The following is a 57,671-nucleotide window of genomic DNA, read 5'->3' as shown; positions in this document are numbered from 1 at the left end:
TGGATTTATCTTATTTTCAAAATCCACCAGTTTTTCTTTTAAATACTTAAATTTTTGTGAGAGAGTAATTTTATCGTAATCGATAATTGTATGATTTATCTCTTTACCAAGTTGTGTGAGTTGTGCTTCTATCTTATCTTCATGAGGGGTCTCTGGCCATATTAGACCAATTACAGGTGAAATTATCATTCCTCCATAAGGAATCAATGATGCAACTCCCATTGTCATAGTTCTAAAAGTATTATTGAAATCAAATTCATTTTTATTTGCATCTTGATAAAATTCATATCCAACGTTTTTTGTTAATTTAATAATGGTCTCTTTATTTATTTCTTTAGTTAAAAACCTTTGCGCAGCCGCTAAATCTACCGCCATATATATACACCCTTTCTAAATAAATTTTTTTTATTTCAGCATGTAAAATAGAACTTCAGTAAAAATCTTGAATGAGATTAAAAAATATATAATGTTAATTTTCAATATACATTATCATTGAGTTAAAAAAGTATATTTGTAGCATTGTTGAATTTAAATTTTGATGAAATAATGTTTACAATAGAAAATTATTGAGAATTAAAGTCGTTGAACTCGTATAAATTTAAGGATTAAAAATAGTTTTGTATTAATAATTTAATAAATCTCCCCAGTAATATTTTATGTTGTAAAAACGAATTCTCTAACATATACCTCCCCTCTCTATCCCGCTTATTTAAAATGTTACATTTGAATCATAAAACCAAATTATGATTAATACGACATCTGAATTGTCTATTGCATAGACAATTCAGATGTCGTATTAATTCTTGGTTTATTGTAAAAAAGAATATAATGTGAAAAAGCAACTATTGATTACCTAGTGGGCAAGTAATTGATTATGGAGTAAGTATATTTTCTACTAAAAACCAAATACTGCTTAGCAGGCTATTTCTCATCTAATAGGAGGTGAAGATAATGAACAATCTAAAAAATGGACCACAACAGTTAACTACTGAAATAACTCAAAACAACATAATTGTATTGACAAAAAATGTTGGATATGAGTTTTATCGAGATGCAAATAAAAATGAATTTGATTTCAATAATACTTTTAGAACTATGACAATGGGAGTTGCATCATTGATTCCTTATGGAGGAATGATAATTTCACCTGTAATTGATTTAATATGGCCAAAAGATCCTACAAGTAATGAAAAGGAAATAAACGCTCTACTTGTTCGAGTTGGTGCTGAGCTGGATCAAAGTATTATAAATTATAATAAAGAAAAACTCTTACCAGAGTTAAAAGTATTAAAAAAAGAATTGGTAGAATTTGAAAAATTAATCCATCCAACAGAATTTAAAGGTTATTCCAGTTTAGAAGATGAAACGTTTGCCCGTTGTGTGTATGCAATGAATGTTCACCAAGCATTCAAAAATCTTATAAACGATTGCTCTAAAAGCGACGACTTTAAAACAGCAAGGCTGCCTATGTACACAGCAATTGCGATTCTCCACTTGTTGTTTGTAAAGTTTATGAGTCTTTTTGGAACAACTACTGAGATAGGCTTTAGTGCGAAGACATTTCAAACGGAATTTGGGAATATTGATGCGCTTAATAATAAATATCTGGACTATATTCAGAAGACATTTCAAAATGGATATCAAAAGTTATACTCCCCAAAAAACAGATTAACTTATATGAAGATTGAAAGACTCTATAACACGACATGGAATAGTTCAGCCCTCCGGGTAGTGGCAGATATTGCAGCATGGAAAAGAGACAATAAATTAAACAAAGAATATACTGGATGGGTTAGTATAGGCGCTAAACATTATTATTTAGAATACGGAAAGAAAAAAACAGGATGGTTTCGGTATTTGGATAAATGGTATTATTTAAGTCAAGAAGATAAAGATAAATTTCTCAAGGGTGAAATGAGGACAGGATGGTTTCGGTATTTGGATAAATGGTATTATTTACAACCAAGATTTATACAGGAGTGTTTTGGTTTGATTTCTCTCTCTGAGCCATTAATTAATGAGGGAGAAAAAAGAACTGGATGGGTTGAAGTTAAAAAAAATTGCATTGATATTTCGCATGTATGGTATTATTTTAATCTAGGAGGAGACATGAGAACAGGTTGGCTTAAAGATGAACAGGAGAGGATTTTTTTCTTCAGTTTGCAAAAAACAAATGAATATGAAGAAGGACAAATGATCACTGGCTGGTTTGAAACGGAAGATTCTTCTTATTATTTCAATCCAATACCAACAAAGGATAACCCAAAAGATTATAACGGTCATCCACTTGTGCTAGGACAAATGGTAACTGGTTGGTTTGAAGAGAATAACCAGTGGTATTATTTTGCACCTAAGACACTTGTAACTATCGATGATAAAATATATAAAAAAGGACAAATGATTACAGGAACGTTAACCATTAAAGGGATAACGCGTCATTTTGGTGACGATGGCATCTGTACTAACCTTGAATAAAAACAGTAAAATAAGTCCGTTTTAGTGCAAACTAATGGTAAATTACAAATGAGTAAGGATTCCTATAGAAAATCTCTTAATATTGTTAATTGAAAAGATTATTGGCTAAGAGAATTTGTCCGTTTTTCTCAACTTAAGGGTTTTTCATTGCTCTCCAAAAAGGGATTCTTTCTAAATAAGTTAGTTTAAAAAGAATACCTTTTTTTAAACTAACTTATTGGTTTGTCTTTATAAATTAATGTAGATTCTATAGTGTGGTAACGTACGCTTGCACTGAGTCTTACTCGATCATTTGTATTAAAAAATTCAATATCTGAGAGTTGGTTACCGAGAAGCTTTCTGATACCTTTGCTCAGAAAGCTAAATAAAAAAAACTTTTTTCAAAAGATCTACCTGCGGTAATGGAGTCTGCCATGCTATACGAGGCACCTTCTGTTTCAATATGACTGACATCACATATTCATTCGAACTTCTGGAACAGCCGCAAATAATAGGTCTCATTCCTCCTTTTTTACATTGAGGTCCATTAATTTCTTTCCTTTTTATAGTATTATATTGCGTTCATACTTATAAGAAAGCACATAATTGTTCCAGGGAAAGACATTTTTAATATTGTAAAAATTGATTTTATTAATGGAAATGGCTCCTATCAATTTATTTGAATTATGAATATTTACTCTAGTATATAGATAAATCATAAAAGCAGTAAATATTCTGCATTAGTCTTCTGACTATCGGAAATTGATTTGAGCCGATATATACATGGACTCAGATTGCTTAGTAATATTAAATTGAAACTCCATACTTGTTAGTGAGAAGTATGGAGTTTCAATATTTATTTCAGTTATTATTGTATATTAATTTTCGTTTAATGATTTCATTATCATATTGCGAAATTTTTCATTATACTCATCGTTCATACTGTTTTTGACATTAGAGAATAAAATAACAAATATACTCTTATTCCAATTGAAATTGTTAAAGGTATTCCATCCAGCCAATACACCATGATTATGATAATAGTCTGGGTGAACATAAAAACTAAAGCCATATTTTTTGGCAGGTGATACTGTAAACATTTCTGATAAACTCTTTTTAGAAATCAATTTTTCTGTCATAATTGCTTCATCTAATTTTTTCATGTCGTCTACAGTAGTATACATATCTCCACAACCATATAACCATTTCATTTGCAATTTCTGTGCTGGTATAAGCGAATTCTCTTCTTTTCTATATCCCTCTGCTAAAAAAATATCTTCAGGCATTTTTTCTCCTATACCTGATTCTTTCATATTAGCTGGATTAAAAATATTTTCTTTTATATAATCAGCTAATGGTTGATGTGATATTTTTTCCACAATATAACCCAATACCATATAATTGTAATCTGTATATCTCCAACCTGTTCCGGGAGGAAATTCAAGTTTTTGTGATCCAATCCAATTTATTATCTTCAAGTGTGAAGATGCATTCACATTTCCTTGTCCTTGCTCAGGTAATCCGGATGTATGTGTTAATAAATGTCTTAATGTAATTTGCTTCTCTGCTGGAAATGTCGAAATATATTTATTTATATTTTCGTCTATATTTAATCTTCCTTGTTCTTGTAATTGCATAATAGAAACAGCTACAACTGTTTTTGTGATAGAACCAATACGGTATTTTGTTTTTGGTGTCGCTAGTACGTTATCTTGTATGTTGGCATAGCCATAAGCCTTTCTTAAAATTACACGATCTTTAATGGTTACAAGGACAGATCCATTAAACGCGTTATCTTTTAAATATTGATCTAACCTTTGAGTTAATACTTCATATTCACTTGGTTGATTTGCTTCTTTTTTTATTTGAATCGTATCTTTTAAATAAGGAGATACTTTTTTAGTGTCTAAAAATAAGTGGAATATATTTATAAATATATACAAACTTATAAAAAACTGAAGTAGAATAATTAATCTATGATTAAAATATGTTTTTAACATATAAATCCCCTTCTAATACGTAAATAAATAATTTACGCTATAAAATGTATGGAATACACTAACTATTTTTTGAAGATAATATTATTTAATTTTATAGGTACTAGCGTTAATAAATTCTTTGTGTATTAGTTTTTTGTTTTTATTTTTTACTTCGCGATATGTGTTTACCTTTAATGAAGCATTTGTTTGTTCCATTGTTTTTGTATACACATGTATAATGTTATCACTTGTTTTTCCGAATAGTTTAACAATTAATTGATTATCTTTTATAGTAGTTTTGATATATATCGGCGTATCAGTATTGTTTTTGAACTTAAAATCAGGACCGTTATCAGCGACTGTTGCATCTAATCCTGCCGGGACATACTTTACTTGGTGACTATGATTTACTCTATATACAATATCTAAATTTGCTAATAAAACAGCGTTGTATAAGGTGCTTGAAACTTGGCAAACTCCGCCTCCCGCAGCCTGTATTATCTTATCGTGTAGAATAACTGGTGCATTTTTATAGCCATGAGCTTGATCGGTTATTCCCACGATTTCATTAAAGCTAAATTCTTTATTTGAAGGTACTACTACACCATTTAATTTCATAGCAGCTTTTTCGATATTTTCTCTTACATTTTCATCCCGGCCCAACAAATCTGTTTTATATTCAGACATAGGGGTTTTCATATTTATTTTTTTTAAATCTTGCATGGTAATATCGGAGTGAATATTTATATACTTTACAGACACTTTATTTGTTTCTTTGTTAATAACAGCGTCTAGTATATCTTTTTTTAGCATAGTAATGTTCACTTTTTTTCCTGGCTTTTCATCAACATAAGATAGTTCAGAATTAGAGTCTTTTACCTTTAAAAATGCATTAGTAGGCTCTACTTGAAACTTAGTAAATTTGTTCCTAATGAAGTGTTTAAATTTATTATCATCAATTGTAGCCTCTAATCTATAATTGAGTTTTCGAAAACCTATTACAGCTGTTAATTGTTTCAACCAGCCTGTCCATTTATTTCCACTTTGTTGGTCGAAAATCTTATTAATGACAAGGGTAGGTTCATACTTAATTCCCATTTCCTGATAAGTAAAAGTTCTTTTGGTTTTTCCTAATAAAAATGTTAACTCTTTTTGCATTAAATAATTGATTTGTTCTTGATTCGTACTTTCTAATTGCTTTCGATTTAATCCTCCTACATCGACTGATTCAATGTAAGTGTTTGGTAAAACAACTTCTTCTAAACGCTGATTTACAGAAGAAATATGATAAATTATTTTAAAACTAATGAGCGTCACTAATAATATTGTAAAAATAAAAATTAAACACTTTGTTCTTTTTATTTTTTTTTTGATAATTAAATTGAAATTCTTTTTCGACATATAAATCACTATCCTTAAAAATGTTTCTTAAATAAGCAGCTTTGAAATCGATTCCTATGCAATTCTATTTAAATTAAGATGCAATGTAAAATTCAAACAAGTGATGAAAGCCATCATTATAAATGATGGCTTTCATCACTTGAAAATTTATTCATTAAAATATTTTAGCTATTACATTGTGTCACATGTATCAAAAAATTCATGCAGTTTTCTTTGTTATTTATATACTTGAAGTTCTTTTATGAAATTTCTCATAGCAGGTCCTGGATTAATATTTTTATTTCTAATAAATATGGTTGTGATTTGACGAAACTCTTCTGGAATTTCATGACAATAAATGTTAGGAAGACTAGAGAATAAACCCACAGCTGTTATTGGTAAAAGTGTCACACCTAAGCCCAGGGATACACTATGTAAAATCATTTCTAGCATATTAAATTCCATAAATTTATTATTAATAAATCCTTCGCCTTCGAGCCATTTTTCTAACATTGCTCTATAACCACAACCTTTTCCAAACACTAAAAATGTTTCATGATTCAGATCTTGTAATTTAAATGTAGGTTGATTTGTAACTAATGTAAGTGTCTTACTACTAACTTCATATTGTTCAAATGATAGCTCTTTTATAGGGCCTGTAACAAAAGCACCGTCTAATTTGTAATTAAGTACATCTAGCATTAGTCGATTACTTACATCGGTTTTTAGTGAAATATCTACGTTAGGATACTTCGCATAATACCCGGCTAATATCATAGGTAATGGGTGTACGGTATCTACTGTTCCGATATTTAAAAAACCAACAGAAGATTCATCCTTAAACATATTATTCAATTCCTCAAATTCTTTAAGGATTTTGTCAACTTTTTCAAGAAATTTTTGTCCGTCCCCTGTTAATGATATACCCCTAGCATGTCTAAGAAATAAGACTGTATTTAACTCTTGTTCTAATTGTTTTATGTGTGCAGTTACATTAGATTGCACATAATTTAAGCTTTTTGCAGCGGCTGTAATATTTTTAATTCTAGCTACACTTTGAAAAATTTTTAAATCCCTAAATTCCAATTCTATCTCCACCTTGCATATGTTTTTACTGTATTTGAGGTTATTTATATGTTTATTTTCAGTTCCGTAACATAAATGAATGTATGCATTTAAAACATGTTAAATAGGGGAATGTTAAACGTTTATTTTTAGGATAATTATTAGAACGATAGACGATTATGTTTTTATATAGGATGTTTAATAAAACTATATGTCGATTGTTATAGACGAAAAGATTTGTCATTGAACTTTAAAACAATAAAGTATCCTTTAAGGTGTTACATATCTCTGCCCTTTATGTACTTGTAATTATTTTCACCTCTAAAATATTTTGGTTTTATCGTTTATGATGTTGATCCTATACGCCTTAACTATTGTAATGATTAAGAGGCATTAATGTACAAGATTATTTTGTCTGAACAATAGACAATTTTGGCACATATTTATTATGTAATTATTTAATAATAAGCGTACAAAATCATTTTTTACGAGGAATAAACTTATGGAAAAAATCTCATTCTCAGGTAAAGAATCTAATCAGAACAATTGTATGAATACGAAGATAATTGCTTCTTTAGATAAAAATATTGAGTTTATAAAAAAATCTTTGGGGGATGCTCCGGACCTGGTAATAAGAAGGATACAGAAAGAAAATTATCACACACTAGCTTTGGTTTATCTATCAGAGTTGACTGATAAAAAAGACATTAATGACAGTATTCTTAAACCTTTGTTAAGAGAAGAATTTATCCCTGAAATTGAGCTAATTATACCCCTTGGGAACATTTCAAAAGTGCTATATCTTAATCAAATTCAAGAAAGTTTATTAGAAGGAAATGCTATTCTCCTTGTAAACGATTATATTGAAGCATATAAATTCGAAATTAAAGGTGGACCTAATCGAGAGCCATCTGATTCCAAAAATGAAATATCTATAAAAGGTACACATCAAGGATTTGTAGAAGCTGCTGGGAAAAACATTGCTTTAATACGAAATTATTTGCCCACTGCTAAATTAACTGTAACATCTACAGAAATTGGTGAAGAAGGAAAAACAAAAATTCATGTGCTTTATTTAATGGAAAAAGCTGATTTTCAAATAACAGAAGAGATTCAGTATAGATTAGAAAATATTAAGGTTAGTTCAATAGTTAATACAGGCGAATTGGTTAAACATATTGAAGATAATCCATATTCACCTTTTCCACAACTTTTACTGACTGAAAGACCTGATACGGCTGTATCTTCCTTATTGGAGGGGAAATTTGTAATAGTAGTTGATCATTCACCTAATGTATTAATTGGTCCAACAAATTTCCTAAGTTTTTTTAGAAATATAGATGATTCTAGTACACGATGGATGATTAATTTTATTCTTCAAATATTACGTATAGTTGCATTTTTTCTAGCACTCATTTTACCAGCTACCTATATTGCATTAATCTCATTTAATTATAGTTTGATTCCTGTTCCATTATTTTTATCAATAGCTGAATCTAGGGAAAATGTTCCATTCTCAGCAATTGTAGAGGCTATGATTATGGAAATCACTTTAGAAATGATGAGAGAAGCGGCCTTACGCTTACCAGCTCCTATTGGACAAACAATGGGAATTGTTGGAGGTATTATTATAGGTCAAGCTGCCGTGCAAGCAGGAATTGTGAGTAATATCATGATTATTATCGTTTCTGTAACAGCCATCGCATCGTTTACGGTTCCTAATTACGATATGAGTTTAGCTGTTAGATATTTACGTTTTCCAATGATGCTATTAGCTACATGGTTTGGATTTGTAGGTATTATTATTGGCCTTATGATATTACTAGCACATATATTAAGTATTCGTTCTATGGGTACCCCCTATGGAGTCTCATTTTTCCCATTGCAAATTTATAAATTTAAAAATTTCATTCTTAAATATAAAAATGAAACCAAAGGTGACATATGATACCTAAAATTAATAATGCTAATATACTTTCTTTAAGCCAATTTATTTTTATTATTCATGGTGCTCAGGTTGGAACAGGAATCCTCTTTCTTCCCCGTACATTGGCAGAAAAAACCGGAACTGATGGATGGTTAGTCCTCCCTTTTTGTTATGTGTTTTCTACAATCGCTAGTATAGCTTGGGTACAAGTTGCTAAAAGATATCAAATATATTTTACAAAAGAATCGAATAACAAAATGAATGAATATATAAAGAAAGCTCTCATAATAGTTTATATTTGTTATTTTTCTTTTTATGCATGGGTTATTTTATTAAACGGTATGCTTTATATTAAGGGGAATTTACTCCCAAAAACACCTGATTATCTCTTAATTTTATTATTTTTAATTCCTACGTATCTCGTTGTAGCCGAAAATGTTTATGTATTAGGGCGTTACTGCGAAATTGTATTTTATCTGACGATTTGGATTGTATTATTATTTTTAATACCTCTAAAAGAAGGAAACTTATTAAATATGCTTCCTATTTTTAAAAATGGAATTAGTAGTATTTTGAATGCTTTTCCTCAGGCTATCTTTCCATTTACAGGTTTTGAAATGGTAGTCTGGATGTATCCTTATTTAAAAAGAAAACAGGCTGCAACTAAAGCCGTAATAATTGCTAATAGCATTACCCTGATATTTTATACTTTTATGACAATATCCTGCTATATATTTTTTAGTCCTGATGAGATAACTTCTTATAATCAACCAGTTCTAAGTATACTTAAGATCATTGAGGTTAGTTTTTTAGAAAGATTTGATTTAATCATTATTACTTTATATCTATTTGTAGTTTTTACTGCATGGACTCCATATATTTATGCCAGTTTAGTATGTATAAGTAATTTAACTAAACAAAAAAAAAAGAATATACACATTTTTATTTTTTTTATTTGTATTATTTTGAGTGTTTTCTTGATACATCCATCATGGAGTCAGGTACAAAGTTGGAAGAGCTTAATCTCACATGTAGGATTAGGAACAGCTTACATATTCCCTATATTCATGTTATTGGTAGCAAAATTAAGGAGGTGATACATAATGATGAGGAAAATATTATGCTTTCTTATTTGTATAGTAATGCTCACTGGTTGTTATGACCAAGTATATGTTGAAGATGTGGCTGCGACATTAATAGTAGGAATTGATATAGATCAAAAAAATCATCTGAAAGTATATGTAGTAAATTCTTTAATTAATAAAGATCGAAAGCGAAACGAGGAAAAACATCATGCTACAGATATCACAGTTCGAAAGGCAAGAGATCAATTTGATACTGTAGATCCAGGTGTTATTTCTGGAAGTAAAATTCAGATTGTTCTTTTAGGAAAAAAACTTCTCCAAAAAAAGAATTGGTTTGAATACTTAGAACCTTTTTATCGTGATCCTCAAAATACTATGACTGCCAAAATCATTGGTGTAGATGGGAAAGTTTCTGATATTATTAATTCTCATTCTCCTCAAAAAAACTTCCTGTCAGATTATTTAGTTAAATTAATCAAAACAGGGAATGACAGAAATGTTACTGTTAAAACTACATTTAAGGAACTGTATAGACAAGTTAAAGATAAAGGGATAACTCCTAGTATTTCTAGCATTAAAAGGTTAAATAACGAAAAAATAAAAATTACAGGAACAATGCTTTTGGACTATCAAAATTTGTTTAAAGAAAGCTTAAGTCCAAATGAAAATAAATTATTAACCTTATTACAAAGGAAAATAAATGGGGATTATCCATTTACAATAAAAAATCCACTCAAGCAAGTAAACAAACAATGGATTAGTATTTCGGCACAGAGAATAAATGTTGATACAAAAGTAGTATATACGAACCGTTTTAAATTTAAAATACAAATTAATATGGGGACAGAAATTATAGAGAAATACCCTAGCTCCTACACATCTATAACTAGTACGGAATTAGAAAAAGCTATTTCTCAACAATTTACAAAAGAATTAACACATCTTATCCAAAAAGTTAAACAAGCAAACGTAGATCCTATTGGATTCGGGTTATATGCTCGTGCATTTCAATATAAAAATTGGGTACCTTATGAACAAAAATGGGGAAAAGAATTATCTAAAGCAAACATAGATATAAAAGTAAATGTAAAAGTGCGGGATGTAGGTAGTATTAAATAGTTTTGATAAATCCAAATAAGTTATAAGAGGTGTAGTGTGTTGAAATTCAAATGTAAGCTTATGTTGACCATAATAATCACATTAACATTTGTACAACAAGTACAAGCATCGATTTCAAATCCAAGATACATAGTTATTAAACGCTTTGAAAATAAGTTATATTATGTAAAACATAAATTATTAATTAAAGAATTTCTCATAATAACTGACCAAAGTAAGAAATCGATTCCCTCGGGTAGATATACTGTAGTGAAAACAGTTCCCAAATATCACTCATATAAAAATATTGACGGAAAATCGCTAAATCTTCCATTAATTAGTTTGAAAAGCACCAAAAAAAATGATGCTAATTATGGAATATGTGAAAAAAATCAAGAAAATAATACCAAAAAGATCACAAATATAAACTGTATACATATGGATAATATAGATATTCAGTGGTTATATGCTAAGGTGAGTGAAGGAACAACTGTCATCATTCAATAATTTTATAAAATTTATCGATCATTAATAACATTTTTAATATAATGAACAATCAGTAAAAATGGTGTATATACATAAATTTGAAAGGAATTAATTGATATATAGCAAGCCCTTACTCAATCATATAATATAGTCAATTGGGAGACATTGATAATTCATTTTAGGAAGGAAATAGAAAAATTACCATCATTTCTATGTATAATTGATACCCGTATCATTCGTGCTAAAAACTATCTTAAATAGTAATTTTCATATTAAAAACATTGCTAATGTAGCGTATGTAATTCATACATCTATTTCATCCATCGAAGAGATGCGGGCTTTTGAGGCCACTCATCTCACATCATGAGTCATACTACTACTAAGGTGATGGATACCACTTGCCACTCTTTTACGGACTTTCCTCCAATCATTTATTTTAAATTGATTTGATTGCAGATTCAAAAAAAGATATTTAAAACTCTCTATTCCACCTACAATTATAAAAATTGGTAATAGTACATCTACTAAAAAATCAACTTTTGAATTGTTAAGCCAAGTGGACATAAGTATAAAAATAGAGATAAAGACACTATCTACCGCAATAGAATAAACAGAACCTGTCATATTATTTTGGAATTTGATATTTTATACGTTGAAATTGTATTTTTTAAATGTTTTAATTCGAATATTAAAATACTCAAACTAAACAAAAGGTCAATCCCAGTAAGTGTATATTTCATTTCAAATACCTATTTACAGGCAGCTCATACCCCTGTAGCACCAGTTAATTCTCCAGATAGACCTGCTGCCAAAGTATTTTATCTTCTCAAGTAGATGCTTGTACAAGAAGTTTTGCAGCTTCTCCAAAACACTTTAAGTATTAATATATTTCTTGAGTTTAATTAATTTAGAAACAGTAATTAAATTTCCTACTACAAAAGCAGCTAAAGCACTAGAACATTTACCTATTTTTATCCAACCAGGATCGGCAATCACTGGGAATGTAGATTTTTTATCAAATTCAACAATCTGAATCAACTTATTTCCATCAACTTTATAATGTGTAGAAACTGTTTTTCCATGTGCATCTTTTGCCCAAGCTGGCATAAATACACTTTGAATAATATTTTCTGAGTCGGCTATAAAAATTTCGTCTGTATCATATTATTTATCCGAATATTCCGCAGATGCAACTAGTTTTCTATCATTCGGAATATAATAATGAACTCATATTCTTTTGGAGCCAATTGATTTTTAATCTTAATTAACGATTGAAAGCCATCTTTGGTAGTTTATAAAGCTAAATCAGTTGGTTGATTTTTTCTTGATAAATAAGAGTTACATTATTTGTTTGGATAACTTTATCTGAATTTAACTCTAGGAGAGAAATATGTAAAAACTCCTTTCTACCCTTAATAGTAATAGATTCTGAGTTTAATTCGTTTGGAATTTTTACTATGCCTGATGCACTTTCAATTCCTGTTCTTTTTTCAATCATTAAAGCTGTAGAGTTCGCCTCTTTTTGTGAATTATTAATTTCAGCATGTATTGAAGAGCTTATCAGAGATATACTCATAGTCTCTGCAATTAACCCATGCCCATCAAGCTAAAATTTTGAAGTGCCCCCAAGACGAAAATTTTATTGTTTTACCGTTATTTATGAGAATTCAACTCATTTTCTTCGTTTTAGGGAGCTACCAATTTCTTAAGTTAATGGATGTGGGGCGGTATCCTTACTATTTTAATATTTACCTATCCGATTAGAACGGGGTAATTATCGAGCGAACTTATTTTTTTGAAGGGAAATGGAAATTTTATGTTAAAATAAATATACAGATTGTGGAATGTTGTACTTGAACTGATGAAGAAGTTTAGTAGAACAAGATTTTTAATAAATTTAATCGACGGAAAATTTTAAACATATCAAATTCTAGGAGGGACAAATGGAAACAAAATTAGGTGTAAAAAGTGAAAACAAAATTAGTGATATAAAACCAATTACATTGTATCTTTTCGTATTTTACCTCGCTTGGACTTTTAAAGAATTATGGTTAGCAAAATATATTCATTTATTTGGCGATACTACTGCAGCTTTTTTGACTGCGTTAATTAAGATTTCCATTTGGATTGTTCCAACTTGGTTATACATAAAATATTATTTAAAGACTAATCCAATTGGCTACTTAAAAATAAATATCAATGTGAAAAAAGGATTATTTTTTGGGGTAGTTCTTTCATTGCTACTTGGTTTATATTTTGCCTTTGAAACCTATATGCCTAATAATCAAACATTTGACTTCACATTATCTTTCAACAACTATCTTAATGCTATTCTTTTAGTAGGAATTACAGAAGAGATTGTATTTAGGGGATTAATTCTGCAAGAGATTAGTAAAAAATTACCTTTTCGGAACGCCAATCTTATCACAGCTTTCTTATTTTTAGCAATACACTATCCAATCTGGATTTATAACGGGGATTTTTTAAATTTATGGAGTCAAATATATGTTTTTCTTCTTGGATTAATTTTTGGGTTTGTGTTTAAAAAGACAAGTTCGTTATGGTCGGTTGTTATATTGCATTCATTTCATAATTTTTTTGTTAGTATCACTTAAAACAAAAAATACATAATTTACTTTCCACAACTTAAGTGTGCATCTTGTTTAAAAATAAAATTAAACACACCGAAAACGCTTGGAGATTTCTCCAAGCGTTTTGATAGCATAGTTAAACCATTTATGTGGTTCAGCTCATCAAGAAAAAACGAATTTGTATCCATAAAACGAAAAAAACGCTATTCTTTTTGTAGAAATATACAGAAAGGATGGCGTTTTTTGTATGAATCTATCGATTCAAGATGAGTTTCATTTGTTTGCTGAAGAACTAGAGCGATATCTATCTCCACATATTCTTCAACAACTCGCACAAGAGGTAGGTTTTGTAAAACGTAAAAGTAAGTATGGTGCACGAGATTTGGCTGCCTTATGTATCTGGATTAGTCAACAGGTAGCAAGCGATTCTCTTACTCGATTATGTAGTCAGCTTTATGCAAATACAGCTACACTTATAAGTCCAGAAGGACTTAATCAACGTTTTAACCGATGTGCTGTTTTATTTCTACAACGTGTATTTTCTCTTTTAATCAAAAGCAAATTAAACGATTCGTCTCAAATCTCAAATCAATACACCTCTTATTGTCAACGTATACGTATTTTAGATGCTACTATTTTCCAAGTACCCAATCATTTAGCTTCTATTTATCCTGGTTCAGGAGGATGTGCACAGACAGCTGGTATTAAGATTCAACTAGAGTATGATTTACATAGTGGGAAATTCCTCAATTTTCAAATGGAACCAGGTAAAAATAATGATAAAACCTTTGGTACAGAATGTTTGGATACCTTACGACCAGGAGATTTATGTATCCGAGATTTAGGATACTTTTCTCTAAAAGATTTAGATCAGATGGATCAGCGAGGGGTATTCTATGTTTCACGGTTGAAATTAAATAATAGAGTATATGTGAAAAATGAATCTCCAGAATTCTTTCGGGATGGGACAGTAAAAAAGCAATCTTTATATGCTTTACTTGACCTTGAACATGTCATGCATCAGATAAAACCAGGAGATACTTATGAAATTCAGAATGCCTATGTTGGACAACAAAAATTCCCCTCACGGGTTGTAATATATAGACTCACATCAACTCAAGTTCATAAACGTAGGAAACAGCAAACTTATGTTGAAAAGAAAAAAGGGGTTACATACTCTGAAAAAAGTAAACGTTTAACAGAAATCAATGTTTATATTACCAACATCCCATGGGAAATTGTTGCGATGGAACATGTTCACGAGATTTACTCTCTACGTTGGCAAATAGAGATTGTATTTAAAACATGGAAATCTCTTTTTGGTATCAATCATTGTCACAATATTAAGCGAGAGCGTCTAGAATGTCATCTTTATGGACAGTTAATCGCTATTTTTCTTTGTTCTTCCACTATGTTCAAAATGCGACAGCTGTTACTACAGAAAAAACAAAAAGAATTAAGTGAATATAAAGCAATTTATATGATTCAAGATCATCTGTACTTAGTATATGAAGCTATACAACAAGACACTCAAGAAGTATCAAAAATTTTTCTTCGTCTGTTTGACCTCTTACAGAAAAACGGACGGAAATCCCATCGATATGAGAAAAAGACAGTTTTTGATATTTTAGGCGTTGTTTATCAGTGCACTATATCCAATCTAAATAAAAAAATTGCATAACTTTTAAAAATAAACCTTATTAAGGTTTATTTGGAATGCGTATTTTTAAAAACAAATAAACAAAATATCAAGCATGTAGGCAACAAGAACGGAAGTTCCTGGAATACCCAACCTTAGCTTGATGGGCATGTGCAATTAACCCTATCAAGAACTTTTTAGATCAAAAATTCATTTTACTTTATTCTAAAAAACAACAACTCTATTATTAATTTTGACAAAGTTAAAAAACGTATTCTTATTCCCTTTATAAATGATAAATTTGTATAGAAGGTGTTATTGTTCATAGTATGTAATATGTATTGGGTAAGAAAACAAATCTTTTTATCAGTAACAAAGAAAAAGCACCCTTTCGGGTGCTTTTTCAAATCAGATTTTTAGCTCAGCTAGTTAGACCAAACGGTCATAATGATTAAGGTCATACGCTTAATTTATACAAGATTTATATATCAATAAAGCACCCATTACCAAGATTATGGTAATGGGTGCTTTTGTTTTTTTTATTTATTAGATAAAAAATATAAAAAAGCTTTATAACTAGAGTACGAAAATAAATTAAATGAATAAAAAACAAACAATAGACTTTATTCATATTAATTAATAATACAGATTACATATTACACTCGTTCATACGCTAGTAGTATTCCATCAGACTTGTTTAACAGATATGTATAGTTTCATCCAACTGTTGATATGTAGTAGTATATAAATTTATTTGTATTTTTTGTGAAGGAGTACGTATGGGTTAACGTAAAATACATTTGCTCCTGAGTAACTTAGATATTTTTCAATAGATGATTTAAAAATATCTTTAGAATTAGATTTGAAATGCTCTGATTTTACGGCCTTCTTGATAGTCCGACTAAATATTGTAGATCCAATATTTCATTTTAATTTTCATCACATTATCAAACCTTTACACATAACAAAAAGCACAGTTCTCCTGAGCCCATAGGATTAAACTGTACTTTAAGTTATAATATAAATAAACATACATATTTTCAAAGAGTAATACAAATCAAATTGGTGTTTCCTTTCCTTTCAATGTATAACTATTGTATAAGATATAATAGTTATACATTGAAAGGAAAGGAAAATATTCATGCCAAACCTCTAAAACCACTAACTATTATTACAGAAATATAACCAAAAACAGTAACTGGTAAAATAAATATTTTTGTATAAATTTGTTTTTATTTCAACAGTTCATAATGATGTATTTTTATGAGTATTAAAATTTAATATTCTTATTGTACGACAAGTATTATTATTTTTAAAAATGTGACAGCCTTACTCTTTTCATCACACCCAAAAAAGAATAGATTACGGTGGTCAAGTTGTAAGTTTAAAAGAAAGAATGTAACTATTAAATATTATTGACAGCAGAACATTAATAATATGGTAAAGGTTGGATAAATAAGAATAAAAGTTGAGACTATATTTTTTTCTTTCTCACATTCATTCCAAAAGAACCAGTAGTAAAAGTACAGAATTCTTAGCCGTTATTTTTCCAAGGAATGATAAAATAATTTTAGTACATCAATCAGGATTAAAGAAGCACTTATTTGTCTATTTTGTAAACAAATAAGTGCTAAATTATCAAGATAGATATGTGAGCATCTGTGGAAGAACAATATTACAGTTTAAATAATAATAAATTTTAAGTATTTTTCTTATTTAATTTTGTTGATGGTGCCCGAGCTTCACTTTCAATAATTCTGTGTATAGAATATATCTGTCCCAAATGATAGGCTTCATGTAATAACAACATACTTGCTAATTCGTAAAAGGTTGTATATCCCAATACAGGCTCTTTTAACGTTTCCTCTAATTTTTTTAAAGATAATTTACGTATTCGATTGAGTTGATTTTTCAATGCTTTTTGCAATTCCTCTATTTTAGGGGCATTTTTAGGCCAGTTTAAAGGACTTGTTCCTTCGCCAAAAAATTCTATATAATTTTTTGGGATATGCATTGATTTTTCAGGGAATTCAAATATATACTGTTCGGTAATTGTTAATACATGACCAACCTGCCATTGTATTGTGTTCTTAAAACACGATGGTTGTATATGAAGTAGTTCTTTAGGGACAGAATTTACTACTTGAATAAAACAGTTTCTTGTCATTTCAAATTGTTTAATTAAAATTTTAGAAATAATAGACACCCCAATAATCTTTTTTATGAATAGTCTACTTATAGACCAAGAATTATTTGTTTGTAGTTTTTCCTAATTCTAGTGTCAAAACGTTTGGAAGTCTTGAGTCGTAAAATAGCAACAATCCATATACAACACCAGCTAAACCAGTCATCAATCCCGGTGGCTGTATGTTATTTTGTAATTCTAAAATATATGCTGGAATAACCTTTGAAAAATAATCTTGAAGTATTAAATTCCATTTTTCCTCTTGAGTGTACTGAGCATATTTTAACGTTATTAAAGCATTACCTATATCACCATGACACAGGTTTTGTTCTTTCCCAAAACCAGATTGTTTAATGTTTGATATTGCGTGATCAATGTCTATTTTTGATTGATTTGTGACATAGTTATCATCTGACGATTGCAATTCTAATCTACTAAGTAATATTCCTGCAGAACCGTGACACCATGCCTCAATATCCGAATCAGGTTTGGAAGTTCTTAAATCATTCCAACGGCTTTGATATTTATTATTTACTTCAAATTGAAGCCCCTTATTAATAATATCTTTAATTTTTTTAGAGTTTATATGCTTATTTAAAAGGTGTAATGCAAAAATAATCCCTGCATTACCATGAGAAAAACCTGATAATGGTTTTTTATCTATCGTAATCCACCCTACTTCTTGTGAAGAAACTTTAATTGCTTTATTAATTATTAAATCACCGCATTTTTTTGCTAACTCTAAGATTTCAAGTTCTCTAGTTAACTCATAATATCTAATTAATACTATTAACGTACCTGCTATGCCACTAATTACATCTAAAAAGCGCTCCTTTGGTAATTTATTACGAATTATGAGTATTAATTTTTTTGCATATAACGCATATACTGCTTTATCTGTAAGAGCATAGAAATTTAAAACTGTATATAAAATAGAAGAAAAACCTGTAAATGCTCCTATTGGTATATCATTTTTTGTAGAATCTATTCGAGACATGATGTCAGAAACTATTCTTTCCGCTGTTGTTAGATAATCATCTTCTTTAGTAATTTTCCATAAAGAAAGATACATTAAGGAAATTCCTGATAGTCCATCATATAATGAGTCATTCATAGGGATTAAATGAAACTTCCCATTTATAATTGAAGTATTTATCCAAGATAAATTTTGGGAATCCCACCCAATTACTGCTTTCTTTTTTAAATGTTCAACTATTTCTATTGCTTTTTCTTTAAGGTATTCATTTTTGGGAACTTTATATATATTATCAAAAATAATTTGAGAAGCGGTAGTAGTTTGTAAAGGTGTGTTTAATTTCATTGCCCCTTTAATTATGTCCATTTGAATTTCCAAATCATTTGTACAGAAACACTCTATTTTTTGCTTTACAAAATCATAAGGAGTTTTTGTGAAATAATTTTTTATTACATTATTTTTAGAATTAATTAAATGTTTAGAAGTAATTTCATTCAAATAGTAAGGGATGTCACCATTTATAAGGTTTTTATATTCATCACGAGCAATTTCTTTGTTAAAAATGGCTTTATTGTTATACAGCGCGCACATTTTTGCAATATAAAGTTCTCTATCTATATAATTATGTAATAGGCGTGGATGAACACTTAGATTTAAAATAGAAGTATAATCTACTGTTCCTTTTAGAAGGTACCTAACTTGTAATTTCATTTTGTGTTTTTCTATTAATTTTAATAATTCACTTTTGTTTTCTTTTATGTGCATATATCCCATTTTAAAACCACATAATATATATTTTGTATACTTATAGGTCTTAATAGGTTTATTAAATAAAATAGGTTTGTTTTTATTTTTAGTTTCTAACTCTATGAATTTTTGTTCAATTTGCATTGTATGTGTATTGATTTGAGGAACTTTTCTAATACTTTTAATTTTATCTAAGCTTCCAATGCCACTGATGTCAATATTATTTTCTCCTAAAGATGTTGGAAGTAATCCTACCGAATAAACTGATGTTGCAATCTTATGCTTTACAATTGATTGAGCGTCATTACTCCTTTCTAATTTATTATCTTTATAAGCATTAGGTATTTGAAATAAGCATTCTAAATCAATTAATATTGGAAATTCGCCTTGTGCAATTATGTTTTCATAATGAAAATCTGTAGCATTCAATGCGTACAAAAAAGCTAGCTGAATACCTAGACGTCTATAAAAATCTTTTAATTGTTGATAATCCGTACATTTTTTATATTCAATATATTCAAACCAACTGTAATTTTCTCTATATACTCCCTTTACACATTTCACATTATACCTTGTTCCTTTTTGATTCCATAGTTTCATCATTTCTGCATAAAAGAAATCAGGAGATGTATTTCGTGGTTTGTACATGATTATATCTTTTTCTAATACTATTTTGGTAGTTCTACGGCCGTCACAATGTTTATCGCCTAACCCAAAATCAATATATTTTATATTTTGTTGTTGTTTACTTAATAATTTAATAGTAACAACTTTATGGTCTTTTTTAAAACGGTGAAGCAACTCTATAATAAATTTTTTTAGCTGTCTAATTTCATTTGAAATTATTCTTAATAAACATGGAAAGCGATTGAAAAGTTGTATGATATAGATTGGATCATTTAATAATACTTGATTATAGTGTGATCTTCTTTTTTTCTCAGTATTACCTTTTAATGCTTCTTTTTCTTTTTGAAAATTATAATCTAATACTAAAGTACGGTAAGATAATTTATATATTTGTTTTTGAAATTGCTGCTGTATTTTCTCGAAAAAGATTGCTTCATTAGAAATTATCATTTTAATATTTTGATATTTAGTTGAATTTATAATTTGTTGTTTAAGATATACAGATATCTTAGAAAGAAATGCGGAGAATAAAATATTATAATCATTATTAACATTTGAAATTTGCTCTGAAATTTCTTTTTGTATTTTTCGATAAGTATTTAGTTTATACTCTGATTTATTAATAAAATCGCTGTATATTAATTTTATACTTTCAAGGGATTCGAACTGTAGGATATCTTTTATACTTTTTTCTCTTAATCCTGTATTTTGTTGATAAATATATTCGATATTATTCTCAAATTGTAGATGTTTTGAAGGCTGTTTATTTATTTTTATTCTCTCATTACTAAAAAGTATGTTGTCTAGAGGATCCATGAAATTTTCTCCTTTATTCATTAATTTATTAGCTTCAATATATATTGATAGCTGTTTATAACATGAAAATATAATAAGAAGGACCCCCCTAAAGAGTGTCCTTCTTATTATATAATTTTTAATTTAATTACACTGGATTGTACATGGTGTAGAAGGACATGTATATAAATTGAATTCCTCATTTACATTTTCAATTGCTCGTGTCTCTTCGTATAAATTTCCAGCCATTTCGTATAGAACTTCTGTCATGTTTTACACTCCCTTTTAATAAAAATAATAAAATTGTTCATTTCAAATCCTATTATTATTATAGGCGTTGAGCTGTAATGCCTATTCCAAAAAATACTTTTGTAAAATCCATTTTTTGATTTTTTTACCTTGTCGAAATAAGTGGAATAAAATTAAAATTATTATGTGTCTATTGCATTTATAGTGTTTATATTTTACTTTTCTTGATATAAAAAGGCCCTTTATATAATCTTATAGGGGTAACCATATCCAAAAAAGAAAATTGTACGTATAGATACAAATTAACCGATTCCCTGTACGTTAAGGAATCGGTTATTCAATTTATCATTTTTTTATAGAGTCTTTCTTTGGTAATGGTCTTAAGTTATTAAAGCTTGCTTTTTGGTTTTAATTCCAAACATAATCACCTGTCAACGTATATTATGTTTCCATCCAAGTGGAGATATATGTTGTAAATCTTCTTCTGGAATGTGCATGCCTTTTGCACGTGCTGCATTTACTGCACGTGATATATATAGCGTATTCCATAATACAATTGCTAAAATAAGAATTTGCAAACCACTTGCTCTATGTAATTGATCTTCATGAGAACGATCATGAATTCCCCCTAAACGATTGAAAAATACAGCTTGAGCAAGTGCATGTTTTGCTTCTCCTTTGTTTAAACCAATTTATATATGTCTTCTAAGCTCAGGACTATGCACCATTCTAATGTAGGTTCTGTTGCAAAGTTTTTTAAATGAAGCTAAACTGTAGAAAAAATAGGCTGAGGAGAATGATGCATAGGTTATTTTAAAGGAAAACAATTCAAGAAGGACATTATTTTAGTAGCCGTTGGCTATTACTGTCGTTTTTTAAGATATCGTGATGGAGAGAACGTGGCATATCGGTTCTTCCTACAACCATCATGCGGTGGATTCATGAATATGGAAATTTGATTTATCAAATGTGGAAGAAGAAAAACAAATCGGCATATTTCGTATGGTATTTAGATGAGACGTATATTAAAGGCAAGGACGAGTGGCGTTATCTTTATCGTGGGATTGATCGGGAAGGGTACACCTTGAATATCCAACTTCGTAAAACAAGGGATCATCAATCTGCTTATATGTTTATGAAAAGGTTAGTAAAAGCTTTTGGAGAACCGATAGTTCTCACAACTGACGCCCTATTCTGTGCGCTCAAAAAAATTGAAAAAGAACAGTTTTTATGTGCATACGAAACATTACACCGCTCAGCATTTGCATAATCTCATCGAATAGGATCATAAACATATTAAGCGACGTTTTGCTAAATCCGCAGGATTTCAAAATCTTCGTCACGCTTTTCGTACCATAAAAGGAATCGAAATCATTCATGCTATATACAAAAAAGAGAAGTCACATTCCAGACTTCTCTTTTTCAACGTACAAGGAATTACAGCGATTATTCAGAATCCCTTAAATATTAACCGTATTTTGTAAATAAGTTTATGTTTTTCAAACTTTGCAACAGAACCGTTAGAAAAATATAGAAAGGACTATAAATTGACGATAGGGTTTAAGCAACCGCTACTACTTGTTGTAATTCATTGTATACCGAAAAGACGGAGTCTGATGATGAACTGCACCCCAATTGTTGGACAATAACTAACAATGGGAGGTGTTTTGGGGTTCTGTTACAAAGATTTCAACACTCAGCTAAACTTTAAAAAAATTGTGATGAGGAGAATCCAAAATGAGATATTTTAAAGAGAAACAATTCAAGAAAGATATTATTTTGGTAACCGTCGTTTTTCTTTAAAATATCCCATACATCATTCTCCTCAGCCTATTTTCTCTACAGTTTAGCTTAGTTCAAAAAACTTTGCAAACAGAACTATTAGTACCAGTATGTCCCAGTTTAATAAACCTTTTCAAGCATATTGGAATATGAATAACGAAGGTTTGTGAAATATGACGAATTTTGACGAGGGAAATTCATTGTAATATGAAAAAAGAGAGCAATCTCAGGGGCTATAGAGATTGCTCTTTCACTTAGTTTATATGTTTGTTAATTGGATAAGTATCTTTGTACATATAATTTATATAGTTTTACTTTTGTACACCTTTCTTATCGACTTTATAGCCGTCGGGAGTAGTAGTATCATGAAGCATAGCTCCAGTACTATCATTTAAGTAGTACCACTTATCATTTCCATTAGCTGGATTATCTTTTTTAGTATATTGCATCCATCCAGTCCACATTTGTCCTTTAGCAAATGTTTTCCCCTTTTGATAGTTGTTTGTAGCGTTGTCTGTAGGACTGAAGTAATAATAATCGGTAATTTTTTTGCTCGATTCAAGTCTCGTAATCTGCATCCATCCAGTCGTCATTTCACCTTTGTTAAATGTGGTGCCGTCATAGTTTTTAGTGTTGTCTTCTGGACTGAAGTAATAACACTTATCTCCAGTTTTGGTCCATCCAGTCGCCATTTCTCCTGTGGCAGGTTTGAAGTAATAAGTTTTCCCTTTAATTTCAACCTTTCCAGTTACTACTTTCCCCTGTTTAAATACTTCGCCTGAGGAGTTTTTAGTACTGTCTGTAGGGCTTACATAATACCATGTATCCCCAAGCTGAACCCAACCAGTTTTTTGTACTCCATCTGGATTTAGACACTTACCATCTTTACTAAACTGATAAGTTTTCCCATTAATAGTTTGTGTCGTGTCTCTATACATCTCACCTTTTTCGAATTTGTCAGTTTTTTCAGGGCTGAAGTAATACTTTGAATATGAAAGTCCTTGTTCTTTTAACCATTTTTCACCAAGGAAGTCATATCTAGTGGCAAATGAAGTTGAAATTTCTTTCCATCCAGTTTGTATATTACCATCTAGCCTGTAGTAGAAAGGTCGTCCATTTTGATCCAGTGTCCACTCAGATTTGATGTTTGCTGCTTGTTTGAAAGCTATATTATTTATGGTCTTATTTAATGCTATTTCAAGGTTTTCGTTCTCTCCTTGGATAGCTTTCTTAATACTATCTGTCATAATACGGGCTCCGAGAGTGTCAGCGTTGGCGCGTGTATGAAACAGCTCTGGCACTCCTTTTGTGGCAAACCGATCTGCACGATCTAAATCCTTCTGAGCGATGTTGTTTGCGTATTTGACGTATTCCTCACGGACTCGTTTTTGATCTTTTAAAAACATTTGTTCGAGTCCGTCATGGCTATAGTTTATTTTAGGATCTTTACCGTGAAGTTCCATGAAGTGCAAGAAGTTCAAGTGAGCCGTTGCTGCAATCATAAAAATAGGAAGTTCAGCTTCTTTATATGACGGTTTTTGAGATTCTGATATAAGGTTTTTAAAATCGTTATGAATAAATTCCGCTTGCGATCGAATGGCAGCTGCTTTATCACCTACTGAAGGTGCTGCAGCAAGTTTTCTGCCGTTAGGATTTATTGTTTTTTCAAATTCCTCTAAATCTGTATATAGTTTCTTTAGTTTTTGTTCAAGTTCTTCCAAATCATGCTTTGTAATTTGTGTATGCGTTTGCTCAAAAATCTCCTGCTTCAATTTGTTTAACCGATTCTGTTCATCTGTCGTATCCGCTGACCATAGTAGCCCAATTAGTGGAGAAAGGACTAATCCACCATATGGAATTATTGCTGCTGATCCCATGGCTAAAGTTCTAAAAGTGTTGTTAAAGTTCCCACCATCTACTTTAGAATCAGCCCAGGCTTGCTTTAATGTATCTCCACCTAATGAACCAACTGCTTTTAAGGTTTCTATATTGAATAGTTTGTCTTTTAAAACTGTAATAGCTCCATTGCTTTCTCTTTTGAAAACGGGTTCATCAGTTGCTGATGCAAAAGTTGCTTGTGGGATATTTGTTGTATTTTCATCAGCGAATGCAGAAGGCATACTTCCTAATGTACTTACTCCTAAGGTCATACTTGCTACTGTAGCAAGTAATGCTTGTTTGTATTTACGTTTTGCAGGTGTTCGATCTTTGTATTTCATACATAATTCTCCTCGCATATTATTTTTATTTTGTTTCATATGAGACTCGTAAATTAACACTTAGACGCCTCAAGATATTTCTAGATAATGATTATAGGAGCATTTTGGACAATTCTTATTTCTCCTGTGGAGTTACCACATAAAAAAGAGTGTTTCTCAGTGAACGTGCGGGACTCCCAACTCGCCGACCAACAAGCTCGAACCTAGATGATAGTTGCTCTAGATTCGAGCTTGTTGGTCGGCTTACACACTAGAGATATCTCGAGACGTCCAAGAAATGATTCTAAATAGAAGGGAGCTCTCTTACGTTAGATTATTTGTTGGTCTAGATGTAAGTTCGTTTGGTATAAAAACTTGTATTTTAAATGGCGAAGGAGAAAATTCAGACTCCTTTTTCGTCAGTAAATTACATCCTTTACTGATCTTGTATTGTGATGTCTTTCTAAGCAAATTGTCCTTTGATCACCTAAAACACTTTTATTTTTCAGTTGACATACTACCGCAGTTATTTTTATTTGTATTATTTTATAAGGTAAAACAATAGTGCGCCTTTTATTATAAACCTGATGATATACGTTAAATATAACGAAAAGGACCTTTGGTTAACGCAATAAATTTAATACGAGTTTTAGTTTATGATATATTTTCTAGGGTAGATAAATTTGAAAATTAGGGAATAGAAAATCGGTTCTATTGAAAATTCGAGAGATATTCAATATTCAAATCATTTCGAATAACAGGTTTAATTCCTTGTACGTCGAAAAAAAGAAGGCTGGAATATGAGGCCGCAACGCAAGACCTCGTTCTATAACTGCTGATGGGGATAAATCTTATCCTGTTGTTATACGGGAACTAAAAGACGAACAGTGCATACCACTTCATGTGAAAAAATAATAAAACAATATTATTGAACAAGACCACAGTTTTATCAAAAAACGTATTCGGAATATGCTTGGATTAAAAGAATTACAAACAGCTACAAAAATGATTGCTGGAATAGAAGCTATATATATGGTCAAAAGGCAGATGTATCTTATCATTGAAATCTTTGATTTAACAGCATAATTCAATTCCACTAGGAATTTTTTTCACTGTTTTCATATTCCACTATATAACGAAGATCCTAATCAGCTTTTTTATTTCTCAACTATATGTAAAGATATTCCTTAATGTTCAATTTTCTTTTTTTCGCCGTATGCCTCCTCCTACAGAAGAACGGACGGAAATCTCATCAATATAAGAAGAATACCGTCTTTAATATTATGGGTGTTGTTTATGAGTATAATGGGTAAAAAAATAAACGAAAGTTGCATAATAAAAAAATGAAACCAGTTAGAGTTTATATTGTATGCGTATGATTAAAAGTAGGCTTATATTTTAGGAAGAATTTCCCCCACAAAATGAAAGTACATTTTGCTTCCATTCTTAAGTTGATAAGCATGGGGGCACCATATCATTTTGGGAAAATTGTACATTTACACATATTTTGGACACAAATTAACCGATTCCCTGTACATTAAGGAATCGGTTAATTTTTATTTTTTAATAATTGAAATCGGCATTAAACGTATAACATCACTTTCCATATTTCTAACTAATTTTTCAAATTCACTTGCATTCTGTACTCCTTCAACATTATCAGAACTAGACGGTTTATTTTCTCCATAACCTTTATTCAATTCTACTATGCTCATATCAATCTCTGTAGCAGGGATTTTCTGGAATTTCGAGTTATCTACAATCACTATTATTTTATTAAATTTCTCCCGCATATGCCCAAACCATGTATCACTATCATATTTTACGTTTACATTAGTACCATTTAAAATCACAGTTTTTACATCTTTTTTGTCTTTATGGGCAAATAAGATTCCTTCTTCTTTTTTACTAGCTGGTAAAGAAAATAGGGGGGCGCTACTTATCGTATCATTACTATTATCTCTTTTTCTTAAAATGCCTCTATCCATCACTTTTTTTGCGGTTTCTTTATCCATGATAAATGCTTGTTCACCATCATATTCTACTTGCTTTATTTTATAATATGCCGCAGAATTAATCTCTTTTTTATGTTCAGTTTCTATTTTTTTCAATGTCTGTTCTTCACCTAGTAACATCAGCCCATTCAATGGCTCTTTGTTACTCCCAAACAGAGAACACGCACCAAGCATTGAAATCATAAATAATCCTATTCCACAAATAGACAGTAGCTTTTTCATCATTATTGCTCCATTTCTTATTTTATTTTATATCTATAAAATCCTTGTATACAGTTTTCGTAAATATCCCCATCGAACCATAAAGAAATATAGTATTTGTATTCCAATAAAGCTAAAACATACTAAGATAGAAATATTTAAAATGGAGAATTCAACTAATTGCTGTAAAGCTAAAAATGCTACTCCACTATGAATCACCGCTACAAGTATAGGTAGGAAGAACATCAACGACAGCTGGCGTGTGACAATCTGTTTTAATTCCTTTTTACTTAGTCCTATTTTTGCAATCATTTCATACTGCTGTTGATCTCTTTCTAAATCTGCATAAAGGCGGAAATACAATAAACTGGATGCAAAAGTAAAAAACACAATACCCACTAATACACTAGAAATTAATAAGATGCCATTCCCTTGTTTAAACATATGCCACTCAGTATACAAGGATCCAAATCTATATTTTGAACCTTTATCCTCCTTGAATTGTGACTCTAATTGTTTTGCTATACTTTTCGTTTCGGCCCAATCTTTTACAGTAAACCCATACTTTTTAGTAGTAGGCATATCATCTCCGTTTGGAATCGTATCATACACAGAATCCGAAACCACAAGAGTAACACCATATCCGCTTGGCTCCACTAAATAGGGAACGGCCTTTTTCACTCTAAATGAAATATCTTCGTCTCCTTGCAAAATGTTTATTTGAGAAGGTATCCCTATTCCTTTTTGATATTTATCCATTGCCGTAGCAGATGTGGGAATTAATATAGTCTCATTTTCATTTTGTAATGTTTCTACTTGATACCCTAATGCCTTTACTAAAGAATTATACTCACTTAGTTTTATCAACCTGATGTTATTCTTACTACTTTTCGGAGTTATAGTACCAAGTTGATAAGACAGCCCTGCATCTGAAAGTTGTCTCTTTATTTCTGTAATATGCGCCTCTTCTAATGTGTTTCCTTCTTGTGAAGTATAGGTAAATGCAAATGGTGGTTTTTTCATTTCATATAATGCTGAATCCCCTAGAGATAAGCATGTACCAATTCCGATAAAAGAAACAGCGGAGATAACCGCTAGCATAAAGAACATCGTGGCATTATCTTTCATGCGATACGCTAATTCAGAAATAGTGAGAAGGTTTGTTTTCTTAAAAAAAATATACTCTTTCTTTTTTAACCTACCGATGATAAATACACTCAATTGAGAAAATAAATAATATGAGCCAATTATAGTACAAATTACTCCAATAACTAACGGTATAGGAGTAAAATCAATTCTGACCGTTGACACAAAATATAGTACGAAGCCATATCCACTTCCAATGAAAAGAAGGGAAAGAAATGCTTGTATCCAAGATGCCTTTGGCTCTGATTTAGGCTTGTCCTCTGATTTCATCAATTCGATTAACTGGTTGACTTTTACCATTTTAGAAGTAAACATCGAAGTTAATAAAAATAAAATCATAAACGTACCAGCTGTCATCGCAATTGCTTTAGTTGGTATATAAAAAGGAAGTCCAGTCTCAATAGCTAGTATATTGGTACTTAGTAATAGAATCAGCTTTGAAAAAATCAATCCAATTAAAATGCCACAAAAAATCGATGAAATCCCAATTAACATATTTTCTAAAAATATTAATGTATTCAGTTGCTTATGAGACATCCCATGTATCATAAGAATCCCAAATTCCTTTTTTCTTGTCTTTAAAAATGCACTGACAGAATACAAAAGAAAGAAAAAAGAAAAAATGAAAATAAGGGATTGAGAAATTTGCATCCCGATTGTTGCGAGTGAACTCATTGTTGTACTCTCAGAAGCTAATTCTCCTTCTAAATTCGGATGAAATAATAGCAAAGCATACGTAAAGAAAATCATAATAGAGAATGTACTGCTGAGAAAATGTGCAGCATAGGTTCGTTTGCTGCGCTTGACGTTCTTAAACGCGAATTGTCGAAAATTCATCCTTACGTCCTCCTAATAAAGCAAGTACATTCATAATTTTCTGGTAAAAGATTTGACGGCTTTCTCCGTAGTATAGTTCATTATACAATTTACCATCTTTGATAAATACGACGCGGTCGCAGTAACTCGCAGCCATTGGGTCATGTGTAACCAGCATCATTGTTGCCTCTTGTTCTTTATTTAATTGCTGTAATAACACCATAACATCTCTAGCCGCATTTGAATCTAAATTTCCTGTCGGTTCATCTGCTAGTACAAGTTGCGGTTTATGGATAAGAGCACGCGCAATAGCTGTCCTTTGTGCTTGTCCACCTGATATTTCATACGTACGCTTGTCTAATATTTCTTGGATGCCTAACTTTTTTGCAATTATTTCTACACGTTTATTCATCCGTTTGACATTCATACCATCTAAGGTCAAAGGGAGAACGATATTCTCCTTCACTGTCAATGTGTTCAACAGATTGAAAGACTGGAATACAAATCCTAGCTGACGTCTTCGGAATTCAGCAAGAGTGTTAGCTGATAAACAGTGTGGATTTTTCCCGCTAATCAATACCTCTCCAGATGTGGGAGAATCAATGGTAGAAACCATATTTAGCAATGTTGTTTTTCCACTTCCAGAAGGTCCCATAATCCCTACAAACTCTCCTTTATTTATATTTAAATTAATATTAGAAAGTGCTTCATAGGATACCTTCCCCGTATAGGTCTTACTTAGTTCGTTTACCGTGAGTATTTCCATTTTGTTTGTCTCCTTTTTCTTTTTCTATAATACTAAGTGTAACGGAGAACATGTATTCATCCTATCGATTTTCCTTACGAATGCATAACAACTTCGTAAGAGTTCTGAAAATTCCGAATTGCATTCATCCCTAGCTTGCATAAGGAAAAATAATTCGAATTTTCGTTCCTCTATCTACTTCAGATTCTATTTCAATTTCATGATTTAATCTTTCTGCAATATTTTTCACAAGATATAATCCCATCCCAGTAGATTCTTTGAACTTCCTTCCATTTTTGCCGGTATAAAACGGCCGAAAAACTCTGGATAGATCTTCTTTGGGAATTCCTACACCTTGATCTTGGATTTCTAAGACAACAGATGTCCCCCTTTTAAAAACAATCATTGTAATGTTCTGTTTACTGCCAGCAGAATATTTAATTGCATTAGACAGAAGTTGATTGAGAATAAACCTGAGCCATTTTATATCTGTTTCAACAATGTAATCCTGTATGATTTGTACTTTTGGATACACATAATTTCTGATAAAAAACCGTTTATTTTCATAAATTACCTCCTGAGCTAGTGTTTTTAACGATACTCTTTCTACATGAAAATCTTGTTCAAACGTCTCCAATCTCGCCATGTGTAGTACCATTTCTAGCCCATACTTCATACGATCTATTTCTTCCGCTATACTTTCAAACGTTTCTCCATGCTCTTCTTGTGTAATTAATTCCACTACAGATACAGGCGTTTTCATTTGATGTACCCATTGATTAATAAATATTAAATGCTCCTTTTGTTTATGTTCCCATGCCTTTAATTGACTTTGATATTGGTTATATTTCGCTTCTAATACATGTCTAAAAGCTATGGATATAGGCGTATCCCCCATATATTGTATTGATTCCTGCAAAATTCGAGAAGGATGAGACAATGTATTGTAATATCTACGATGGCTATAATAACGATAGATTAAATATCCAATTAAAAAACAAATCCCTAAAAATAAACTATATAAAGCAGTTAGTATATGATGATAGCCATCTAACCAATACACCATAAGAGTGACAATAAGTTGTAAAATTATCATTACAATTAAAGGTAGGTGTTCACGTAAAAACAACTTCATTATAGTACCCCATCATTATCCCAGTTTATTTTCAAACGATATCCCGCTCCTCGAACTGTGTCCAGTGCATTTTTAATTCCAAGTTCTTCTAGTTTTTTTCGAACACGTGCAACATTTACACGTAGTGTATTATCATCTATATACGTATAATTATCCCAAATTTTTTCTAGCATTTTTTCGCGACTAACAACGTTTGGGCACCTTTCTAGGAGAATTTCTATTAATAGCGCTTCATTTTTTGTAAGCATACTAGTCCTATCTTTTAATTTTAATTCCATTTTTTCTGGATACAATTGTAATCCTGATTGCTGTATCACTCTCTCTTTTACTTTTGGGGCATATTCACCATAAATCCGCCGAAGATGACTTTTAATCTTAGCCATTACAACTTCATAGTGAAATGGTTTCACGATATAATCATCTGCCCCGTGTTCTAAAGCCATAACTTGTTCCATCTTTCCTTGTCGTGCTGATACAAAAAGAATTGGACAAGTGGATATCGTTCTCATTTGGTGGCACCAATAAAAACCATCAAAATACGGTAAATTGATATCTAGTAGAACTAAATCAGGCTGAATATCCTTGAATTGCTCCAGAACATGTTCAAAATCTTTTGTAGTAACCGCTTGATATCCATATTTAGTGATATAAGAATAAAGTAAATCAGAGAGTTTTTCATCGTCTTCTACTATCATGATTTTATGCATGTACTCACTTCCCTTCCTTGAAATATCCAATTATAAACATTAAAATACATATACATAATAGGATATTTGATTTTGCTAAGTTTACCTTTTAAATAAACAGTACCCATAGGTACTGTTTTATGTGTATACTCTTTATTTTATTGAAATGTATAACATATCTTTTCCTAATTCTATAGGGCTTATGTCTATACATTAAAGTTTTTATCGATATTTTTTATATAACGAATAATCCCCATAGCACAAAAATCAATATCCGGCTTTACTTTTACAAAAAAAGGATGTTCTAATGATAAACCTTCCTCTTTAAGTTTTTCTTTAATTTCCACATATATTTTTTGGGCAACAATATCAGTAGCTCTTTTTACATCTTGTTCTTCTCTCCAAACATCGTTGCCTATAGTAATAAATCGTTGCAACCAATGATCAAACTGACAACATATCTCATCTAAATTTTCTGAAACACCATAATGCCCAAAATAAATTTTACTGGGTCTTAATGTCTGAATTATTTGTTTTGAATCCTCCATTTTTTTTCGGTCGAAATGAGGCGGTGAAGTTATTGGTAAGTATAAATCAAAGGGGATTTCAGGAAAATGGAAATATGCTCCAATTGCATCTCCGGCAAATATTCCATTTGTATCAAGATCATGAATACTAATATGATGTTCAGCATGTCCAGGAGTGTAAATGAATTGCAACTCACGCTTCTCAGAAACTTTTAATTTTTCTTTATCTTCTACAGGATGAATACGCGCTTCATGGATCGGTATTAGAGGATAAAACTGATTATTAAACATGTTAGTCCCATATATTTTTTTAAGACTATTTTCTAAACTATGTGGATCGCGCATAAACTTTTCTCCCATAGGGTGTACAAATAATTTTGCATTTGGGCAGCATTTCATCAAAAGTCCTGCAGCACCTGCATGATCAACATGTATATGTGTAAGAATAATATTTTTAACATGAGTTAATTCAACCTTTAGTTCATTTAATCCTGCTATAATATACCGAAGGGAAGGGCTGGTGCATGTATCAATTAATGTAGCGCCATCATCTCCGATCAAAACATAAGTTCCTGTTCGTCGTGGACGACCTAATTCAAAACCATCAATAACATATGTTTTTAAATCGCCCGAATTTAATTGCTTTACGTATTCAAATCCCATTTTTATCATCTCCTTTAATTTTATAATTTTTTTATAAGTCATATGTTTTTAATTTTCTCGCTCCCAAATTAGTACAACTCTTTCATCCATTTCCGTTATATTTAAAGGTTCTGTGGTTAAAGTTAATTTATTTTTTTTAAAATGATAGTATCGTTTGAGTTGGATACCTTTCCATTGAGGAAAGATACTTGTAAATACGGAATGTATGATTAGTTTCTTCTGTACTTCAAATAAACCACAATACGAAATATGCTGGATGGCTAATGCCTGCTCTTCTGTTGAAGTATTCTTTAAATTAAGAGTCACTTCATTTAGCTGCTTTTCACCCGTAATAATAACACTCATATACCCATCCTTGTTGTATATAAGCATTCCGCTTGGCTTTTTTCCAAAAGGGTACAAATTCGCTCCATTTACTTTCCTAATAAAAAATTCGGTTAATCTCCACGTTCCAATAAATTGTTCTTTCTGTCCCATTTTAATTTTCACCCTTTCAGCTAAAAAATTATTAAGATAGATTCTCAAAGAAGTATATTGCTAACTAACAGCTTAATATTTAGTTGTAAGAAACAAATCTATGGATCACCCTTTAATAAATATGCTTTAATATTGACCCTAAACAAGCTATTACAACTAATATCTTCAGCATAAACATTTTAACCTCTTATACATATCTCACTACTTAACTCAATTATCTTAATATTCATTCGAAATATAAATGCCAAATTTGTCTATTTATCAGATAAATTTGGTATACATTACATAAACCCCATTATCGATTGCTACATTTCATCCTTATTTTTCATTATAAAAATACAACATTATAGTTGTCGTTAATATCATATTAGAAGTACCATGTATTGCTTTTCATCAAAAACAAGTTAACTACCCTTATTTTGTTTTTTTAAATAAAACAAAATAAAAAATAAAACCACTACTAAGATTGTTAAAACTCGAATTCCATAATGATGCAAACTGTATTCTACAAAATCCCATTTGTCTCCAAGTTTCCATCCAAGTCCAATAAAGGTACTAGTCCAAATAAAAGCACCACTATATGCATATAAGCAAAATCTCAAGAATATAAAATTTGACATTCCGGCAAAATATGCAGTCAAATGACGAACACCGGGTATAAAATAACCAATCATTAACAAGAAAGGACCGTACTTTTCAAATAAGATATGTGTTTTTTCAATTTGTTTCTCTTTTATATGAATTTTAGGACCGTATTTATTTAAGATTGGTAATCCTAATTTCAATCCAAGAATGTAACTTAGTGTAATCCCTAAAATTGCTCCAGTAATTCCACTCAGAAAAGCATACACCCCTGACATCGTTCCTTTTGAAACATTATAACCTACAAATGTAAGTAAAAACTCATCTGGTATTGGAAGTCCAACAATCCCTCCAACAAGGGCTATAAGAATTCCCAAGTATCCATATTGTACAATTAGTTCTCCAAGTTGTTGTTCCATTCCACAAACACATCCTATGCAAACGATTTACTTCTTAAATTCTTTTAGAAAATTTTAGAAAATATTTTATATTAATAAACGGATTCGATTCAGCTTCATCTTTATCAATTGATATACTTTATTAGTAATTTGATTTCATTAATATATAAATTAATATATTCGAATATTATATAAGTTGATTCGTTTTGATGCAAGAATTGTATGAATTGCATATCTTTAAGGAAAGCGACGAAAATTTGACCGTATTGTCTTCCATATTTTCACCGCCTAAAACACTTCTATGTTATTTATTTTCAACTACATTATCTATTAACTACCACATATCAACAAATTATTAAATAGAGAACAATTATTAAATTCATATAAATTTTTTTGTTGCATCGCTAGTGTTATGAAGTAAAATACGCTAGAATTTCTAACTTAATGGATGAATTGATTTTTCCCATGTATTATGTAAACGATATCCAGAACCACGTATTGTTTCAAGAGCATTTTGAATCCCCAATTCTTTTAATTTATAACGAATCCGTGTTATATATACTGACAATGTATTTTCATCAATATATTTCATTCCATCCCAAAGTTGATTGAATATTTCTTCTCGATGTACCATACTCGGATAGTTTTTCAATAAAAGTTCTACGAGTTGTTCTTCTTTTCTAGTTAATGATATCGATTTCCCATCATATTTCAGCTCCATCTTATCAGTATAGAGAATCAATCCAGAACGGTTAATGATTCTCTCATTTAATTTTGAAGCATATTCACCATAAACTCTTCTCAGATGACTACGTATTCTTGCTAATATGACTCCATAATGAAATGGTGCAGCTATATAATCATCCGCTCCATATTCTAATGCCATAATTTGCTCTATTTTTTTATTAAATTTTGAGAGAAAAATGATCGGACAAATAGAGATATTACGAATTTGGCGACACCAAGAAAATGCGTCGAATTCCGGTGATGGCACATCAATAATAACTAATTCAGGAGATATTTCACAAAATCGATCTAAGACATTATCAAACTTTTTTAAAACAATGGGCTTATAATCATATTTCTTCAGATTTGCTATAAGTAACTCTTGTGATCGAATCCTGTTAGTTATAATCATTATAGTAGCTATAAAAAATCCCTCCTTTCTAATAATAGTGTTTTAAATATTTATTATATAGTTGGTTATTAGATATATATATCTTAAAAACTATCAGTTACTATACTAAAAATGTATTCATTCTAAAACATGAATGGATCGAACTTCTGTACGTCTAAAATTTGTATTTTGCATTGTTTTTCCTTCAAATTCTATCGTTACGTTTAAATTTCCTGTGTTATTGGAAGTTGGAATCATTTTAACAAACGTATTGTCTTTTATTTCCTCCAATTCCTTAATATCCACTTTTTGCGAAATTTCACTTTCTCCTTTTTTAATATTTATTTTCATGGAAGTTATACTTAAAGTTTCGGGATTCTCTATTTTGATTTTTAATGGTATAGAAGTATTTGCTTTAACCACTGAATCCATATTTATTGAGATTATTGGATTACTATTAAATTGGGCCATCATAAAATAAGCATCCTCCTTTGTACTATTCATGCACAATTTCCAGTCTCCTTTTTCAGGTTGACTTATAGAAATGCGTTGTAAGTAACTCCCATCAAACACCCCACTCCCTGACATAGGCATTGCTTGTATATTTTTTGCTTTATATTTTGTTTCAGAAGGTGATATAACCTCTATATGAGTGTCTTCATTTTTGGTTAAAATATATAATTCAATTCCTTGGATAGAAGAATCTATAGAGACTTTTTCTTCTCTTGTTTTATGTGCTAGTAAAATCCCGCCATTTATAAATTGTTCAGTGTGTTTGGGAGTTTGTTTAACCTCTCTAGCTTTAGAATTCACCATGAAAAATGGTTGTAAACTATTATTATTTTTTTGTAGTATAGGATTAATCTTTTCAAATACTGCAGAACCTTGATGCATATTTTCATGATTAAGAGGAGCTATGAAAAGTTGTTTTCCATAAGGGAGTTGTGTACTAAATACATTTACTTGACCATCGTTTGATCCCCCTACTCCAGAAAGATAAACACCCCCTAGCCATGACGCACTAAATGCTGATCCCCAATCAGTTCCTGCAGCTGTATAATATGTGTTTTTTAATATATTTTGATTAGAATCGGTTATTTCACGAAAAAGTTTCATGTTACTTGTTTGAAGGGATTCTGTTCCAACATCTAAATTTCCTAATAGTTTCATAAGCCATTTCGCTGGAGCGCTATACGCTAAATCAGCTAAAGCAGTTCCATGAAATGGGGTAGCCAGTGTTATTACATTATTGGCATAAGAATGAGCACCAAAATGAACTAATGCTGTTTGTGTATCTATTCCTCCCTTACTGTGTGCAACAATATTAACTTTAGTACCGAAATATTCGGAAATTTTTTTTAGAATATCCGCCAATTGTTTACCATTATCCCAGTTATTTTTCTCACCATTTAGTGATACAAATGCTGTACGAAAGCCTTCTTTAAATGCCCGCACATACATTTCATTTCCTCCCCACCATTCGTTTGCATGCCCGTGAAGACCATGTACAAAGACAATAGGAAATTTATTATGGTCAATACTTTCAGGCATTTCTCCCAAAAACCAATTCTCATCTTGCACTGGTTTTGGCACTAAATTCGGCTCGTTTTTATTTAGTAGGGTTAAATGCTGAGAGGCATAGCTATTAGCATAAATAGATAATGGTTGTATGCACAACGACAGCAAAAATGTTGTTAATACAATTCCGGCTATATATTTATTTTTGTTTAGGGTAATCATAATTATAACTCCTTATTCTATGTAAATATTTCACCAACACTAGATTAACACTTAAAAATTCTATTCCTTAAAATAATAATTATTGAAATTACCGGACCATAAGAATGAATTTCCACATACTATCATGACCCGAAATAGTCAATCGCTTAATTTTATATAATTCATCTTTTTCATCCTGTAATTTAAATCTGTCATGCCCCATTGCAACAGCATATTTATAATATTTTTTTGCTTGCTTTAACGATTCATCATTAAAGGCTCCAAAAGGATATGATAATATATAAACATTTTTTTCAGTGATTTTAGAAATCTTTTTATTCGTTTCTTCATATTCTAGTTGAAAATCCACTGTAGAATCCGTTAAATTTATATGGCTTCCTGTATGTGATTGAATTGAAAAAATTTCTGATTGTGAAAGTTGTTTTAATTGATTCTGATTTAAATAGTTTGGTTGATCAATAAGACTAGCTACCATAAAAAGAGTAACTTTTGGTTTGAAATTACTGTCTTTTAATTCGTTCAATATTTTATAGGCAATCATGTTATTCTCATACCCGTCATCAAAGCTTACAATTATAGGTTTTTTATACCTTTTCGCATTTTTTAATTCATCAAATGAAATAAAATCATAATTATTTTTTTTTAAGTATTCCATTTGCTCTTTAAATTTTTCTTTTGATACATACCAACCTGTCATATTTTTATCAGTTCCATTTGGTGGATCTCCTATAGCATGATACATAAGAATTGGTATACCATCAGCAAATATCCAGTTCTTATTTTCCTTTGCCCACCATAATCCAGTAGTCCCTAAAACGAACATTAAACAGATTATTATCACTAAATTTTTGTTCTTTTTTATAAACATTCTTCCTCACTTCTTTCAAACACGATTTTTTTAATACAAACTAAAAATCGGATAATTCACAATAATATCTGATAATACTTAACAAATTATCATTCAAATAATCATCAAATATACAAATATATTATTTAATCCATCTCAATCTTCTTATATTTGGAGAGATTTTTCACCGCCAATTTTGTTTCGAAATCAGACAAATTTGGAAATTATATGTAGTATGTATGTAAATCAAAATAAAAATTCAGGGAACTAGTATCATTTTTTAATGAATAGTAGCATTTTTAATGAGGGCTTTCATATTTATGAGTAGTTTCATTAGTTTATAGAAGAAATCCCCTCATTCCGAATGATTAGGTATCTCGAAGATTCACAAATAAAAAAAACAGTAAAAATAACTTGTAAATAACATCACAAGTTATTTTTACTTTCAATGAATTAGAATCTTAAAGCTTATGAGTAAATACTGAAAAGGATGAAGGTTCATTGTGTTTCAACCTTACTATACTATTAAGTTTACATTTAAGATTTCAAAATTTATATTAGATAAATGTCTTATTCGCTATTTTTCAGCATTTCCTTGGTAACAGAAAAAACTACAACAAAGAGCCGTAATTCCCGTGTTTAGGTGACTATATTGAACTTTAAATTCTTAAGTTTGTATTTCTTCTCTTCTGTTGCAAAAAAGAGAACTATAAAAATCCCATATGTCAAAATCATTTTTTATTATTTCATGAATTAATTTTGATAATATATTTAAAGTTCTTCTCAATATTTATTATAAATATTAATTAATCCTATGAATTAAATTAATAAAAGAATTCCTTTTTATTAACTTAATTTTTTTTATCACCAAGAACTGATGTAATAATTGAAATTATAATATTTTTATTTCTTATTTTTAGAATGAATTACACCTTTATTTACTACCCCCAATTTACTAATATCCTTCAACATCCACAATATAAAAAATACACTTTTGTAAATAAACAAGAACTAAAAGAGTTGTTTGATCAACTTAATCATCCTAAATGGAAAAATGGTAATAATAATTCTAATGCCAATTTGTTAAAATATAATTATAACAAGTTCAAAGATAACTCCTTAGATATAAATATTAAAACAATCGAAAGTAATGAAAATGCTAAATTTCCTTTCAATGCGAAACTGGTGATAATTAGTAATCACTTTAATGTCAAACTTGTTACTTAGCAAGGATCACAAGAAAAAGACAGAAATGAAAAAGTCAGATGAAAAGAACGTAAATTCTTATATAAGGTACTTTTTTGATGAGAAGGCAATTTTAATAGTGTCTTTTTTTGCAAATCATTTCTAATTCTTTTTTCAATCATATAAGGATGAACATGTTCATTTTTTGTATAGTTTGTAATTTAACAAACTCTAAACATTTTCACTTAAATAAGTACATAAATTTAACGTAAAAAACACCTACTATTCAATTTAAATTTCTATTTCTAGTAATTATTATTAATCCTTCTTTTACATATATTTAAAATAATTCAATTAGAAATTCTATCAGTATTTTTTTGCATATGTACTAAAGTTAATACTAACCTTGAAATATAATCCTCCTATTTTCCTCCCCAAAAGATATTTGGTAGCTCCATGCATTAATGACTTGTCAGATTCTAATATTCTTTATATATGTTTGTTCGGAATTTTTTATTATAAATCACCCTCTCATAAATTCATTTGATTATAAAATCAATACACAAAAATTTAATTCCATTATAACTCCTTATTATCTCCTTAGATTTATCAAGCACACGTAACTTTAATAATTGCAGGATAACTTCTATAAAAAGTGATAATTTGTCCTTTAAGTAGACAAATTATCACTTTTTATTACTCGATATATTGTTATAAAGTAAATGATAAATAATCACAAGACAGCCTATAAAATTCATTACATCTAAGGGGAAAAAAGTATGATTTCAATTACAATTGAACAGATTTACCAAGAAATATTAGACGGAAAAAGAAAACGATTTCCTCCCAATACTTGGAATGAAGATATAGATTTTGAACTCTCTAAACGTGTTACAAAATATTTAATTGAACATGTATTACAATGGAATCCAGATGATATTAAACAAGGTTGGAATCAAAAATTAATTCAAAAAATGAAACTAGCAACTGTTCTTTCTAAATATAATTCAAGTCCCTATGCTATGCTAAATGATGCTTTTCCGAATTATATAAAAGAATGGGAATTAGGAATGGCCCCCGTAAATTTTTGGACAAAATCGAAAGCTTTGGAAGCCTTACGATGGACAATTGAACAAAAAGCGCAGCTAACAGATGAACAATTATTGAATGTATATGGCGAAAAGTGGCTAAAAAAGCATAAATTAATTTCACCTTGTGGTATGTATTGGAACGGTAGCCCCTATGCTTATTTGAATGCATTATATCCGAATCAGTTTAAAGAGTGGGAATTATCAGTAGTTCCTAAAAATTTTTGGACAAAGCAAAAATCCCTAGAAATATTACAGTGGACAATTGAAAATGAAGAACAGCTAACGGATGAACAGTTGTTAAATGCATATGACAAATCCTGGTTATTGAAATATCGTCTATCATCACCATGCAAATTTTTTTGGGCAAATAGCCCTTACGCTATGCTAAATGCGCTATACCCAAATCGATTCAAAGAATGGCAATTTAAAAAAGCTCCTATGAATTTTTGGACTAGAAAAAATAGTTTAGAAGCTCTGAAATGGACGATTGAAATTAAAGAAAAGTTATCTGATGTAGACATAAAAAAGTTATATAGTATAGATTGGCTAAATAAACATAATTTACGAACACCTATAATTAAATTTTGGAAAGACAGTCCTTATGCGTTTCTAAATGATTTATATCCAGAAAAGTTTAAGGAGTGGGAACTAATTTCCACTCCGAATCGATTTTGGACAAAGCAAAAAGCTTTAGAAGCTCTGAAATGGACGATTGAAGAAAAAGAACAACTAACACAGGAAGAGTTAAAAAAATCTTATAGCAGAAAATGGATTAAAAAAAATAAACTGATTGTTCCGTTAAATAAATATTGGGGAAATAGTCCTTATCGTATGCTAAATGACTTGTATCCAGGACGTTTTAGAGAATGGGAATTATCTGTAACTCCGTATAATTATTGGACAAAGCAGGGAGCTCTAGAAGCTTTAAAGTGGACAATTGAAGAAAAAGAACAACTAACACAGGAAGAATTATTAAAAATATATACTTGTAAATGGTTAATTGAAAACGGTTTAAAGTCACCATTAGAAAAATTTTGGAATTCCAGCTCCTTTGCTATGCTAAATGATTTATATCCAAATCGATTTTCTAAAATGATGTTAAAAGGATACAAGGATACGGGAAAGAATAAGACTTTAAAGATATACGACACTCTTTTTATTGAGTAGTTTTTACATAACAACAGAGAAACACTTTTAATTTTATTTCCTATTTTCCCCTATCAAAATCACCCCTTTATCGGGCCTGAAATATTCATTAACTTATCTAAAAACCATAATTTTTTACATATTTTGAGGGATTATGTTTTTTATATTTACATTTTATAGAGAGTAATGGTGCGATAATTCTAGTGATCATAAGTCGCATGATTGACCAAAAAATAAAAATATGGTATGTTTACTGTAGATTAGTTATATATTGAATGCATATTCAATATATATAAAGTATAGTACTTAACTAAATTGCATAAACTAAAAAAGACGAGATGCTGGAAACATCCCGTCTCATAACTGCTACTGTCAAGGCGGTTGTTATTATGCATTATCTTTTTCTTTTAGACCCACGCTTGTACTTTGGTCGGTGAAGCGAGGGTTTTTTGTTGTCTTTTTTTTCGAAATGCTTTTTGAGTGCGTATTCTGAAACCTCACGCACAACTGCTCTTGCAATTTCTTTTAAAAATTCAAACAAAAATCCCATGTTATATCACCCCCTTTCCTTCCAAATGGAAAGAAGGGATAATAACAAGCCCACCTTCACACGATATACAGTTATACTTCAATTTTACCATACTTCTACACTCTATAATAGATAATTTGTCCAATGTCAGTCTGTTCATAATCTTTTAGTTTAAGTGTTTTATAAGAATATAGTTTACTATAATCTGAATATGTAAACTATATTTCTGGGATTCTTCATAATTAAACTTAGGTTTATACGTTATTTTTTGAGAATATAAATTTCAAATAAAGCTTCAATTCTTTTTGATGTATTCCGCTATGGATGTCTCCCCAAACTCTCTAGCATACTCATAGGTCCTACCAAGTTCCAAGTGAAATCTTTGTATTTATAACCCTTGTATCATTACCTCTCATTATTTTTTACATTTTTCCCCTCTTAAATAAAAAGCCCTTAAAATTACCATTCATATTTCCTTCTATTTTCTAATTCATATATGTCAACTCTTTTTTGTAATTACAGTTAATTTTTTTTGTGGCGAACCCGAAAAATGACCTCTCAAATCAGATCGTAAACAACTTTAGCGATTCAAGTAATGTAATTAGACCTGGTAGTTCGTAAACTTCTTAAAAGGAAAAATAGACCCCTTAGAACGTTTTTTGTTTTTTTAGAGGTCTATTCTCTCGGGAATTTCTATTCTTCTATGTCTTTTTCTACTTCTGCGGTTAAAATATCTTCAGCAAATTTCTTGTAGCCATTATACCCTTTCTTTCCAGCTTTTTTCTTTATTGCTTCTAATACCTTTTCATTAAGGTATAGACTTAAATGCTGCTTTTTTTCTTTCGACTCCCCTTTTGATCTATTTTCAATTCTTTCTTTGAAAATTTCCAAATCGGATTTTAAGTACAATCGTTCAGTAGATTTCCCTTTAGCAATCTCTTTAAAGGGCAATATCCCATCTTTAGCCGCATTATGAACGTAAGTCTTAGACTTATTTAGAAATTCCGCTGCCTCTTTTAATGTTAAAGAGTCTTTGTATAATTCCTCTAACTTTTTTACGTCTTCTTGCTCAAAACGATATCCACCATCTGCTCTCCAGGTAGCCAGATTGATAGGTTCGATCTGTTTAAACTTAATTAAATAGCCTAATTGATTTTTTGTTATACCTATCCTATCGCATACCTCTTCTAAAGATAAATAGTCCATTTCTCACCTCATCCAAAACTTTCATTCTAGCTGTTCTTTAAATTTTCTTAGTTGATACTTTGTTAAACCTGTTTCTTTTACTACATCTTTGATTGAGTATTCCTTATACTGCAGATACTTAAATGGATTTTCCATATAACGTTCTCGTACCTTATTAAATGTACTCTTTTTCGATAAAGAATTCAATTGCTCTCCTTTCTCTCGGATGGAATCGAAAATGGGACAACCTTTACAATGTTTGTAGTTCCTCTGTTTTGCCTGTTCTTGCTCATCTGTACAATTCACTGATAGGTTGTTCAGAGGGCAAATTGAACAATGGGTATCTTCTAAATTATGGATTTCTTGTAAAATTTTCAGACGAAGACTAGTCAAAAAAAATCTCCTCCTACCGCATTTGGATTGAAATGTACAAAAAAATTCAACTAAACATTTCCATTATACATTATCTAAACAGAAACGTTAAATAATAATGTAAAAATATATATTTAAACATTTCATTTTATACCACAATAAATAATGCGTTTATTGTGGTATAATAAGAATCATAAAATTTTATAAAAAATATATGTTTGTCTTTTCATTCTATTAAAAGGTGTGTGTAAATTTGAATATTATAAATTACGAACATAATAATCAACTTGTAAAATCCAAATCGGATTTTTTTGATAGCAGACATTTCGAAAAAATCATGGGCATGGGTATTCGAAATATTGACTATTCCCAATTAAGCGAAGAATCATTAGTTTATTTATTTTTACACGATGAGCCTTCTTTAACGAAAAAAAGAAGTGAACGAACAAAAAAACTTTATCTGCATGATCTTTCTCATTTTCTTCGTTATATAAAAGAATCAATCGGAACCATTAAGGAATTATCCTATAATGAGATGGAAATCTACTTCTATCAACTAAGTAAGAAGTATGCGGCCACCACATTACGTCGAAAGAAAACAGTGGTTCAGCAGTTTTTAAAATATGTGTATGATAACAATGGACTTTCTGACAACTTTAGTAGTCGTCTCAAAAAAGTATCGGTAAAAAAAGAAGAGCTAGTCAATCGTGACCTCTTTCCAGAAGAAGTGAACGAAATTCTAGATACACTGAAGAAAACGAATTTCTTTATGTATTCCTTGTTTTTTCTTCTTACAACTACTGGACTCCGGATTGAGGAAGTCGCAAATGCAAAGTGGGCTGACCTTGTATTCCACCCTTCTTTAAATGTTTATCTCCTACGTGTAATTGGAAAAGGAAATAAAGCGAGAGAAGTTCGTATCTTTGAAGATGTACTCAACGATCTCTTTCATCTTCGTCAACTACGGAAACAGACAAGTGAATTAGATGCCTCTAGTTCATCTGCCTTTCTACCTAAAGCGGACGGTTCTCATTATAGAGCGGACTACTTATCAAAATATGTAGCAGAAAAAATTGAAGAAACTAATTTACCATTTCTGCGTTACCGAAAAGATAGAATAACTCCCCATACCTGTAGACACTTCTTCGCCAATCATTTGATGGGAAAAGGAGTCGAACTTAAGAAAATACGGGACTATTTAGGACATGAGTCTATTATGACGACGGAACGTTATTTAAGAGAACGTACAAGACGCCAAAACTTGGCCACAATAGATATCGGCAATTCATTATTTTAGTAAGTATATATAATAGGAAGAAACTCGATTCAACATTTCAGTTTCTTACTATTTTTTGCTCATAGAATGCTAAATATTGCTCTTTAATCATAACGTTTTAACTAATTATTACAAGTTACTTTAAATTATGACTTATTTTTAGTTATCGGGACACAATTTATCCTTTCTGTTTTACACTAACGTTATAATTCAGAAAGGAAAAGGTGATATGTTCCATCTAAGCAAGCGACTTGCTGAATTGCGAAAAAAACAAGGATATACCTAATCCGATATATCACATCGCCTAAACATTGCTGTACTACTTATGCAAATTGGGAATGTGGAAAAGCTGATCCTGATGCAGATTCGATAATGCGGATTGCAGAGTTGCATAATATCACTATAGATGAATTGTTTGCAAGAAATAATCCTCTAGAAAGAATATTAGAATCCATTAAAGTAGCATTAGCAGATCTACCTGCTGAAAAGCAACAAGAAGCGCTAGATGTTCTTATCGATTATACATATTTCATTAAAAAGCACTTTATTAAATGATATTTGTAGTACTTAAAACATCAAACTTATAATGCGAACAATCTTACTTACTATAATTCCATCTTTATAATGACAGAGATCGATTTCGTCTCTTGTCTGCATAGCTTCTATTAACATTTGGTTTTGCATTGTTCGGGAATAATGAATAGCCATACACGGTATTATTCTAACAATAAGAACTTTTGTTCTCGTTATATTCCTACCCAACCTATATAATCAAGTCATTTCGCGAAAATACATTCGTTTTTTAGGGGGAAATTAAGTATATTTTTAAAATATAATTTATATATATAGAATAATGGATTCTTGTGCTAAAATGAATGTGATATGAAATAGTGCTGATATATTTACCACTGTAAAAGTAGAGTTAGTAGAATCATGTTGGTTTAATACAAAGAAAAAGACATCTATATAGATGTCTTTTTCTTTGTATTGTACTAAGGAGAATGCCCTTATTTAACTAATTGCTTTTGAATCTCCTTAATTAAAAGTTTAGCCCCTTCAGGACTGAGAACGATTTGGCCATTTGCTAATGATATATTTTTTTCTGAAATATCACCAGTTATTGCACAAGCATCATAAGATTTATATTTTTTTAAAATAATCTTTTCATCTTCTACAAATATTTCTATAGGATCTTTTTCTGCAATTCCTAAAGTTGTTCTTAACTCTTTCGGAAGAACAATTCGCCCTAATTCATCTACTTTTCTTGTGATACCTGTTGATTTCATGTTTATACCACCTTTTATTTTTTACATTTCTAGCCACTATCTGCATGTCATACTACAATTATAGATCTAGATTCCTTTATCGTCTTTTATCTCGTTTTCTCTTTCTTTAGCTTCTAAGCTAAATTTAGCGTAAGTCATTAATTTTTCTAGTTCATTTTTGGAAGCATTATAATCTTTAATATAACGTTCTTTTCTTCCAGGACTCATATATTTATTTTTTTTCATTTCGTTTATTGTTTCTATATTCAAGATTTTTCGTTTTTCATTTATCTCATATAAGAGTTTTAAATTTATTGCAAGGCCTATACTCCAAAGAGTAAAACCGATAATGAAAGAAAGTAGTAGATGTGCTGATAGATAATGATCAGTAATCATAAAATAGAGAAAATAAATAATCGAGATTGCAAACAAAAATGGATTATAGTATTTTTTTATATTTTTGTATTTATGTATTTTTATTTCGTGTTGTTTTTTTCTCATTTCAAGAGTCTCTAACATGTATAAATTCTCTCCTTTTAAATAGGTCCAGTTGGTTCTTTTTATACTCTTCCTTTTTAGACTAATATATCACTGATTAGAAATAATAGTGAAGCCACATGGACTAATCCTTTGATATTGCTAGTGTTTGCATATTAGTGTGTCTCTTGTTTATTTGTGGTTCACATAAATTGATAACTTATTATATAATTATAGTAAAAGTAAAACAACATTATCCAATAATTCAAATGAAAAATTAGTAAGACTTAGTATGGATACTTGTATAGCTAAAACAAGATTATTAGATTAGGTAGTTTCTCTGTTGCTGCTCTTTCAGTCTAATTCCACAAAAGCTTTTATTGATGAGCTGAGTAAAATAAAAGAAAAAGGATTTAACGGTAGTGATCTGACAGATTATATTTTAAATAGTTTTAAGGAAGAATCGATAAACCTATAATTTCTTCTGAAATAATCGTATAAATATCATGTATAATTAAGAAACAGTCGTTTTTAGGGTTGAAACAAATTAAAAGAAGCAGTGAAATAATTAAACATAGTGAAACAGAACCTGATTTCTAAATATCAAATTCTATTGTTTTTACAGTTTTTTATGATAACAAAAAGAAGACGGAAAAACCGTCTTCTTTTTGTTACCACTTGATATTAGATGCTTTAAATGCAAAATCAACCTTTGTAGGTTTATCACCACTAGTTAGCTGCAACTTATAAAGACCACCTCTTACTCCTTGCGAATACGTTTCGTTGCTTAACCAATCCAATCTTCCACCTGGTTCAAGCTTTTTATTTATATACTCTTTACCGCTACTAGCATGTACTAAACTAATTTTCACTTCAGTTTCGCCCCGATTTTTAAAGTAACATTTAACATGTCCATAACCCGTTGGAACATTAAACTCGTACTCAGCAGAACTACTCGTCCCATCTCCTAAAGTAATTGTTGGTTGTTCATTCCCAATCTCTGCACTAGCATCAATAGCAGGAAGAGCTAATGTACTAACTCCAACACCAAATGCTAAACCTAAAGTAAGTAGTGCTGAAACTAATTGTTTCTTTTTCATATTTAAATCCCCCTTGTTATGAATTTGCACAAGTCAAATATACTAAATATTTACATAATGTTAAATATATGGTTTGATTTTTCAATATTATTTTTAATTTTTAGATTATTTAAAATAATAGAAGTGAATGTAGCATCAATTAATACTTTTTAAGGCATCTTGTTATTTAACTTAACTCGAAAAGATTGTTTTGTTAACCCTAATAAATTTTAAAATATTAATTATAGATGTTATACTAAGTGCAACCAAGAAGCATTCAACAGATTTTGATTAATCACTACATTTTCTTTTACAGTATGCCAACATATAAAAAGACACTTTGTAAAGTGTCTTTTTATATGTTATAAGATTAATACATTAACTTCATATTTCTTATTTATTTCGCCAATCGTACTGATTCTTGAAAGTCAAAATATTGCTACTGAAGTTTCTTTTTTGCTATAGAACTTCTTATAGAAGCTTTTTACACTCTAAAATAAAGTCAATATCCTCACAAGTAGTATCCTCATTGTAAATACGTTCAATAACTTCCGCTGCATACCCTTTATCTTCATATGTTTCTGCAAATCTTTTCATATAGTTTTTTACAATTTGTATTGCTTCTTCCTGATCTAAATTATTTTTCATTAATTCAGGGTTAAAATATCCCAATTTGTACACTCCGTTTCATTAATGTAATGATAATCCTCAAATATATACTGCAAATTGCTTCATTTCTTCTTTCGTAAATTGTTTTCCTTCAGTTGTATCTTGTTTCGCAATACTAATAAACAATAAAAGCATTATTAAAATCACGAATGGAACAGTATAAATTAATTTTTCAAGAACTACTCATAAAATAAAAAGCACTATTCCTTCTGTAGAGTGACGGAAAGAAATAGCGTTTTTCCCTTTAAAGGAGATTTTGTTTGGTTAGTTTATTTCAATAGGGTGAACCCCTTCTTACTCATCATAAGGACGGAACTTTTCTCTCAATCCTTCTAATTCTTCTTGTTTGGCTTCTATATCAGCTTTTAGAAATAAACTCACATTCCCTAGCTTTTTAACTGGTGTCAATTTACCAGACTTAATCATAACACTCATACGGGAACGGCTAACACCTAAAATCTCCATTGCCTCTGAAGTAATAAGAACTTCTTCTCTGATGAAATTCTCTACTTCTTCCCTAGAGTTTAAATGATAATTCATTCGTCTTCACCTCTCATACATAACTTAATTATCAATAGAATAGCATATACAATGCATACAACTACGAATGCCCAGCCTAATTTAGTCTTTACGCTAAAATCATTAGATAGTAACCATAGGAACAGGACAACAAAAATACTTAAATCAATGAGTTTTAACTTCTTCATCATTTTTTGGTGACCGATGTTATAATAGTATTGAGGAGAAATCGGCTCTCAACCTTTCCCCTCAACTTGCTTACTTGCGCTTGCGGTTGTTACGCTTGCGCTTTTTCTTTTCTTGTAGTTTCTTAGTCGCTTTAGAGGGGATATCTAAACCGGCGCTATACAATTCCGAACACTGAAGCAATTATTGTTATAACATCTTTTGTTATTTCGATCACCAAACCTCCTTTCTATACACTTAATACATTGTAATACATCTATATATATATTTGTAAGGATTTATATAAGTTATTTAATATAATCTGGGGTAGCACCACATCGCTATCAAGCTAACAAAATACAAATACCCCCAGAACGAAATTTTGTGCTAATTTGTAATAAAAAGCTCATTTTTTCGTTATGGGGTGGATTTGTTTTCTTAAGTTGGTGGGCATGCGGCAGACCCCCCAATAAATTTAATAGCGTATAATTTTCACGTTTTTTCGGCGAAACATATAATGTATTATTCGGTTTGATGTAATATATTCTTTACTTTCTGTAAAAAACATATTACTATTACGTTAATATAACTGTATAATAGAAGAGAGGAATGACATGCTTGAAAATAATATAGTAGTAGGAAGAGCTGAAAAAAGATGGACTCAACAACAATTAGCAGATGCAGTTGGTGTCAGTCGACAAACTATAGTAGCTTTAGAAAAAAATAAATATAACCCTTCTTTGATTTTAGCTTTCAAAATTGCTAATTCACTTGAGAAAGAGATAACTGATGTATTTAAATATGAGGAGGATGAATAATGGTTAATATTGCTACGATTGTAATTTGTGTGTTAGTAGTATTGGTGTTTATTGCAGAAATTTACAAAATTACATTTGAACGTCGGATGGAGTCACAAGATGAGAGAGGACAAATGTTCATCTTTAAAATTAAGTCATTATCTTATACTGTTCTAACGGCTGGTATATTAATTGGAGTAGCATTAGTAGCAATATTTAAGTTAATAGATAAGGAATATTTTATTTATTATGTAATGCTTGTGTTTTTTATTCAAAGTATAGTATCATCCATTTATTTGGCTATTGTTCGGAAAGTATAAAACTGTTCACTAGATAGCGGAGTATTTTTACATATTCTATTAATACTATTAATTCCTTCTTCAAAAATTCCCCTAAAATGAAAAAATACGCTATTCTTTCTGTAGAATCATAGGAAAGGATGGCGTTTTTGTATGTCTATTTCTGTATCTGATGAATTACAACTATTTGCTCAAGAAATTCAAAGCTTTTTATCCCCTAATATCTTACGAAATCTTGCTAGAGATGTTGGCTTTGTGCAACGAACAAGTAAGTACCAAGCCAAAGATTTGGTCGCTTTATATGTATGGATGAGTCAAAATATCGCTACGACTTCTTTAACTCAGCTATCTAGCTGTTTAGAAGCATCAACAGAAGTTCTCATCAGTCCTGAGGGGTTAAATCAACGATTTAATAAAGCGGCCGTCCAATTTTTACAACACATATTAGCCGAACTTCTAAACCAAAAATTAGCCTCATTTATACCGATTTCTTCTCCATACACTTCTGTTTTCAAGCGTATTCGGATCCTGGATTCTACCGCATTTCAACTTCCAGATATCTTTTCATTCGTTTATCCAGGTGCAGGAGGGTGCAGTCATACAGCTGGGATGAAAATTCAACTTGAGTATGACCTGTTAAGCGGACAGTTCTTACATATTCATACAGGACCAGGTAAACAACATGATCGAACCTACGGTTCTCTATGTGTCCCAACTGTAACAGCTAATGATTTATGTATCCGAGATTTAGGTTATTTTCATTTGAAAGATCTTCAACATATACAAGATAAAAAGGCTTACTATATCTCTCGTATCAAGTCCAATACACGCATTTATCAAAAAAATCCCACCCCTGATTACTTTCAAGATGGAAGAATCAAGAAAGGTACAAAGTATATACAGGTAGATATGGAGGTCTTAATGAACTCTCTTCAGCCAGGACAAACATGTGAAATAGCTGATGCTTATGTAGGAATGATTGATAAAGTACCAGCACGTGTAATTTTTCATCGATTAACAAAAGAACAGCAACAAAAACGATTACAAGATCAAGCTGTAAGAGAAAAAAAGAAAGGAATGAAGTATTCTACTCGTAGTAAACGACTTAGTGGTATCAATGTATATATGACAAACACCCCTACAGATATTGTCCCAATGGGACAGGTACATGACTGGTATTCTTTGCGTTGGCAAATCGAAATTTTATTTAAAACGTGGAAGTCATTCTTTCAAATTCATCATTGTAAAAAGATAAAACCAGAACGATTGGAGTGCCATTTATATGGTCAATTGATTGCCATTCTACTCTGTTCTTCTATCATGTTTCAAATGCGTCAATTGCTCCTCATGAAGAAAAAACGAGAGCTTAGTGAGTATAAAGCCATATATATGATTAAAGACTATTTTCTTCTTCTATTCCAAACTATACAAAAAAACACCCAAGAGCTATCAAAGGTGTTACTTCGCCTGTTCAATCTCCTACAGCAAAACGGGAGGAAATCTCACCGGTATGAGAAAAAAACGATTTTTGATATATTAGGTGTCATTTATAACTGTACCATGTCTGATAATCAAGCCGCTTAATTCAAAAAAGTGAAACCCGTTAGGGTTTATTTCGTATGCAAATCTTTCAATCACCTACACTTGCCCTTTAGAAAAAGAAACAATCTCGCCTAAAATTGACTTTGTATAAGCTTAGCTTGATAGCAATGTGGCGATACCCCTCAATGCATAAAATTACTTAACATGGTAAAATAATATTCGGATGGGAGTCCAATACATATTATTAAAATTAAGATGGTTCAAGTCGTAGGAAGACACCTTTGGGTGTCTTTTTTTCTTTAAATTAAAAAACCCACCTATTTCCGTAAGTGGGCTTAATTTCTATTACAAAATACCAAAGTATACTCTCTCTTTTTCAAAATGGATGCTATTGATATAGCATCTATTTTAATAAGGCGGTTCTAAAAGTATATTCAATTGGATTCATTGTATAATTTCCCCAATCTTCATAAGGATATGGGAACAATATAAATTGTAAATTTTCTTCTATATGTTCAATTTCGGGAAAATCAACTTTATATCCCAATGTTCCTGTATTCTTTGATTCCACGAACCAAACCATGTCATCGTTTAATTTCACCTGGTTCCAATCTTTTAAAGCGATAATAGCCGCTCGCATATTTTCCGTTGCATTTGGATTACCTATATGTAAATAAGCATTAGTTTTTTCTTGAGCTGAGGGTAATATCTTTCTATCTTTTGAGGATTTACTCAAAAATATAGGAGTATCATCAACTTCACTTTTATATAAAAAATCTGGTTTTTTTATATTTACGTCTATTTTTTCATCACCCTTGTCTATAGTAAACCTTTTCGCATAAACTCGCTCATAATACGTTAATTTATCGAAATCCATTCCTTTAACTATTTCATTAGGTTCTTTAATAAACAAAACTGTTAAATCTACGGTTTCACTATCGACATCAACAGAAACTTTAATTCTCTCTTTTTTATTTCCTCCAATATTTATACTATGACTAGAAATAGATGTTTCACTACCATCAACATGAAAGTTCGTTTGAATAAAATTTTGTAAAACGATAATCTTAAAATCTCTATCATAGTTAATTCCACTAAAAATCTCAAAATATATCGTCTTTCTCTGATCGTCCTCTATTTTCAACTTATTTTCAATACTTAATGGATTTAGATTTTCATCATATGATGCGATTTCTGTAATAGCCCCACTATCATCTGTTGAAGTTGAAACTTCATTGATTTTAGGAGAATCATCCTTATCATTGGTAAATTTATTATATCCTACAAATACAAGAAGGGCAGCGAGTACTAAAGTACACGCTGCTAGTATTAAAATTTTTTTCATATTACCAATTTTTCCTTAATTCAGGATATGTATCTACATAACCACTTTTTTCAAATGTAAAGTTACCAACAGAATATGCACCATTAAAATTATTTATATAACTATCTGGTTTCGCTGTAGCTGAAACTATTTTAGTATTCTTTACAGTACTGCTTTTACTTTTCCAAAGTGAACCAGACTTTTTAAATAACCTTGCTCTAGCTCCTAATTTATCATGTACCTTTTGGGTATCAGCTTTAGCTACAGTATACCAAGTCAAACCTAGTGGTCTATAGTTAGTGACACTCCAAGTTCTATTTCCTCCTGAAGCCAAGGCAACTCCTTCTGGTGTAACCATTACTGAACTACCCTCAACCCCATCAAACTCAACTGTTTCACCATTAATTGTTGTTTGCCCTTCAAAATTCTTGGTATTGATATTCTCTTCAGCTGAAGATTCTAGTGGTGCAATTGTTAATAATGCTGCAAAAGCGATACTTGTTGGAATAATTCTCTTTAATTTCATAGTAAATCTCTCCTCTTTTTCTATAATTTTACTGTACAACTAAATGTTAAGATAAATAGAAATTAACAACAAGACTAGTTATCTAGACAATTATTTGATACAATTCCTATAGAAAAACAATGATATTACACCAGATGTATGATTCTGAAAATTAAAACATAAATAATTACATATATTCCATACAGACCCATTAATGGTTTAGATGTTACAATTAGGAGTACTGCATATTTACTGCAGCTTTAGATTAGAAAACTAATGTCATACTAAACATTGCGAATAAACACCAAAAAGCTTAGGATTTAAGCTGGAGGAAGGCACCTTTGGGTGTCTTTTTTATTTTCACCCGACAAAATATGACAGTATACAAATAACTTGTTTGCTACCATGAGGGAAAAAATCTTACATTTTGAAAGGGGAAATAATATGAGCAACAACCGATTAGAAAAAAGACAAAATGAACGTTCACAAGGAAAGTGGTATAAAAAAATTATAGGGTTCCGTTCCGGCACTGAGTGGAAAATGGTTGTTGCATGTTTTGTATACCTAGCTATTATCGGTGGAATCATTGATGGATTTAAAGGCGATAAAAAAGAATCACAACAGGTAACTGCTGATGTTGAAAAAGAAAGACAAGAAGCAATAAAAAAAGCTCAAGATGAAGATAAAACGAATGCTGAAGAAGAGAAAAGGAAACAAGAAAAAGAAGCCGCTGCACAACCTGTAGAGAAAAAAGAGGAATCACTTGAAGATAAGGTTAAAAAGCTGGCTAGCAACGAATTTGGCAAGGGAAAAGTTGAATCTGTTAAAGTGAATGACAACTTAGGGACTGAAGATCCAAACGATAAAATTGTATTATTAACTGCTGAAGCCAAAGAAAACGTATCAGCAAATTACACTAAAAAAGGCATGTGGATTGCTACAATATCTATATTAAAAGATTTAAAAAATGAAAAAAACATAAGCGAAATTGCTTTCTTTTATACATATCCACTAGTGGACCAATACGGTAACGAGAAAAAGGATAATGTCATGAAAATCAGATTTAATCGCGAAACATTAGACAAGATCAATTACGATAACTTTTTACATAACAACTTGCCTAAAGTAGCTAATCAATATTGGGAACACCCTGCATTAAGTAAGAAATAATTAGCACTCGAAAGGGTGCTTTTATTTTACTCTCAGACATAAATAAAATTAGGGGTGATACGCATGAGAAAGGGATTTATTGTGGGATTACTGCTTACTACATGTCTATTATTTTCTGGTTGCTCAGCTAATATGAAATATGTAGAACATGAGACTAAGGAAAAATTAGAAGATAGTCCTTTAGGCCCTTATATTGAAAAAGTCGATTATAAAGCTGATAAAAAAGAAGAAGATACTACACCAGTAAATATTCAAGTAAACGTAGATGAAAGGTTCTCAGATTTGTCTACCATGGAAAAATACCAAATCATGTATAATACGCTCGATCAAATTATGGGTTCTTTTAATGATGTTTATTGCGGAGAGAATAGATCCTGTCGTTACAAGGAGCTGAAATTATTGTATGATGACGATACATTTGTTATGGACATTTTTGATAAAATGCTTGTTATAAACGATTTCGAAAAATATTCAAAGCGTGATTATGACATAGAACTAGATAATAGCACTTATAAAGCCAACTCCAATAATACCTCTAAATACACACCACAAAAGAAAGAGAAATTTGCTAGTAATGGAATGAACTATAGGGTTATATTTGATTTTATGAAAGAGCAGTACAGAATCCTCACAAACAATGACGAAAACTACATCCCTGAAATACATGATCCGCAAGTTGCTGAAATAGCTGCTAAACGGTTTGGAATAACAGCCAAAGAAGCTGGATTTATTTATGAAGAAGTGCAAATGGATGCTTTTAGATAATCTATAGACCTGGATCATATTTCTCAATATATACAACAATTTAACATGGTAAAATAATATTTGGATTGGCATCCGATACCATATTACTATACGATGGCTCAAGTCGGAGGAAGGCACCTTAGGGTGTCTTTTCTTTATGAGGGGGCCCGCCAAATCACCACCAACTAAAAAATAAACACCCCCAAAACGAAAAAGATGAGCTACCTTCTCAAAGTAACTACCTGTAGAGAAAGAAAATTTCCGTTTAGGGGGGGACTTTAAAATCTTAGCTTGATAGAGATGTGGCGGTACCCCTATCAAGGATTCTAATTCGCCTGTTCAACCTCCTACAGCAAAACGGGCGAAAATCTCATCGATTTGAGAAGAAAACAGTCTTTGACATATTGGGTGTCGTTTACAATTGTACCATGTCTGATAATCAAGCGGCTTAATTCAAAAAAATGAAACCCGTTAGGGTTTATTTCGTATGCAAATCTTTAAATTTCCTACACGTAGCCTTTAGAAAAAAGAAACCACCTCTACTATAATCGACGTTGTATGAGCTTAGCTTGATAGCGATGTGGTGCTACCCCATATAAGTTGATATTTATTAAATGTTCTACAGTATCTAAAGAAGCGAGAAATTGTACACTACATAAAACAGTAAAATAAATATCCGATCCCTTAGCGTACAAGGAACCGGATATTTTGTGTCTGAATTGTGTCTAAACGTACAATTTTCTTTTTTTGATATGGTGACTCCTACCTAGCTCTTTCCTATCAAAGATTACGCCCTCTCAACGACGTTTAAGCGTTTTAAAGGACATCTTATTATTTATCTACAAGTTCCGTTCTTTTTTTAAGAAATATTTCTCGTTCCTTTTCATCTAAAAGGTCTTGGAATGAATCGTGGTAACTAAAATATTTCATCCTTTCCTCACTGCTAAAAACGTCTAATATGGAGTCTTTACTACTGAGATTTCCTTTTGCCTTTTCAAGTGCTTTAATCTCTAAATCTAAGATTTTAACATACTCTTTATGTACTTCCTTAAATTCGGAAGGAGCAGAGAGGTTTTTTGTCTCTTTTAGAATAGAAACACGGTTTTCAATGTATTTCTTTTTTTCATCTATTGAAAGTTTGTAATCACCTATTTTTTCAAAATCCTCATCTGCATTACTACTTTCTTTTGCGGCTCCATTCAAATAATCCTCTTTTGATAGCGAAGAACATGCGACCAAAAACAGAATAGAACATAGCAAAGTCACAATTACCTTTTGTAATTTCATATTTTTCTCCTTACTAATATGCATATTTTTTATGAATAGTACTATTTCATTTCAAATTTATCTCTTAACTTCAGCCCATTTATAGTTAAATTCCCCACCAAAATCATTTGTCACAATGCCTTTTACCGAAGAACGTTGTAAATATGATCTACCTTGTTGATAAAAAGGCGCTACCGCTCCATCTTCTAATAAGATTTTCTCTGCTTGTTTCATTGCTTTCCAACGTGCCTTTTCATCACTAGCTAAATCTGTTTTCACTTTAAGAATGAGTTCATCATATTGTTTGTTTGAATACTTATCAAAGTTATATGTACTATCTGTTGTAAATAAATCTAAAAACGTAATCGGATCAGGAATATCCGGCCCCCATACATCTACACCTATGTCATAATCGCTACTTAATAACAATTCAATTTGTTGTTTACGTGGCTGCGGTTTAACATTCACAGTTAATCCATTCAAATTCTTTTCAAGCTCACCTTTTAAATACTCTGCATTTCTCTTTGCTAATGCATTGTCACTAGTTAGCAATTCTAATGTTACTTCTTCTTTCCCTAGCTCTTTCTTCGCTTTTTCCCACTCTTTCTTCGCTGCATCTACATCATATTTCGTTAAGTTTCCATTCTCTTTTCGGAAGTCTTTTCCGTCCGACCCTTTTGCAAAATTAAGCGGTACAATCCCTTCCGC

General features: G+C 30.6%; 46 protein-coding genes and 6 pseudogenes (2 of these 52 cut by a window edge). 18 read left to right on the top strand and 34 right to left on the bottom strand.

Annotated features, from left to right (window positions below):
- A protein-coding gene (locus AU379_RS24900) for a hypothetical protein (RefSeq protein WP_061139983.1) crosses the window boundary here: on the bottom strand, positions 1–375 show its beginning. Its footprint begins 1,368 nt before the window's first position; 375 of the gene's 1,743 nt are visible here — the first part of the coding sequence; the start codon lies at positions 373–375; its stop codon lies off the left edge, out of view.
- Between the two features lie 576 nt (positions 376–951).
- On the opposite strand from AU379_RS24900, the gene AU379_RS24895 reads away from it, so the two are divergent.
- The gene (locus AU379_RS24895; RefSeq protein ID WP_061139982.1) at positions 952–2,475 is read left to right on the top strand and encodes an insecticidal delta-endotoxin Cry8Ea1 family protein; all 1,524 of its coding nucleotides are present in this window, start codon (positions 952–954) and stop codon (positions 2,473–2,475) included.
- 857 nt (positions 2,476–3,332) lie between these two features.
- Here AU379_RS24895 and AU379_RS24890 read toward each other — a convergent pair.
- The 3 genes from AU379_RS24890 to AU379_RS24880 form a co-directional block, all read right to left on the bottom strand.
- Positions 3,333–4,454 (bottom strand): serine hydrolase domain-containing protein, encoded by a 1,122-nt coding sequence (locus AU379_RS24890; protein WP_061139981.1) that lies wholly within the window; start codon positions 4,452–4,454, stop codon positions 3,333–3,335.
- An 81-nt stretch (positions 4,455–4,535) separates the two neighbouring features.
- Positions 4,536–5,834, bottom strand: a complete 1,299-nt coding sequence (locus AU379_RS24885) for a VanW family protein (protein WP_061139980.1) — start codon at positions 5,832–5,834, stop codon at positions 4,536–4,538.
- A gap of 216 nt (positions 5,835–6,050) precedes the next feature.
- Positions 6,051–6,899, bottom strand: coding sequence for a LysR family transcriptional regulator (locus AU379_RS24880; protein ID WP_061139979.1), 849 nt, complete (start codon positions 6,897–6,899; stop codon positions 6,051–6,053).
- 481 nt (positions 6,900–7,380) lie between these two features.
- Here AU379_RS24880 and AU379_RS24875 point away from each other — a divergent pair, with 481 nt between their 5' ends.
- From AU379_RS24875 to AU379_RS24860, 4 genes are read left to right on the top strand one after another with little or no spacing between them, the layout of a single operon-like run.
- Positions 7,381–8,826: a spore germination protein gene (locus AU379_RS24875; protein WP_061139978.1), complete on the top strand. Its 1,446-nt coding sequence runs from the start codon at positions 7,381–7,383 to the stop codon at positions 8,824–8,826.
- The gene (locus AU379_RS24870) at positions 8,823–9,902 is read left to right on the top strand and encodes a GerAB/ArcD/ProY family transporter (protein ID WP_061139977.1); all 1,080 of its coding nucleotides are present in this window, start codon (positions 8,823–8,825) and stop codon (positions 9,900–9,902) included. The genes AU379_RS24875 and AU379_RS24870 overlap by 4 nt, the downstream gene beginning before the upstream one ends.
- A gap of 6 nt (positions 9,903–9,908) precedes the next feature.
- Positions 9,909–11,009, top strand: a complete 1,101-nt coding sequence (locus tag AU379_RS24865; protein ID WP_061139976.1) for a Ger(x)C family spore germination protein — start codon at positions 9,909–9,911, stop codon at positions 11,007–11,009.
- 36 nt (positions 11,010–11,045) lie between these two features.
- Positions 11,046–11,495, top strand: coding sequence for a L,D-transpeptidase (locus AU379_RS24860; protein ID WP_061139975.1), 450 nt, complete (start codon positions 11,046–11,048; stop codon positions 11,493–11,495).
- Between the two features lie 852 nt (positions 11,496–12,347).
- On the opposite strand, the gene AU379_RS31080 is transcribed toward AU379_RS24860, so the two are convergent.
- Together AU379_RS31080 and AU379_RS31075 are read right to left on the bottom strand one after the other, a co-directional pair.
- Complete coding sequence (locus tag AU379_RS31080; protein ID WP_232487807.1) at positions 12,348–12,581, bottom strand: hypothetical protein; 234 nt, start codon at positions 12,579–12,581, stop codon at positions 12,348–12,350.
- 193 nt (positions 12,582–12,774) lie between these two features.
- Positions 12,775–13,050 carry a hypothetical protein gene (locus AU379_RS31075; RefSeq protein WP_253724517.1) on the bottom strand — a complete coding sequence of 92 codons (276 nt, stop codon included), beginning with the start codon at positions 13,048–13,050 and terminating at the stop codon, positions 12,775–12,777.
- 367 nt (positions 13,051–13,417) lie between these two features.
- On the opposite strand from AU379_RS31075, the gene AU379_RS24850 reads away from it, so the two are divergent.
- Together AU379_RS24850 and AU379_RS24845 are read left to right on the top strand one after the other, a co-directional pair.
- On the top strand, positions 13,418–14,089 hold the full coding sequence (locus tag AU379_RS24850) for a type II CAAX endopeptidase family protein (RefSeq protein WP_061139974.1): 672 nt from the start codon (positions 13,418–13,420) through the stop codon (positions 14,087–14,089).
- A gap of 223 nt (positions 14,090–14,312) precedes the next feature.
- A complete protein-coding gene (locus AU379_RS24845; RefSeq protein ID WP_061139973.1) occupies positions 14,313–15,746 on the top strand; it encodes an IS4 family transposase in 1,434 nt (477 codons plus the stop codon).
- Positions 15,747–17,403: 1,657 nt separating this feature from the next.
- Here AU379_RS24845 and AU379_RS24840 read toward each other — a convergent pair.
- From AU379_RS24840 to AU379_RS30005, 4 genes and pseudogenes are all read right to left on the bottom strand, one after another.
- Positions 17,404–17,910 (bottom strand): DinB family protein, encoded by a 507-nt coding sequence (locus AU379_RS24840; RefSeq protein ID WP_082770009.1) that lies wholly within the window; start codon positions 17,908–17,910, stop codon positions 17,404–17,406.
- Positions 17,911–17,953: 43 nt separating this feature from the next.
- The gene (locus AU379_RS24835; RefSeq protein ID WP_061139972.1) at positions 17,954–21,055 is read right to left on the bottom strand and encodes a type 2 lanthipeptide synthetase LanM family protein; all 3,102 of its coding nucleotides are present in this window, start codon (positions 21,053–21,055) and stop codon (positions 17,954–17,956) included.
- 123 nt (positions 21,056–21,178) lie between these two features.
- Positions 21,179–21,304 (bottom strand): hypothetical protein, encoded by a 126-nt coding sequence (locus tag AU379_RS31175; RefSeq protein ID WP_269769372.1) that lies wholly within the window; start codon positions 21,302–21,304, stop codon positions 21,179–21,181.
- Between the two features lie 324 nt (positions 21,305–21,628).
- Positions 21,629–22,008, bottom strand: a pseudogene (locus tag AU379_RS30005) (Tn3 family transposase); the annotation flags it as partial.
- A gap of 78 nt (positions 22,009–22,086) precedes the next feature.
- Here AU379_RS30005 and AU379_RS24825 point away from each other — a divergent pair.
- Positions 22,087–22,767 (top strand): annotated as a pseudogene (locus AU379_RS24825) (IS6 family transposase).
- Between the two features lie 609 nt (positions 22,768–23,376).
- Here the strand turns inward: AU379_RS24825 and AU379_RS24820 are convergent.
- Entirely contained in the window at positions 23,377–25,284 is a 1,908-nt protein-coding gene (locus AU379_RS24820; RefSeq protein WP_061139970.1) for an insecticidal delta-endotoxin Cry8Ea1 family protein, read from the bottom strand.
- 277 nt (positions 25,285–25,561) lie between these two features.
- Here AU379_RS24820 and AU379_RS30405 point away from each other — a divergent pair.
- A pseudogene (locus tag AU379_RS30405) lies at positions 25,562–25,687 on the top strand (IS110 family transposase); the annotation flags it as partial.
- Between the two features lie 392 nt (positions 25,688–26,079).
- Positions 26,080–26,349: pseudogene (locus tag AU379_RS29995) on the top strand (DDE-type integrase/transposase/recombinase); the annotation flags it as partial.
- Positions 26,350–26,819: 470 nt separating this feature from the next.
- Here the strand turns inward: AU379_RS29995 and AU379_RS24815 are convergent.
- The 11 genes from AU379_RS24815 to AU379_RS24765 form a co-directional block, all read right to left on the bottom strand.
- Positions 26,820–27,500 (bottom strand): lipoprotein BA_5634 family protein, encoded by a 681-nt coding sequence (locus AU379_RS24815; RefSeq protein ID WP_061139969.1) that lies wholly within the window; start codon positions 27,498–27,500, stop codon positions 26,820–26,822.
- A 33-nt stretch (positions 27,501–27,533) separates the two neighbouring features.
- On the bottom strand, positions 27,534–29,462 hold the full coding sequence (locus AU379_RS24810) for an ABC transporter permease (RefSeq protein ID WP_061139968.1): 1,929 nt from the start codon (positions 29,460–29,462) through the stop codon (positions 27,534–27,536).
- A complete protein-coding gene (locus AU379_RS24805) occupies positions 29,437–30,207 on the bottom strand; it encodes an ABC transporter ATP-binding protein (RefSeq protein ID WP_061139967.1) in 771 nt (256 codons plus the stop codon). The genes AU379_RS24810 and AU379_RS24805 overlap by 26 nt, the downstream gene beginning before the upstream one ends.
- 130 nt (positions 30,208–30,337) lie before the next feature.
- A complete protein-coding gene (locus AU379_RS24800) occupies positions 30,338–31,321 on the bottom strand; it encodes a sensor histidine kinase (RefSeq protein ID WP_061139966.1) in 984 nt (327 codons plus the stop codon).
- Positions 31,321–32,028 (bottom strand): response regulator transcription factor, encoded by a 708-nt coding sequence (locus AU379_RS24795; RefSeq protein ID WP_061139965.1) that lies wholly within the window; start codon positions 32,026–32,028, stop codon positions 31,321–31,323. Before AU379_RS24795 ends, AU379_RS24800 begins: the two co-directional genes overlap by 1 nt.
- A 185-nt stretch (positions 32,029–32,213) precedes the next feature.
- Positions 32,214–33,197 carry an MBL fold metallo-hydrolase gene (locus AU379_RS24790; protein WP_061139964.1) on the bottom strand — a complete coding sequence of 328 codons (984 nt, stop codon included), beginning with the start codon at positions 33,195–33,197 and terminating at the stop codon, positions 32,214–32,216.
- A gap of 48 nt (positions 33,198–33,245) precedes the next feature.
- Entirely contained in the window at positions 33,246–33,674 is a 429-nt protein-coding gene (locus AU379_RS24785; protein WP_061139963.1) for a lipocalin-like domain-containing protein, read from the bottom strand.
- A 404-nt stretch (positions 33,675–34,078) separates the two neighbouring features.
- Complete coding sequence (locus AU379_RS24780; RefSeq protein WP_061139962.1) at positions 34,079–34,675, bottom strand: DedA family protein; 597 nt, start codon at positions 34,673–34,675, stop codon at positions 34,079–34,081.
- A gap of 415 nt (positions 34,676–35,090) precedes the next feature.
- Positions 35,091–35,804 (bottom strand): response regulator transcription factor, encoded by a 714-nt coding sequence (locus AU379_RS24775; protein ID WP_172794123.1) that lies wholly within the window; start codon positions 35,802–35,804, stop codon positions 35,091–35,093.
- 105 nt (positions 35,805–35,909) lie between these two features.
- Positions 35,910–37,511 carry a hypothetical protein gene (locus AU379_RS24770; protein WP_061139960.1) on the bottom strand — a complete coding sequence of 534 codons (1,602 nt, stop codon included), beginning with the start codon at positions 37,509–37,511 and terminating at the stop codon, positions 35,910–35,912.
- Between the two features lie 88 nt (positions 37,512–37,599).
- Positions 37,600–38,379 carry a polysaccharide deacetylase family protein gene (locus AU379_RS24765; RefSeq protein ID WP_061139959.1) on the bottom strand — a complete coding sequence of 260 codons (780 nt, stop codon included), beginning with the start codon at positions 38,377–38,379 and terminating at the stop codon, positions 37,600–37,602.
- A gap of 1,943 nt (positions 38,380–40,322) precedes the next feature.
- Between AU379_RS24765 and AU379_RS24755 the strand changes: the two genes are divergently transcribed.
- Entirely contained in the window at positions 40,323–41,801 is a 1,479-nt protein-coding gene (locus AU379_RS24755; RefSeq protein ID WP_061139957.1) for a DUF4046 domain-containing protein, read from the top strand.
- A 373-nt stretch (positions 41,802–42,174) separates the two neighbouring features.
- On the opposite strand, the gene AU379_RS30755 is transcribed toward AU379_RS24755, so the two are convergent.
- From AU379_RS30755 to AU379_RS24745, 3 genes are all read right to left on the bottom strand, one after another.
- On the bottom strand, positions 42,175–42,330 hold the full coding sequence (locus AU379_RS30755) for a hypothetical protein (RefSeq protein ID WP_172794122.1): 156 nt from the start codon (positions 42,328–42,330) through the stop codon (positions 42,175–42,177).
- Between the two features lie 672 nt (positions 42,331–43,002).
- Positions 43,003–43,515 (bottom strand): helix-turn-helix domain-containing protein, encoded by a 513-nt coding sequence (locus AU379_RS24750; RefSeq protein WP_061139956.1) that lies wholly within the window; start codon positions 43,513–43,515, stop codon positions 43,003–43,005.
- A 21-nt stretch (positions 43,516–43,536) separates the two neighbouring features.
- Positions 43,537–43,887, bottom strand: a complete 351-nt coding sequence (locus AU379_RS24745) for a zinc-finger domain-containing protein (RefSeq protein WP_061139955.1) — start codon at positions 43,885–43,887, stop codon at positions 43,537–43,539.
- A 232-nt stretch (positions 43,888–44,119) separates the two neighbouring features.
- On the opposite strand from AU379_RS24745, the gene AU379_RS24740 reads away from it, so the two are divergent.
- Both AU379_RS24740 and AU379_RS31280 read left to right on the top strand, forming a co-directional pair.
- Positions 44,120–45,163, top strand: a complete 1,044-nt coding sequence (locus AU379_RS24740; RefSeq protein ID WP_061139954.1) for a tyrosine-type recombinase/integrase — start codon at positions 44,120–44,122, stop codon at positions 45,161–45,163.
- 208 nt (positions 45,164–45,371) lie between these two features.
- A pseudogene (locus AU379_RS31280) lies at positions 45,372–45,697 on the top strand (helix-turn-helix transcriptional regulator).
- Positions 45,698–46,149: 452 nt separating this feature from the next.
- Here AU379_RS31280 and AU379_RS24730 read toward each other — a convergent pair.
- The 5 genes from AU379_RS24730 to AU379_RS24710 all read right to left on the bottom strand — a co-directional run bounded on the left by AU379_RS24730 (position 46,150) and on the right by AU379_RS24710 (position 49,172).
- On the bottom strand, positions 46,150–46,428 hold the full coding sequence (locus tag AU379_RS24730) for an AbrB/MazE/SpoVT family DNA-binding domain-containing protein (protein ID WP_061139952.1): 279 nt from the start codon (positions 46,426–46,428) through the stop codon (positions 46,150–46,152).
- A 66-nt stretch (positions 46,429–46,494) separates the two neighbouring features.
- Positions 46,495–46,926: a hypothetical protein gene (locus AU379_RS24725; protein ID WP_061139951.1), complete on the bottom strand. Its 432-nt coding sequence runs from the start codon at positions 46,924–46,926 to the stop codon at positions 46,495–46,497.
- A gap of 629 nt (positions 46,927–47,555) precedes the next feature.
- Entirely contained in the window at positions 47,556–47,984 is a 429-nt protein-coding gene (locus AU379_RS24720) for a hypothetical protein (RefSeq protein WP_061139950.1), read from the bottom strand.
- A gap of 450 nt (positions 47,985–48,434) precedes the next feature.
- Positions 48,435–48,635 (bottom strand): hypothetical protein, encoded by a 201-nt coding sequence (locus AU379_RS24715; protein WP_061139949.1) that lies wholly within the window; start codon positions 48,633–48,635, stop codon positions 48,435–48,437.
- A gap of 291 nt (positions 48,636–48,926) precedes the next feature.
- Complete coding sequence (locus AU379_RS24710) at positions 48,927–49,172, bottom strand: helix-turn-helix domain-containing protein (protein ID WP_061139948.1); 246 nt, start codon at positions 49,170–49,172, stop codon at positions 48,927–48,929.
- A gap of 758 nt (positions 49,173–49,930) precedes the next feature.
- Here AU379_RS24710 and AU379_RS24705 point away from each other — a divergent pair.
- The 3 genes from AU379_RS24705 (at position 49,931) to AU379_RS24695 (ending at position 51,996) form a co-directional block, all read left to right on the top strand.
- Positions 49,931–50,134, top strand: coding sequence for a helix-turn-helix transcriptional regulator (locus tag AU379_RS24705; protein WP_000892394.1), 204 nt, complete (start codon positions 49,931–49,933; stop codon positions 50,132–50,134).
- Positions 50,134–50,433 (top strand): hypothetical protein, encoded by a 300-nt coding sequence (locus AU379_RS24700; RefSeq protein ID WP_061139947.1) that lies wholly within the window; start codon positions 50,134–50,136, stop codon positions 50,431–50,433. Before AU379_RS24705 ends, AU379_RS24700 begins: the two co-directional genes overlap by 1 nt.
- A 132-nt stretch (positions 50,434–50,565) precedes the next feature.
- The gene (locus AU379_RS24695; protein WP_061139946.1) at positions 50,566–51,996 is read left to right on the top strand and encodes an IS4 family transposase; all 1,431 of its coding nucleotides are present in this window, start codon (positions 50,566–50,568) and stop codon (positions 51,994–51,996) included.
- Positions 51,997–52,357: 361 nt separating this feature from the next.
- Here the strand turns inward: AU379_RS24695 and AU379_RS24690 are convergent, their stop codons facing one another.
- Together AU379_RS24690 and AU379_RS24685 are read right to left on the bottom strand one after the other, a co-directional pair.
- The gene (locus AU379_RS24690) at positions 52,358–53,299 is read right to left on the bottom strand and encodes a hypothetical protein (RefSeq protein ID WP_061139945.1); all 942 of its coding nucleotides are present in this window, start codon (positions 53,297–53,299) and stop codon (positions 52,358–52,360) included.
- A gap of 1 nt (position 53,300) precedes the next feature.
- Positions 53,301–53,804 carry a hypothetical protein gene (locus AU379_RS24685; RefSeq protein ID WP_061139944.1) on the bottom strand — a complete coding sequence of 168 codons (504 nt, stop codon included), beginning with the start codon at positions 53,802–53,804 and terminating at the stop codon, positions 53,301–53,303.
- A 423-nt stretch (positions 53,805–54,227) separates the two neighbouring features.
- Between AU379_RS24685 and AU379_RS31070 the strand changes: the two genes are divergently transcribed.
- Together AU379_RS31070 and AU379_RS24675 are read left to right on the top strand one after the other, a co-directional pair.
- Positions 54,228–54,953: a hypothetical protein gene (locus AU379_RS31070; protein WP_061139943.1), complete on the top strand. Its 726-nt coding sequence runs from the start codon at positions 54,228–54,230 to the stop codon at positions 54,951–54,953.
- Positions 54,954–55,016: 63 nt separating this feature from the next.
- Positions 55,017–55,718, top strand: a complete 702-nt coding sequence (locus tag AU379_RS24675) for a hypothetical protein (protein ID WP_061139942.1) — start codon at positions 55,017–55,019, stop codon at positions 55,716–55,718.
- A gap of 810 nt (positions 55,719–56,528) precedes the next feature.
- Here AU379_RS24675 and AU379_RS24670 read toward each other — a convergent pair.
- A complete protein-coding gene (locus tag AU379_RS24670) occupies positions 56,529–56,984 on the bottom strand; it encodes a hypothetical protein (protein ID WP_061139941.1) in 456 nt (151 codons plus the stop codon).
- 57 nt (positions 56,985–57,041) lie between these two features.
- Positions 57,042–57,671, bottom strand: a pseudogene (locus AU379_RS24665) (peptide ABC transporter substrate-binding protein) (it continues 1,013 nt past the right edge of the window).

It is taken from the genome of Bacillus sp. JH7 (genome assembly GCF_001563515.1).
Taxonomy (GTDB): Bacteria; Bacillota; Bacilli; order Bacillales; family Bacillaceae_G; genus Bacillus_A; species Bacillus_A cereus.
This window is presented reverse-complemented; position numbering and strand designations above follow the sequence as displayed.

Excerpts from the sequence above, each read along its gene's own strand:
- AU379_RS24895 (WP_061139982.1), top strand. The coding sequence starts at position 952 with ATGAACAATCTAAAAAATGGACCACAACAGTTAACTACTGAAATAACT.
- AU379_RS24890 (WP_061139981.1), bottom strand. The coding sequence starts at position 4,454 with ATGTTAAAAACATATTTTAATCATAGATTAATTATTCTACTTCAGTTT.
- AU379_RS24885 (WP_061139980.1), bottom strand. The coding sequence starts at position 5,834 with ATGTCGAAAAAGAATTTCAATTTAATTATCAAAAAAAAAATAAAAAGA.
- AU379_RS24875 (WP_061139978.1), top strand. The coding sequence starts at position 7,381 with ATGGAAAAAATCTCATTCTCAGGTAAAGAATCTAATCAGAACAATTGT.
- AU379_RS24870 (WP_061139977.1), top strand. The coding sequence starts at position 8,823 with ATGATACCTAAAATTAATAATGCTAATATACTTTCTTTAAGCCAATTT.
- AU379_RS24865 (WP_061139976.1), top strand. The coding sequence starts at position 9,909 with ATGATGAGGAAAATATTATGCTTTCTTATTTGTATAGTAATGCTCACT.
- AU379_RS31080 (WP_232487807.1), bottom strand. The coding sequence starts at position 12,581 with ATGCCAGCTTGGGCAAAAGATGCACATGGAAAAACAGTTTCTACACAT.
- AU379_RS31075 (WP_253724517.1), bottom strand. The coding sequence starts at position 13,050 with ATGAGTATATCTCTGATAAGCTCTTCAATACATGCTGAAATTAATAAT.
- AU379_RS24850 (WP_061139974.1), top strand. The coding sequence starts at position 13,418 with ATGGAAACAAAATTAGGTGTAAAAAGTGAAAACAAAATTAGTGATATA.
- AU379_RS24845 (WP_061139973.1), top strand. The coding sequence starts at position 14,313 with ATGAATCTATCGATTCAAGATGAGTTTCATTTGTTTGCTGAAGAACTA.
- AU379_RS24835 (WP_061139972.1), bottom strand. The coding sequence starts at position 21,055 with ATGGATCCTCTAGACAACATACTTTTTAGTAATGAGAGAATAAAAATA.
- AU379_RS31175 (WP_269769372.1), bottom strand. The coding sequence starts at position 21,304 with ATGACAGAAGTTCTATACGAAATGGCTGGAAATTTATACGAAGAGACA.
- AU379_RS24820 (WP_061139970.1), bottom strand. The coding sequence starts at position 25,284 with ATGAAATACAAAGATCGAACACCTGCAAAACGTAAATACAAACAAGCA.
- AU379_RS24815 (WP_061139969.1), bottom strand. The coding sequence starts at position 27,500 with ATGAAAAAGCTACTGTCTATTTGTGGAATAGGATTATTTATGATTTCA.
- AU379_RS24810 (WP_061139968.1), bottom strand. The coding sequence starts at position 29,462 with ATGAATTTTCGACAATTCGCGTTTAAGAACGTCAAGCGCAGCAAACGA.
- AU379_RS24805 (WP_061139967.1), bottom strand. The coding sequence starts at position 30,207 with ATGGAAATACTCACGGTAAACGAACTAAGTAAGACCTATACGGGGAAG.
- AU379_RS24800 (WP_061139966.1), bottom strand. The coding sequence starts at position 31,321 with ATGAAGTTGTTTTTACGTGAACACCTACCTTTAATTGTAATGATAATT.
- AU379_RS24795 (WP_061139965.1), bottom strand. The coding sequence starts at position 32,028 with ATGCATAAAATCATGATAGTAGAAGACGATGAAAAACTCTCTGATTTA.
- AU379_RS24790 (WP_061139964.1), bottom strand. The coding sequence starts at position 33,197 with ATGGGATTTGAATACGTAAAGCAATTAAATTCGGGCGATTTAAAAACA.
- AU379_RS24785 (WP_061139963.1), bottom strand. The coding sequence starts at position 33,674 with ATGGGACAGAAAGAACAATTTATTGGAACGTGGAGATTAACCGAATTT.
- AU379_RS24780 (WP_061139962.1), bottom strand. The coding sequence starts at position 34,675 with ATGGAACAACAACTTGGAGAACTAATTGTACAATATGGATACTTGGGA.
- AU379_RS24770 (WP_061139960.1), bottom strand. The coding sequence starts at position 37,511 with ATGATTACCCTAAACAAAAATAAATATATAGCCGGAATTGTATTAACA.
- AU379_RS24765 (WP_061139959.1), bottom strand. The coding sequence starts at position 38,379 with ATGTTTATAAAAAAGAACAAAAATTTAGTGATAATAATCTGTTTAATG.
- AU379_RS24755 (WP_061139957.1), top strand. The coding sequence starts at position 40,323 with ATGATTTCAATTACAATTGAACAGATTTACCAAGAAATATTAGACGGA.
- AU379_RS30755 (WP_172794122.1), bottom strand. The coding sequence starts at position 42,330 with ATGGGATTTTTGTTTGAATTTTTAAAAGAAATTGCAAGAGCAGTTGTG.
- AU379_RS24750 (WP_061139956.1), bottom strand. The coding sequence starts at position 43,515 with ATGGACTATTTATCTTTAGAAGAGGTATGCGATAGGATAGGTATAACA.
- AU379_RS24730 (WP_061139952.1), bottom strand. The coding sequence starts at position 46,428 with ATGAAATCAACAGGTATCACAAGAAAAGTAGATGAATTAGGGCGAATT.
- AU379_RS24725 (WP_061139951.1), bottom strand. The coding sequence starts at position 46,926 with ATGTTAGAGACTCTTGAAATGAGAAAAAAACAACACGAAATAAAAATA.
- AU379_RS24720 (WP_061139950.1), bottom strand. The coding sequence starts at position 47,984 with ATGAAAAAGAAACAATTAGTTTCAGCACTACTTACTTTAGGTTTAGCA.
- AU379_RS24710 (WP_061139948.1), bottom strand. The coding sequence starts at position 49,172 with ATGAATTATCATTTAAACTCTAGGGAAGAAGTAGAGAATTTCATCAGA.
- AU379_RS24705 (WP_000892394.1), top strand. The coding sequence starts at position 49,931 with ATGCTTGAAAATAATATAGTAGTAGGAAGAGCTGAAAAAAGATGGACT.
- AU379_RS24700 (WP_061139947.1), top strand. The coding sequence starts at position 50,134 with ATGGTTAATATTGCTACGATTGTAATTTGTGTGTTAGTAGTATTGGTG.
- AU379_RS24695 (WP_061139946.1), top strand. The coding sequence starts at position 50,566 with ATGTCTATTTCTGTATCTGATGAATTACAACTATTTGCTCAAGAAATT.
- AU379_RS24690 (WP_061139945.1), bottom strand. The coding sequence starts at position 53,299 with ATGAAAAAAATTTTAATACTAGCAGCGTGTACTTTAGTACTCGCTGCC.
- AU379_RS24685 (WP_061139944.1), bottom strand. The coding sequence starts at position 53,804 with ATGAAATTAAAGAGAATTATTCCAACAAGTATCGCTTTTGCAGCATTA.
- AU379_RS31070 (WP_061139943.1), top strand. The coding sequence starts at position 54,228 with ATGAGCAACAACCGATTAGAAAAAAGACAAAATGAACGTTCACAAGGA.
- AU379_RS24675 (WP_061139942.1), top strand. The coding sequence starts at position 55,017 with ATGAGAAAGGGATTTATTGTGGGATTACTGCTTACTACATGTCTATTA.
- AU379_RS24670 (WP_061139941.1), bottom strand. The coding sequence starts at position 56,984 with ATGAAATTACAAAAGGTAATTGTGACTTTGCTATGTTCTATTCTGTTT.